The sequence below is a fragment of the Oceanicaulis sp. HTCC2633 genome, assembly GCF_000152745.1.
Taxonomy (GTDB): domain Bacteria; phylum Pseudomonadota; class Alphaproteobacteria; order Caulobacterales; family Maricaulaceae; genus Oceanicaulis.
In genome coordinates, this window is the sequence record NZ_CH672428.1 from 3,070,488 (window position 1) to 3,125,667 (window position 55,180).

Annotated in this window: 58 protein-coding genes (1 of these 58 running past the window's edge); 47 read left to right on the forward strand and 11 right to left on the reverse strand. The window is 66.3% G+C overall.

The window, feature by feature from the left end; translation table 11 throughout:
* Positions 1–374, forward strand: a 374-nt coding sequence (locus OA2633_RS14520; protein WP_009803336.1) for a HAMP domain-containing sensor histidine kinase, incomplete at its 5' end; no start/stop codon positions are given.
* 34 nt (positions 375–408) lie between these two features.
* On the opposite strand, the gene OA2633_RS14525 is transcribed toward OA2633_RS14520, so the two are convergent.
* Together OA2633_RS14525 and OA2633_RS14530 are read right to left on the reverse strand one after the other, a co-directional pair.
* On the reverse strand, positions 409–1,311 hold the full coding sequence (locus tag OA2633_RS14525) for a hypothetical protein (RefSeq protein ID WP_009803337.1): 903 nt from the start codon (positions 1,309–1,311) through the stop codon (positions 409–411).
* Between the two features lie 10 nt (positions 1,312–1,321).
* Complete coding sequence (locus tag OA2633_RS14530; protein ID WP_040612773.1) at positions 1,322–2,896, reverse strand: hypothetical protein; 1,575 nt, start codon at positions 2,894–2,896, stop codon at positions 1,322–1,324.
* A gap of 61 nt (positions 2,897–2,957) precedes the next feature.
* Here OA2633_RS14530 and OA2633_RS14535 point away from each other — a divergent pair, with 61 nt between their 5' ends.
* The 4 genes from OA2633_RS14535 (at position 2,958) to OA2633_RS14550 (ending at position 6,683) form a co-directional block, all read left to right on the forward strand.
* Positions 2,958–3,296 carry a DUF1491 family protein gene (locus OA2633_RS14535; RefSeq protein ID WP_162011003.1) on the forward strand — a complete coding sequence of 113 codons (339 nt, stop codon included), beginning with the start codon at positions 2,958–2,960 and terminating at the stop codon, positions 3,294–3,296.
* Between the two features lie 57 nt (positions 3,297–3,353).
* Positions 3,354–3,767 (forward strand): hypothetical protein, encoded by a 414-nt coding sequence (locus OA2633_RS14540; protein WP_009803340.1) that lies wholly within the window; start codon positions 3,354–3,356, stop codon positions 3,765–3,767.
* A gap of 64 nt (positions 3,768–3,831) precedes the next feature.
* Entirely contained in the window at positions 3,832–5,430 is a 1,599-nt protein-coding gene (locus OA2633_RS14545) for a peptide chain release factor 3 (protein WP_009803341.1), read from the forward strand.
* Positions 5,430–6,683, forward strand: a complete 1,254-nt coding sequence (locus tag OA2633_RS14550) for a mechanosensitive ion channel family protein (protein WP_009803342.1) — start codon at positions 5,430–5,432, stop codon at positions 6,681–6,683. Before OA2633_RS14545 ends, OA2633_RS14550 begins: the two co-directional genes overlap by 1 nt.
* Here OA2633_RS14550 and OA2633_RS14555 read toward each other — a convergent pair.
* Together OA2633_RS14555 and OA2633_RS14560 are read right to left on the reverse strand one after the other, a co-directional pair.
* Positions 6,680–7,768 (reverse strand): DUF2336 domain-containing protein, encoded by a 1,089-nt coding sequence (locus tag OA2633_RS14555; RefSeq protein WP_009803343.1) that lies wholly within the window; start codon positions 7,766–7,768, stop codon positions 6,680–6,682. The genes OA2633_RS14550 and OA2633_RS14555 overlap by 4 nt on opposite strands.
* A gap of 92 nt (positions 7,769–7,860) precedes the next feature.
* On the reverse strand, positions 7,861–8,277 hold the full coding sequence (locus tag OA2633_RS14560; protein ID WP_009803344.1) for a hypothetical protein: 417 nt from the start codon (positions 8,275–8,277) through the stop codon (positions 7,861–7,863).
* 94 nt (positions 8,278–8,371) lie between these two features.
* On the opposite strand from OA2633_RS14560, the gene OA2633_RS14565 reads away from it, so the two are divergent.
* Positions 8,372–9,250, forward strand: a complete 879-nt coding sequence (locus OA2633_RS14565) for an ion transporter (protein ID WP_009803345.1) — start codon at positions 8,372–8,374, stop codon at positions 9,248–9,250.
* On the opposite strand, the gene OA2633_RS14570 is transcribed toward OA2633_RS14565, so the two are convergent.
* Positions 9,196–11,067, reverse strand: coding sequence for a transglycosylase domain-containing protein (locus OA2633_RS14570; protein ID WP_241760718.1), 1,872 nt, complete (start codon positions 11,065–11,067; stop codon positions 9,196–9,198). The genes OA2633_RS14565 and OA2633_RS14570 overlap by 55 nt on opposite strands.
* A 169-nt stretch (positions 11,068–11,236) precedes the next feature.
* Between OA2633_RS14570 and OA2633_RS14575 the strand changes: the two genes are divergently transcribed.
* The 10 genes from OA2633_RS14575 (at position 11,237) to OA2633_RS14620 (ending at position 18,162) form a co-directional block, all read left to right on the forward strand.
* Positions 11,237–11,698, forward strand: coding sequence for a YcgN family cysteine cluster protein (locus OA2633_RS14575; RefSeq protein WP_009803347.1), 462 nt, complete (start codon positions 11,237–11,239; stop codon positions 11,696–11,698).
* A gap of 119 nt (positions 11,699–11,817) precedes the next feature.
* A complete protein-coding gene (locus tag OA2633_RS14580) occupies positions 11,818–12,327 on the forward strand; it encodes a hypothetical protein (RefSeq protein ID WP_009803348.1) in 510 nt (169 codons plus the stop codon).
* Positions 12,287–13,519, forward strand: a complete 1,233-nt coding sequence (locus OA2633_RS14585) for a DNA-packaging protein (RefSeq protein WP_009803349.1) — start codon at positions 12,287–12,289, stop codon at positions 13,517–13,519. Before OA2633_RS14580 ends, OA2633_RS14585 begins: the two co-directional genes overlap by 41 nt.
* 17 nt (positions 13,520–13,536) lie before the next feature.
* The gene (locus OA2633_RS14590; protein WP_009803350.1) at positions 13,537–14,685 is read left to right on the forward strand and encodes a phage portal protein; all 1,149 of its coding nucleotides are present in this window, start codon (positions 13,537–13,539) and stop codon (positions 14,683–14,685) included.
* Complete coding sequence (locus OA2633_RS14595; protein ID WP_009803351.1) at positions 14,682–14,936, forward strand: hypothetical protein; 255 nt, start codon at positions 14,682–14,684, stop codon at positions 14,934–14,936. The genes OA2633_RS14590 and OA2633_RS14595 overlap by 4 nt, the downstream gene beginning before the upstream one ends.
* Positions 14,937–14,966: 30 nt before the next feature.
* On the forward strand, positions 14,967–15,434 hold the full coding sequence (locus tag OA2633_RS14600) for an HK97 family phage prohead protease (protein WP_206740514.1): 468 nt from the start codon (positions 14,967–14,969) through the stop codon (positions 15,432–15,434).
* A 33-nt stretch (positions 15,435–15,467) separates the two neighbouring features.
* Positions 15,468–16,673, forward strand: coding sequence for a phage major capsid protein (locus OA2633_RS14605; RefSeq protein WP_009803353.1), 1,206 nt, complete (start codon positions 15,468–15,470; stop codon positions 16,671–16,673).
* 75 nt (positions 16,674–16,748) lie between these two features.
* Positions 16,749–17,336 (forward strand): head-tail connector protein, encoded by a 588-nt coding sequence (locus tag OA2633_RS14610; protein ID WP_009803354.1) that lies wholly within the window; start codon positions 16,749–16,751, stop codon positions 17,334–17,336.
* The gene (locus OA2633_RS14615) at positions 17,333–17,749 is read left to right on the forward strand and encodes a DUF3168 domain-containing protein (protein ID WP_009803355.1); all 417 of its coding nucleotides are present in this window, start codon (positions 17,333–17,335) and stop codon (positions 17,747–17,749) included. The genes OA2633_RS14610 and OA2633_RS14615 overlap by 4 nt, the downstream gene beginning before the upstream one ends.
* Complete coding sequence (locus tag OA2633_RS14620; protein ID WP_009803356.1) at positions 17,746–18,162, forward strand: phage major tail protein, TP901-1 family; 417 nt, start codon at positions 17,746–17,748, stop codon at positions 18,160–18,162. Before OA2633_RS14615 ends, OA2633_RS14620 begins: the two co-directional genes overlap by 4 nt.
* On the opposite strand, the gene OA2633_RS14625 is transcribed toward OA2633_RS14620, so the two are convergent.
* A complete protein-coding gene (locus OA2633_RS14625) occupies positions 18,121–18,354 on the reverse strand; it encodes a hypothetical protein (RefSeq protein ID WP_009803357.1) in 234 nt (77 codons plus the stop codon). The genes OA2633_RS14620 and OA2633_RS14625 overlap by 42 nt on opposite strands.
* Positions 18,355–18,413: 59 nt before the next feature.
* Here OA2633_RS14625 and OA2633_RS14630 point away from each other — a divergent pair, with 59 nt between their 5' ends.
* The 27 genes from OA2633_RS14630 to OA2633_RS14760 all read left to right on the forward strand — a co-directional run bounded on the left by OA2633_RS14630 (position 18,414) and on the right by OA2633_RS14760 (position 45,637).
* A complete protein-coding gene (locus tag OA2633_RS14630) occupies positions 18,414–18,701 on the forward strand; it encodes a GTA-gp10 family protein (protein ID WP_040612778.1) in 288 nt (95 codons plus the stop codon).
* Positions 18,698–18,904 carry a phage tail assembly chaperone gene (locus OA2633_RS14635; protein WP_009803359.1) on the forward strand — a complete coding sequence of 69 codons (207 nt, stop codon included), beginning with the start codon at positions 18,698–18,700 and terminating at the stop codon, positions 18,902–18,904. Before OA2633_RS14630 ends, OA2633_RS14635 begins: the two co-directional genes overlap by 4 nt.
* Complete coding sequence (locus tag OA2633_RS14640; RefSeq protein WP_009803360.1) at positions 18,888–19,421, forward strand: phage tail tape measure C-terminal domain-containing protein; 534 nt, start codon at positions 18,888–18,890, stop codon at positions 19,419–19,421. The genes OA2633_RS14635 and OA2633_RS14640 overlap by 17 nt, the downstream gene beginning before the upstream one ends.
* A complete protein-coding gene (locus OA2633_RS14645) occupies positions 19,418–20,035 on the forward strand; it encodes a DUF2460 domain-containing protein (RefSeq protein ID WP_009803361.1) in 618 nt (205 codons plus the stop codon). Before OA2633_RS14640 ends, OA2633_RS14645 begins: the two co-directional genes overlap by 4 nt.
* Positions 20,036–20,092: 57 nt before the next feature.
* Positions 20,093–20,650: an SRPBCC domain-containing protein gene (locus OA2633_RS14650; RefSeq protein ID WP_156776289.1), complete on the forward strand. Its 558-nt coding sequence runs from the start codon at positions 20,093–20,095 to the stop codon at positions 20,648–20,650.
* Positions 20,651–20,885: 235 nt separating this feature from the next.
* Positions 20,886–21,743, forward strand: a complete 858-nt coding sequence (locus OA2633_RS14655) for a DUF2163 domain-containing protein (protein ID WP_009803363.1) — start codon at positions 20,886–20,888, stop codon at positions 21,741–21,743.
* Entirely contained in the window at positions 21,740–22,162 is a 423-nt protein-coding gene (locus OA2633_RS14660; protein ID WP_009803364.1) for an NlpC/P60 family protein, read from the forward strand. Before OA2633_RS14655 ends, OA2633_RS14660 begins: the two co-directional genes overlap by 4 nt.
* Positions 22,163–22,174: 12 nt before the next feature.
* On the forward strand, positions 22,175–25,969 hold the full coding sequence (locus OA2633_RS14665; RefSeq protein ID WP_009803365.1) for a glycoside hydrolase/phage tail family protein: 3,795 nt from the start codon (positions 22,175–22,177) through the stop codon (positions 25,967–25,969).
* Positions 25,970–26,048: 79 nt separating this feature from the next.
* Positions 26,049–26,948, forward strand: coding sequence for a DnaJ C-terminal domain-containing protein (locus OA2633_RS14670; RefSeq protein WP_009803366.1), 900 nt, complete (start codon positions 26,049–26,051; stop codon positions 26,946–26,948).
* Positions 26,949–27,023: 75 nt separating this feature from the next.
* Positions 27,024–27,311 carry a PepSY domain-containing protein gene (locus tag OA2633_RS14675; RefSeq protein WP_009803368.1) on the forward strand — a complete coding sequence of 96 codons (288 nt, stop codon included), beginning with the start codon at positions 27,024–27,026 and terminating at the stop codon, positions 27,309–27,311.
* A gap of 14 nt (positions 27,312–27,325) precedes the next feature.
* Entirely contained in the window at positions 27,326–28,012 is a 687-nt protein-coding gene (locus OA2633_RS14680; protein WP_009803369.1) for a response regulator transcription factor, read from the forward strand.
* A gap of 26 nt (positions 28,013–28,038) precedes the next feature.
* The gene (locus OA2633_RS14685; RefSeq protein WP_241760720.1) at positions 28,039–29,409 is read left to right on the forward strand and encodes a sensor histidine kinase; all 1,371 of its coding nucleotides are present in this window, start codon (positions 28,039–28,041) and stop codon (positions 29,407–29,409) included.
* A gap of 92 nt (positions 29,410–29,501) precedes the next feature.
* Complete coding sequence (locus tag OA2633_RS14690; protein ID WP_009803371.1) at positions 29,502–30,800, forward strand: hypothetical protein; 1,299 nt, start codon at positions 29,502–29,504, stop codon at positions 30,798–30,800.
* Positions 30,801–30,842: 42 nt separating this feature from the next.
* Positions 30,843–31,493 (forward strand): DUF938 domain-containing protein, encoded by a 651-nt coding sequence (locus OA2633_RS14695; RefSeq protein ID WP_009803372.1) that lies wholly within the window; start codon positions 30,843–30,845, stop codon positions 31,491–31,493.
* Positions 31,490–32,446: a tetratricopeptide repeat protein gene (locus OA2633_RS14700; protein ID WP_009803373.1), complete on the forward strand. Its 957-nt coding sequence runs from the start codon at positions 31,490–31,492 to the stop codon at positions 32,444–32,446. Before OA2633_RS14695 ends, OA2633_RS14700 begins: the two co-directional genes overlap by 4 nt.
* Positions 32,443–32,943: a cytochrome c maturation protein CcmE gene (ccmE, locus tag OA2633_RS14705; RefSeq protein WP_009803374.1), complete on the forward strand. Its 501-nt coding sequence runs from the start codon at positions 32,443–32,445 to the stop codon at positions 32,941–32,943. Before OA2633_RS14700 ends, ccmE begins: the two co-directional genes overlap by 4 nt.
* Entirely contained in the window at positions 32,940–34,901 is a 1,962-nt protein-coding gene (locus OA2633_RS14710; RefSeq protein WP_009803375.1) for a heme lyase CcmF/NrfE family subunit, read from the forward strand. The genes ccmE and OA2633_RS14710 overlap by 4 nt, the downstream gene beginning before the upstream one ends.
* Positions 34,901–35,275, forward strand: a complete 375-nt coding sequence (locus tag OA2633_RS14715) for a cytochrome c-type biogenesis protein (RefSeq protein ID WP_009803376.1) — start codon at positions 34,901–34,903, stop codon at positions 35,273–35,275. Before OA2633_RS14710 ends, OA2633_RS14715 begins: the two co-directional genes overlap by 1 nt.
* A gap of 71 nt (positions 35,276–35,346) precedes the next feature.
* Positions 35,347–36,552 (forward strand): alpha/beta fold hydrolase, encoded by a 1,206-nt coding sequence (locus tag OA2633_RS14720; RefSeq protein WP_009803377.1) that lies wholly within the window; start codon positions 35,347–35,349, stop codon positions 36,550–36,552.
* Between the two features lie 134 nt (positions 36,553–36,686).
* Positions 36,687–38,162 carry a Do family serine endopeptidase gene (locus OA2633_RS14725; RefSeq protein WP_009803378.1) on the forward strand — a complete coding sequence of 492 codons (1,476 nt, stop codon included), beginning with the start codon at positions 36,687–36,689 and terminating at the stop codon, positions 38,160–38,162.
* A gap of 62 nt (positions 38,163–38,224) precedes the next feature.
* Entirely contained in the window at positions 38,225–38,896 is a 672-nt protein-coding gene (locus tag OA2633_RS14730; RefSeq protein WP_009803379.1) for a response regulator transcription factor, read from the forward strand.
* A 126-nt stretch (positions 38,897–39,022) separates the two neighbouring features.
* Positions 39,023–40,354: a HAMP domain-containing sensor histidine kinase gene (locus tag OA2633_RS14735; protein WP_009803380.1), complete on the forward strand. Its 1,332-nt coding sequence runs from the start codon at positions 39,023–39,025 to the stop codon at positions 40,352–40,354.
* A 44-nt stretch (positions 40,355–40,398) separates the two neighbouring features.
* Positions 40,399–43,278 carry a bifunctional [glutamine synthetase] adenylyltransferase/[glutamine synthetase]-adenylyl-L-tyrosine phosphorylase gene (locus OA2633_RS14740; RefSeq protein WP_009803381.1) on the forward strand — a complete coding sequence of 960 codons (2,880 nt, stop codon included), beginning with the start codon at positions 40,399–40,401 and terminating at the stop codon, positions 43,276–43,278.
* A 74-nt stretch (positions 43,279–43,352) separates the two neighbouring features.
* The gene (locus OA2633_RS14745; protein ID WP_083783295.1) at positions 43,353–43,940 is read left to right on the forward strand and encodes a hypothetical protein; all 588 of its coding nucleotides are present in this window, start codon (positions 43,353–43,355) and stop codon (positions 43,938–43,940) included.
* Between the two features lie 22 nt (positions 43,941–43,962).
* Positions 43,963–44,616 (forward strand): RNA polymerase sigma factor, encoded by a 654-nt coding sequence (locus OA2633_RS14750; protein WP_009803383.1) that lies wholly within the window; start codon positions 43,963–43,965, stop codon positions 44,614–44,616.
* Positions 44,613–45,032 (forward strand): hypothetical protein, encoded by a 420-nt coding sequence (locus OA2633_RS15640; RefSeq protein WP_009803384.1) that lies wholly within the window; start codon positions 44,613–44,615, stop codon positions 45,030–45,032. Before OA2633_RS14750 ends, OA2633_RS15640 begins: the two co-directional genes overlap by 4 nt.
* A complete protein-coding gene (locus OA2633_RS14760; protein WP_009803385.1) occupies positions 45,029–45,637 on the forward strand; it encodes a periplasmic heavy metal sensor in 609 nt (202 codons plus the stop codon). The genes OA2633_RS15640 and OA2633_RS14760 overlap by 4 nt, the downstream gene beginning before the upstream one ends.
* A gap of 34 nt (positions 45,638–45,671) precedes the next feature.
* Here the strand turns inward: OA2633_RS14760 and OA2633_RS14765 are convergent, their stop codons facing one another.
* From OA2633_RS14765 to OA2633_RS14775, 3 genes are all read right to left on the reverse strand, one after another.
* The gene (locus tag OA2633_RS14765; RefSeq protein WP_241760721.1) at positions 45,672–48,137 is read right to left on the reverse strand and encodes an ATP-binding protein; all 2,466 of its coding nucleotides are present in this window, start codon (positions 48,135–48,137) and stop codon (positions 45,672–45,674) included.
* Between the two features lie 157 nt (positions 48,138–48,294).
* Positions 48,295–48,867, reverse strand: a complete 573-nt coding sequence (locus OA2633_RS14770; RefSeq protein ID WP_009803387.1) for a response regulator — start codon at positions 48,865–48,867, stop codon at positions 48,295–48,297.
* A 72-nt stretch (positions 48,868–48,939) separates the two neighbouring features.
* Entirely contained in the window at positions 48,940–49,491 is a 552-nt protein-coding gene (locus OA2633_RS14775) for a hypothetical protein (RefSeq protein WP_009803388.1), read from the reverse strand.
* Between the two features lie 135 nt (positions 49,492–49,626).
* Here OA2633_RS14775 and pyrC point away from each other — a divergent pair, with 135 nt between their 5' ends.
* Positions 49,627–50,670 (forward strand): dihydroorotase, encoded by a 1,044-nt coding sequence (gene pyrC, locus OA2633_RS14780; RefSeq protein ID WP_040612785.1) that lies wholly within the window; start codon positions 49,627–49,629, stop codon positions 50,668–50,670.
* 75 nt (positions 50,671–50,745) lie between these two features.
* Here pyrC and OA2633_RS14785 read toward each other — a convergent pair whose 3' ends face one another.
* Together OA2633_RS14785 and OA2633_RS14790 are read right to left on the reverse strand one after the other, a co-directional pair.
* Positions 50,746–51,801 carry an NAD(P)-dependent alcohol dehydrogenase gene (locus OA2633_RS14785; RefSeq protein ID WP_009803390.1) on the reverse strand — a complete coding sequence of 352 codons (1,056 nt, stop codon included), beginning with the start codon at positions 51,799–51,801 and terminating at the stop codon, positions 50,746–50,748.
* Between the two features lie 89 nt (positions 51,802–51,890).
* Positions 51,891–52,298: a cupin domain-containing protein gene (locus tag OA2633_RS14790; protein WP_009803391.1), complete on the reverse strand. Its 408-nt coding sequence runs from the start codon at positions 52,296–52,298 to the stop codon at positions 51,891–51,893.
* Between the two features lie 99 nt (positions 52,299–52,397).
* On the opposite strand from OA2633_RS14790, the gene OA2633_RS14795 reads away from it, so the two are divergent.
* The 3 genes from OA2633_RS14795 to OA2633_RS14805 all read left to right on the forward strand — a co-directional run.
* Positions 52,398–53,309 (forward strand): LysR family transcriptional regulator, encoded by a 912-nt coding sequence (locus OA2633_RS14795; protein WP_009803392.1) that lies wholly within the window; start codon positions 52,398–52,400, stop codon positions 53,307–53,309.
* Positions 53,310–53,361: 52 nt separating this feature from the next.
* The gene (dusA, locus tag OA2633_RS14800; protein WP_009803393.1) at positions 53,362–54,360 is read left to right on the forward strand and encodes a tRNA dihydrouridine(20/20a) synthase DusA; all 999 of its coding nucleotides are present in this window, start codon (positions 53,362–53,364) and stop codon (positions 54,358–54,360) included.
* An 86-nt stretch (positions 54,361–54,446) separates the two neighbouring features.
* On the forward strand, positions 54,447–55,180 hold the 5' portion of the coding sequence (locus tag OA2633_RS14805) for a sulfite exporter TauE/SafE family protein (protein ID WP_009803394.1). Its footprint extends 85 nt past the window's final position; 734 of the gene's 819 nt are visible here — the first part of the coding sequence; its start codon is at positions 54,447–54,449; the stop codon falls past the right edge of the window.

A 55,180-nucleotide genomic window follows, 5' to 3' on the forward strand; every position in this document is an offset into this window, starting at 1 on the left:
CCGTCGTAGTGATGGCGCGTCAGGACGGGGCGGAGCTCGTTTTGGCGGTGGGTGATAGCGGCGTCGGCATTGGCGAGGAGGAACTCGCCGATCTGGGCAAGCCCTATCACCAGACCCGCTCGGGCAAGGAAACCTCTGAACGCGGCACGGGGCTGGGCCTGTCGCTGGTGCAGGCTCTGGCCGAGATGCAGTCCGGGACCGTCAAGGTTCAGAGCGCCCGCGGTCAGGGCACCACGGTCACCGTGCGCCTGCCGGTGATGGGAGAGGCGAAAAGCACCGTCACCGATTTCGCGCCGCTCGAAGTGCATCAGCGCATCGCCGCCGCCCAGCAGGCGGGCGAGGTGATCATCCAGGCGAAAGACGGCGCGGCGTAAGCCTGGCGCCGCTCGTCTGTGTCTCGATTCCGGATCAGTTCGACGCTGTTGCCGTGCTTTGCGGCGCCATGGTCGGCAGCCGCATGAAGGCGAGGGCGGCGTCGAACGCGCCCACTTCCACCCAATAGCGATCAATCACCGCGCCCGTGCCGTCATACAGATCGATGCGCGCGCCTTCGCGGGGCGACAGATTGGCCAGCTCTTCGGTCAGCGCCTGCGGAAAAATGAAGCCCACGGCGGGCTGTCCGCTGGCCGGCGCCAGCTCCCCGGCACGCTGACGGCTCAGGGTTTCGGTGGCGAACACCCGCTCCAGCCGGTCGGACGGCGCGCCCCAGGCGCTCACCGGATCCTCGTCAGGCGGGGGCAGCAAGCCGCCGGCGGTCAGGTCCACGGGCTCGGGCGCGCGCTCCACATCCCGCACATAGGCGACGGCGTAGGCCGGGCGCAGGGCGGTGCGCAGGCTGAGCGCCAATGCGGTTTCGTCCCCCTGCTGGAAGATCCCGAAATTGGCCGCGCCCTGGCGCAGGCTCTGCACGATGCGCCATTGGGCGAACTCGTCGGACAACCCGCCGCGCTGGGCCGTCCAGCCCTGGGCGCGACCTTCAAAGCGCGCCTGGTCAAAGCCGCTCAGGCGCAGGGTTTCCTGCCGGTGCAGCGTGACGCCGGGCAGATCAAAGGCCTCGCGGCAGGCGATGGAGAAGGCGTCGTCCTGGCGTTGCTCGAACCCGTCGAGCTGGCCCGGGCTTGCGCCTTGCATCACCGCATCATCACGCGAGCGCTTGATGGCGGCGTCCAGAAGCGCCCGCTCGACGGCGGTGAAGACGGAACACGCATTATCGGCCGACCGGGCCTCCAGACGCAGCTCATAGGCGTCAAAGGAGGCGTCGGCGTCAAAGACGGCCTGGGCGGTCAGAAGGGCAAGCGCGGAAGTCCACATGCCCTCCAGTCTAGGCGCGGCGTCTTGACGTCCGGTTTACATTGATGCTGCCGAGCAGCAGAAGCACCGCCAGCGAGAAGGCGCCGAGCGCAAACCATTCGTCATGGGCGCGCAACTGGCCGCTGATCCATTCCGCCGAGAAGCGCGGGGCGGAGGAGGGGCCGAAATGGGTGACGTTCGCCGCATCCCAGAGCGCGGCGCGGCCATCCAGCTCGCTCCACAGCTCCGAACGCGCCAGACGTTTGGCGGCGCGGGCGAAGTCTGCGCCGTCAGGCGCGGTGAACAGCGCCACCTGACGGCCTTCGGGCGTGTCGAACAGGGCGGCGACGCCGGTAATGCGCGCATCGCGTTCGGTGGGGTCGGCGGCGTAAGCGGTCGAGCCGTAATAGCGGCGGCGTTGGGGCGCGCGATTGGCGGCGGCGTTCGCTGCAGCGCGCACTTCCACAGGCGCGGCGGCCAGAAGGCGCGGGTCGAGCGCTTCCTGCGGTCCCAGCACCATCAGGTCATAGCGTTCGGGCGCAGCGTTAATGTCATCGCCGAACCAAGCGTAGAGCCAGGCCGAACCCGACGCCAGACCGGCGCGGGCGATCACCGACAGGGCGGCGTTGCGCTGGTCTTCATCCTCGCCTGCGATGACCACGGCGGCGCGACCGCCCTGATCCAGACCGAAGGGCGCGCCCATGCTGGCGAGACCGGCGAGGGCGTGCGTGTCGCCGGTGGAGGCCGGCGGCGTGCGGACCAGTCGCGGCGCGTTGAGCGCTGCGGCCATGTCAAAGCGGACCGTGTGCGCCTGCATGGAGCGGGCGGCGAACAGGCGCGCCGAAGCAATCAGGGCGGCGGGCGAGGCGGCGGACAGGCGCACCTCGGACGGACCGGTGAGATCGATCGCAGGGGCGCCGGCGCCGCGCACATGGGCGGTGACGACCATTTCGGCGACTTCGGCGTCGCTGACGAGGATCGGCGCCTCGCCCATGCGCAGGGCCAGGCCCTGGGCGATGAGCGCGGCGACGGCGAGCTCGTCCTCGCCCGCTTCGCGCGCATCGATATGCACCCGGCGCGGGGCGGCGAAGTCGGCGTTCAGCGCCGCTTCCACTTCAGACAGGCCCGAATAGCCATGGGGCGGCGCGGCGGCGATGCGCAGGCGGCTGGCCTGGGCGCTGATCGTCCAGCCGTCTTCGCCCGGATCGACAAGGCGCAGGATCAGCGTGTTGTCGCCGGCGCGCAGATCATCGGAATAGAGCGAGAAGCGCGCCTCGAAGGGTTCGGCGCGCGGTTGCAGCACCACGGCGCGCGAGCGGTTCACAAACGCCTCGATGTGGCCATCCGAGTGCGCGCTGTCGGGAATGGCGTTCATCAGCAGCTCGATCGCTTGCGGATCGGCGCTGGGCGCGATGGTGAAGGGGATGCGGATTTCGCGATGATCCGCGTCCAGCCGCAGATCGCTCGCATCGTGGGTCAGCTCGGTCAGCAGGACTTCTTCAGAGCGCGCAGCCCTCTGGTCCTGCGCCTGCGCCTGCGTCGTCAGCACGACAAGAGACATCAGGCCCATAAGAATAAGGCCGAATGAACGATTTTGTGTCAGCATGGCACGCTCCCCTCAATTAACAAACTATTAAGCAATTGCTTTGCCATCAAGTGAAATGACGATGACCGATCTCAGAGCGCGATTTTGGGTGGATGCCTTGCGGTGGCGGGCCGAAAGCGCCGGCGCCAGCGTGTACGTGGCGCATAAGGGCGACCCGGATGCAGGCGTCATCCTGTTGAAAACCCTGCTGCCCGAACGCATGGCCCAGCTCTATGCGCCGATGCGCAACATGCAGGGGGAGCGGGTGTGGATGACCCCGCTGGGCCCTGATCCCGTGCCGGAACAGGACGCGGAGGGCTATGCCCGTCGGCGGATCGAGGATGATCCCGATCTCTGGCTGGTGGAGGTGGACGACCCGCATGGTCGACACTTCCTTAACGAGGCGATTGATAATTCTTAAGATCGCTGGGTTAGGATGAGCCACGGGTTGGGAAAACGCCGACGGGTTACATTCAACATGCTGTTTTTGTTCAACGATGCTCTTTACGATCTGGGTGACGTCGCGGAGACGGCGCGCGAGCGGGGGGAAGCCCTGGGGATCAACCCCATCGCCCTGCGCGGCCTGCGCATCGGCCAGGTGATCAAGATGGTTCGTGAATGGGTCTGGGAGCGTCCGGCGCTCGCCAAGTCAGATCCGGAGAGCGGAATCTTCCTGTCTGCGCTGGTGGCGCTCAAGACCAACGAAGCCAATGCGCTGCTGGCCGTGGCGCCGCAGACCGCCAAGAGCTCGGCGGAGGTGCAGGTGCGTCTCGCCTCCGTGTCGCTTGTGACCATGAAACAGCTCATGGACCTGCAAGCGGATGGACGCCTGTCCGGGCATACGGCGAACATGGCGGTCTGGTCCCAGGCGCCGGCGCGGATGCAGGCCTGAAGCCCTAGCGCTTGCGTGCGGCGGGCGGCTCGGCTACCTCGCGGGTCTGAACACTTTGCAGGATATGCCGATGACCACCGCCGCTGACGGCGCGCAATGGGCGCGCCGGCGCACCTACGCCATCATCTCTCACCCTGACGCGGGTAAGACGACGCTCACCGAGACGCTGCTTCTGGAGGCGGGCGCCATTCGTCTGGCGGGCCAGGTGCGCGCGCGGGGCGAGAACCGCCGCACCCAGTCGGACTGGATGAAGATCGAGCGCGAGCGCGGGATCTCGGTCTCCGCCTCGGTGATGACGTATGAGTATCGCGATCTCATCTTCAACCTGCTCGATACGCCCGGTCACGAGGACTTCTCCGAAGACACCTATCGCACGCTGACGGCTGCAGACTGCGCCATCATGGTGCTGGACGCCGCCAAGGGCGTGGAGCCGCGCACCCTGAAGCTCGTCGAAGTGTGCCGCCTGCGCGACATCCCGATCATCACCTTCATCAACAAGTTCGACCGCGAGGCGATGGAGCCGTCCGAACTGCTCGATGACATCCAGGACAAGCTGGCGCTCGACGTCACGCCGATGCAATGGCCGTGCGGGTCGGGCAACCGCTTCAAGGGTGTGGCGGATCTGACCACGAACGAGTTCGTGCTCTACAAGCGCCCCGATGACAGCGAGGTCAGCCGCTCAGAACGCGTGCCGCTTGACGGCGACAAGATCGCAAGCGTGCTGAGTGCGGATGAGCTGGCGGAAGTCACCGAAGGCGCCGAGATGGCGCGTGAATTGCTGCCCGAGTTTGATCAGGCGAGCTTTGAAGAGGGCCATCTCAGCCCGGTCTATTTCGGGTCTGCGCTGCGCCGCTTCGGCGTGCACGAACTGCTGGACGCCCTGGCCGAGCATGCGCCGGGACCCCAGCCCCAGGCCGCCGCCAAGGGGCCCCGCGAGACGCTGGAGCCGGGCGACAAGGAAGTGGCGGGCTTTGTCTTCAAGGTTCAGGCGAACATGGATCCCAATCACCGCGACCGGGTGGCCTTCGTGCGCCTGAGCTCGGGCCAGTTCAAACGCGGCATGAAGCTGAAGACCGAAGCGGGCAAGACGCTGTCGGTGCACAATCCGATCCTGTTCTTCGCGTCCGATCGCGAGATCGCCGACGAAGCCTTCGCGGGCGATGTGATGGGCGTGCCCAACCATGGCGTTCTGCGCGTGGGGGACACCCTGTCGGAAAGCGGCAAATGGCGCGTGGCGGGCATTCCGAACTTCGCGCCGGAGATGCTGCGCCGGGCGCGTCTGAAAGACCCGCTCAAGGCCAAGCACCTCAAGAAGGCGCTCGAATCCCTCGCCGAAGAGGGCGTGACGCAGCTCTTCCGCCTGCAATTGGGCGGCGAGTTCATCATTGGCGCGGTGGGCGCGCTGCAGATCGATGTGATGGCGCAACGCGTCGCGGACGAATACGGCATCGAGGTGGTGTTTGAAGCCAGCCCCTATGACACCGCGCGCTGGATCACCGGTTCGGATGCGGATATCGCCGCCTTCATCGACCGGCACAAATCGGCGATCGCCGAGGATATCGACGGCGACCCGGTGTTCATGGCGAAATCGGCCTGGGAGGTGAATTACTCCCAGGAGAAATTCCCCAACATCACCTTCCACGCCACCAAGGAACGCAGCTGATGACCGCGCCGTCCGTCGCCGAACAATTGCCAGAGCCTGTCCGGGCATCGGTGAACGACCTTGTCGATATCGTCCAGACGGTCTGGGACACCAGCTTTCTGGGCCTGTCCGTGGGGGCTGGTCTGGCGGCGCTGGGCGTCATCGTCATCGCCTTCCTGTTCCGCGGGCTGTTCTCCGCGCTGATCATCAACCGGGTGCGCAACGCCACCGAGCGGACCGAGACCGAGCTTGATGACAAGCTGCTGGATGCGCTCTACGGCCCGATCAAGCTGATCCCGGTGATCATCGGCGTCTATATCGCGGTCAACATTCTGGGGCTGCGGGGCGAGAACGCCGCGATCAGCGGCGACAGCCTGGTGCAGACGCTGGTGATCGTGGCGCTGTTCTGGGGCTTGCGGAACGCGGTCGACCCGGTCGCGCACCTGTTCAAGCCGCTGCGCCGGGCGTTGAACCCGGTGATGATCGACTGGCTGTCGAAGGCGCTGAAAATCCTGTTCGTCATCATTGGCGTGGCAGCCGCCCTGAGCGCCTGGGGCATCCCTGTGGCGCCGGTGATCGGCGGTCTCGGGCTGCTGGGCGTCGCGGTCGGCCTTGGCGCGCAGGACCTGTTCAAGAACCTCATCGCCGGCATCCTGATCCTCACCGAGAAGCGCTTCGTGCCGGGCGAGTGGATCAAGGTGGACGGCGTGGTGGAAGGCACGGTCGAGCAGATCAATTTCCGCTCCACCCTGGTGCGCCGCTTCGACAAGGGGCCGGTCTATGTGCCGAACGCCTTCCTGTCGGACAAGGCGGTGACCAATTTCTCCCGCATGACCCATCGCCGGATCTCATGGGTCATCGGCGTGGAGTACAAGACCACCACCGACCAGCTGGCTTATATCCGCGACGAGGTGCTGGACTGGGTGCTGAACCATCCCGAGTTCGCCAAGCCGCCTGAAGTGTCCACCTTCATGCATGTGGACAAGTTCGGGCCGTCCTCGATCGACTTCTTCCTGTATTGCTTCACCACCACCACGAACTGGGGCGAGTGGCTGCGCATCAAGGAAGAGCTGGCCTTCGCCATCAAGCGCATCGTGGAAGAGGCCGGGACCGGCTTCGCCTTCCCGTCCACCACCATCTACATGGATGACGGGGCGGAGGTGTTCGTGCCGCCCAAGGTGAAAAAGCACATCCCCCACGACGATCCCGAAAAGCAGAACCGGCAGATCGCCCGCGGCGAAAATCACGATGGGGAAAGCGGAGACGGCCGCTAGGCGGCGGCCGCGGCCTGCTTGCGAAGCTTCCAGAACCGCAAGGCGCGTTCGGCCTGATCGGGTTCGAGCTTTTCATAGATGGCGCCGATTTCGCGCGCATCATTGAAGGCGTTCTCCGCCGCCTGGCTGCGCAGAACGGCGAGCGTGACGAACAGCGCCTTCTCGATGCCCGCCGCCTTGCAGATCAGCGCCAGGCCGTCCGGGCTCTTGTGCTCGAAGGCGCGCTTGGCGGTGTAGTAATCCACGCCGGTGAGCTCGGCGAAGCCAAGCGCGCAATGCACGGGCTTGCGTTCGCGCAGCAGGCTGACCAGAAGGGCACCGTCCAGCTCCTTGCGCACGCGCTTGGAGGCGATGAAGCGCTGGGCTTCAACGAGCGCCTTGTCTTCGGCCATGCGCTTTTCAAGCCGGGCCTGGGAGGCGGCGAGGGCGGCCTCGAGCACGCCCGGCTCCAGCTTGTCGAAGCGCTGGGTGATCTTGTCGCGCAGGGTGCGGCTGACGACCACCATCAGGTCGTTCAGAAGGTCGGCCGGGGCGTCCGCGCGCTCGACGATCGGCGCCTGCAGGATTTCACTGTCCTCGGCGCGGCGGGCCACTTCTTCAAAGGTGGAGCGCGACAGCTGGGCGCCGTCATTGCGGATCAGGGCTGCGACCGTGTGGTCATCGCCCTTCTCCACGATGGCGTGGGAGAGGCGTTCGGACACGGTTTCGCGCCTGGCGATGGCCTGGATATGCGCCTGGCCGGTCTCGTGCACGATGGTCACGAGGTCTTCCTCGCTCAGCACGGACGAGCGCGACAGGATGGGCGCGGCGACCTCAATGGCGTCCTTGGCCAGTTGCTGGATCAGGCCCTTGGGGGCGAACGGCGCGTCGGCGAACCGGTCCGCCAGCTCGGCGCGCGCGTCCTGGGCGGTTTCGTTGGCGAGGGTTTGCAGGATGTCGTCAAACTGGCCCTGGGCGGCGCTGTCGCCGGCCGGCGGCGCGTCAAAGAACAGGTCCGTCACCTCGCGGAGCAATTCGCGGCGGCGATCAGACGATTTTTCTTTCGCAAGTTCGGTCAGCTTGTGCAGCTTGGACGAAACCGACATCCGGGCCTCCGCAATGAGCACGCCATATTGCTTGCATGCGAGTAAAGAAACCGTGCCGCACCATGGTTAATGCGCGGTTCAGTCGGGTTTTTTTACCCGCCGCCCGCGAGATCGCTATTGCGCCCGGCCGCAGGAGCGGGCGCTCGACCGGGGCCGGACAGCATCGTGCGCTCGCGCGGGCTGGGCGCGCGCTCGGCGCCCGCTTCGATCCGCGCGGCAAGGGCGGGCGACAGGCCGGTCAGGGCCCCCGGGGCATACTGGCTGGGCCCGGCGATGGGATGCAGGTCACAGCGCGCGGCGCGCGCCGTCTGCACGGGCCGGTAGGTCCAGGCCTGGCACGCGGCGTTCAGGGCGCAGGCGCTGATGCACGCTTGCACGCTTTGCGCCGCCGCCCCGTCCAGCCGGACGAGCACGCCGCGGCGGGCGTGATTCTCGATCACCGCCGCCGGAGGCAGGGCGGTCGGAGCGGGCGCTGCGGTTTGCAGCATCAGGAGGAAGACAGCCATCATGGCTTGGAATATGCCATCACGACTTTGACAAACCGTTGCGCCGGTCCCGGCGCACGGCTAACCAAGCGCGATCCACTCCAGAGAAGAGCCTGTCATGAGCGACGCGTCGGCCGAGAAACCCAAGAACGCCCTTGAACGCCTGTTGGCGAGCGCGGCCTTCCGCAACACCATCACGGCGCTGATCCTGATCAACGCGGCGATCCTGGGGCTTCTGACCTATCCGTTGCCCGAGATCGTGGTGCAGGTCCTGACCTTCGCCGACCATGCCATCATCGCCGCCTTCGTGGTGGAGATCCTGCTCAAGCTGATCGTGCATCGCCTGAACTTCTTCAAGTCGGGCTGGAACTGGTTCGATTTCGCCGTGGTGGCGATTTCCCTGATTCCGGCGGCGGGCGCCTTCACCGTGCTGCGGGCGCTGCGCGTGCTCAGGCTGTTCCGCCTGTTCTCTGTGATCCCTGAAATGCGCTCTGTGGTCGAGGCGCTGGGCAAGGCGATCCCGGGCATGGGCGCCATCATGCTGGTGCTGGGCGTGATCTTCTATGTCGCCTCGGTCATGGGCGCGAAGCTGTTTTCGGGCACCCATCCGCAATTCTTCGGCGATCTGGGCGGTTCGGCCTACACCCTGTTCCAGGTCATGACGCTGGAGAGCTGGTCCATGGGCGTGGCCCGCCCGGTCATCGCCGAGCATCCCTATGCCTGGATCTACTTTGTCGGCTTCGTGATCGTGACGAGCTTTGCGGTGCTGAACCTCTTCATCGCCGTCATCGTGGACTCCATGCAGTCCAAGCATTTTGACGCCGAGACCGAGCGCCAGAACATCGCCCATGACGAGCGCGAGACCCTGATCCATGAAATGCGCGCCATGCGAAGGGAAATGCACGAAATGCGCGCCCTGCTGGCTGAAAAAGTCGATGCGGATCAGTCGTCGATGCCGTCCTTGAGCGACTCGAACCGGGCGGACAATTCCGAGTAATACGCCGCCAGCGCTTCCTCGCGGGCGCCGCGCCGCTGCGGGGCGGGGGCTGTCAGCTCAAGGGCCGGCTGGCCTTGCAGGGCCTCGGTCATGAAGCGGCGCCAGATCTCGGCGGGCAGTTGTCCGCCGGTGACATTGTCCGTCGGCGTGTCGTCATCATTCCCGACCCAGACGCCTGCAACGAGCTGGCCCGTATAGCCGACGAACCAGGCGTCGCGGCTGTTCTGGCTGGTGCCGGTCTTGCCCGCGGCCCGGCGGCCATTGAGCTGGGCGCGCTGGCCGGTGCCGTCCTGGATCACGCCTTGCAGCAGGGTGGACATCCATTGGGCCTGCTCGGCCTCGATCACCTGACGCCCCTGGGTGGCTTCGGGCGCCTGATACAGAAGATCCCCGCGTGAATTGCGCACTTCCAGCACCAGAACCGGGTCCGGACGGCGGCCATCATTGGCGAACACGGCATAGACGCGCGTCATGTCGATCAGACGCACGCCCGACGAGCCCAGAGACAGGGCCGGAACCGGGTTGAGCGCGGTGGTGATCCCCAGGCGCTGGCCCATTTCCGCGACTGCGTCCGCGCCCACCTGCGCGCCCGCCTGGGCGGCGACCGTGTTGATCGAACGCTTCAGCGCGTCGGCGATGGTGATGCGGCCGCGATAGTTTCCGCCATAGTTCTCCGGGCTCCAGCCCTCGATCTCGATGGGTTCGTCATTGAAGGCGGTAGAGGGTTCCATGCCGGCCTCGAAGGCGGCGGCGAAGACCACGGGCTTGAAGGCGGAGCCCGGCTGGCGGCGGGCCTGGACGGCGCGGTTATACTGGCTGTCGGCATAGTTGCGCCCGCCCACCATCGCCCGCACCCGGCCTTGCGGATCCATCGCCACAAGCGCGGCTTCATCGGCGTTGCGCGCCTCGGCCTGCAGATCCATCACCGCGGCGACGGCGCGCTCGGCGGCGGTCTGGGCGCTGATGCTGACACTGGTGCGGATGACGAGGTCAGGGGTGTCCGCCGCGTCGCCCAGGTGCTGGCGCGCTTCGGCGAGGGCCTGATCGAACACATAGCCGAAAGCGCCCGGTTCAAAGCTCTCATCCCCGGCGGCCAGCTCCGCCGGGTTCTCGAGGGCGTCCTGATAGGCGGTCTCGTCAATGAAACCGGCGTCGAGCATGTCGTAGAGCACCTCGGCGGCGCGGGCGCGGGCGGCGGGCAGGTTCGAGGTGGGCGCGAGGCGCGAGGGCGCCTTGGGCAGGGCCGCCAGAAGCGCTGCTTCTGACAGGGTCAGATCGCTGGCGGGCTTGTTGAAATAGCGCCGCGCGGCGGCTTCCACGCCATAGGCCTGATCGCCCAGATAGACCCGGTTGAGATAAAGCTCGAGGATCTCCTGCTTGGTCAGATTGTCCTCGAGCTCGGTGGCGATGCGGATTTCCTGGATCTTGCGCCGGATCGTGCGTTCGGGGCTGAGGATCAGGTTCTTCACCAGCTGCATGGTCAGGGTCGAGCCCCCCTGAACAAGGCCGCCGGCGCGCACATTCGCCCACATGGCGCGCGCAAAGCCGCGCTCGTCAAAGCCGTCATGCTCGTAAAAGCGCCGGTCCTCGACCGCCAGGAAGGCCTGTGGCACATGCTCGGGCAAGTCGTCCAGCCGCACCGGGCGCGCATAGAGCGGGCCGCGCTGACCCAGGATTGCGCCATTTTCCGCCAGTACGGTCACCGCCGGTTCGCGCCGGACGCTCCACAACTCTTGTGCGGTAGTTGGAACCGACGGCAAGTCGTGGTAGGCCCAACGCCAGAAGGCGATCCCGCTGATCAGCCCGACCAGGATCACGATCTGCGCCGTGACCAGGGCGACCAGGCGCCAGCGGGATTTCAGCCGGGTCCATGGGGAGGGCTTTTGATCGGCACGGAAGGTGATGGCGAGCCTCGACAGGTTTGCCGCCCGGACGGGCGTATTGGGAATGATCTCAAGAACAGCTGATCACGGCTAAATTCAGGCGATGAGCGATACTCGTCCTTTCTACGAACGCAAGACGCTTTCTGAAATGAGCGTGAGTGAATGGGAGTCCCTGTGTGATGGCTGCGGCAAGTGCTGCGTCGTCATCCTGGGCGATGAGGACGATCCGGACACCTTCTGGCGCACCAATGTGGGCTGCAAGCTCTTGGACCTGAACACCATTCGCTGTTCGGACTACGCCAATCGCCAAAGCAAGGTCCCCGGCTGCGTCCGCCTGAGCGCGGACAATATCGCCCAGCTCAAATGGATGCCGGAAACCTGCGCCTATCGCTTGCTGCATGAGGGCCAGGATCTGCCCGACTGGCATCCGCTGAAGACCGGCGACCCCAATAGCGTGATCGAGGCCGGGCATTCGGTCAAAGGCACGCTTATCAGCGAGAACATCGTCCATGAGGACGATCTCGAGCACCATATCGTCGCCCGGCAGGACGCAAAGCCGGAATAAATCCGCGCCAATCCCGAAGTTGAGAACCAGGAACCGCCGATGTCTCAGAGCGTTGGCGGTTTTTGTGCGCGATCAATCCGACCGGGGCGGTTATCGCCTAGTCTTCAGGCATGGTCGAAATGAACCCGAAGACGCCTGACCCGGCGCCGAAACGGACGGGCGGGCGACGCTTTGACTGGATCGCCATTCATGAAGGCTGGCGGGCCGGTGAAAGCGCTGACGCATTGGCGGAGGCCTATGGGCTGAAAGCCAGCACAATCATACTGCGATGCGGCTGGATCGATGGAAACTTTCCGGCCCCGGCGCCGGTGCGCCTGATCGCCGAGCTGAACCGGCGCCTGGAACGGGCCATGGCGCGGCTCGATGAGGGCGATGCCGCGCAGGCGGAAAGACAGGCCCGGACCATTGCGGCGCTGATCCGCGCGGGACGCGATCTGAAACAATGGAGCGAGACCATGACCGAACAGAAGACGGGCGCTACGCCCGCCGCACAGGCGGAGGCGCCCCAAGGTGAGAAACGAGACTATTACGCCGAAGTTGATCGCCGACTCGATCGCCTTGCAGAGCATCTCAGAGCGAAGGGCATGGGTGCACAATCAGACGCCGGAGGAGATCAGGCGCGTCGCTAATAGCTGGGCGTTCTGGGCGCGCGATGCGCAGAAACCGCCACCGGGTGACTGGCGCATCTGGCTGTTTCTGGGCGGCCGGGGGGCGGGCAAGACCCGCGCCGGGGCCGAATGGATACGCGCACAGGTGAAGGCGGGATGCAGGCGCATCGCGCTGGTGGCGCCGACCTTTTCCGATGTGCGCGAAGTGATGGTGTCCGGCCCGTCAGGCTTTCTCAATATCGGCGAGGAGGACGAACGCCCCCGCTATGAGGCCAGCCGGCATCGTTTGATCTGGCCGAACGGAGCGGAAGCCCATGGCTTCTCCTCTGAAGACCCGGACGGCTTGCGCGGGCCGCAATTTGATTGCGCCTGGGTGGATGAGTTCGCCGCCTGGACCCGCCCGCAGGAGACGCTCGACATGCTGGGGCTGGGGCTTCGGCTGGGTGAAGATCCCAGACTGATGATCACGACGACTCCCAGGCCCATACCGGCGTTGAAGGCGCTGCTCAAACAAGCTGGCGTGGTCATGACCCATGCGGCAACCGAGGCGAACGCCGCCAATCTGGCGCCGGGCTTTGTCGCCGCGATGACGGATCGCTATGGCGCCTCGCGGCTGGCCCGGCAGGAGCTTGAGGGCGTTCTGATCGATGATCCTGACGGCGCCTTGTGGACGCGGGACCTGATCGATCAGGCGCTGGGTCTGCCCGCCTTTGAGCCCGAACGCGTCGTGGTGGCGGTCGATCCGCCAGCGAGCGCAACGGGAGATGAATGCGGGATCATCGTGGCGGGCGTCGCGGGTTTGGGCCGGGACGCCCGGCTTGTTGTCTTCAAGGATATGAGCCTGCAAGCTCGGCCTGAAGTCTGGGCGGCAAGAGTGGCCGAAGCCTTTGAGGCGGTCGATGCGGACTGGGTGGTCGCCGAGGCCAATCAGGGCGGGGACATGGTCCGCGCCGTGCTGCAGGCCGCAGCGCCCGACCTGCCGATCAGGCTGGTGCATGCGAGCCGCGGCAAGCGGGCCAGGGCGGAACCGGTCGCCGCGCTTTACGCCAGGGGCCGGGTGCGCCATGCCGGGCGGTTCCCGGCATTGGAAGACCAGATGTGCGCCTTTGGCGCGCCCGATCACAGCGGCAGTCCGGACCGGGTGGATGCCCTTGTCTGGGCCATCGCCGCCCTGACCCCACAGGCCGCCAGCCCCAGGCTGCGGCGGCTTTAAACCCACAGGAGAACGCCATGCTCAAGCAATGGCTGGGTCTCGGTCGCAAGGCGGCCGGGCGAACCCTTGCGCTCGGCTTCGGGACGGGGGCGAACTGGAGCCCGCGCGGCTATGCCGCTTTCGCGACCGAGGGCTATGCCCGCAACGCCGTCGCCCATCGCTGCGTCCGGCTGGTCGCTGAAGCGGTCGCCGCGACCTCGTTCAAGGCGGGTGAGGGCCGGGCGGGGGAGGCGGCCTTGGCGCTGCTGACTGCGCCAAACCCGGACCAGTCCGGTCCCGAACTGATCGACATGGTCCAGAGCCATCTTCAGGTGGCGGGCGATGCCTATCTGCATCTGACGGGCTTTGAGACCGGCGCGCCGTCGCTCTACGCGCTGCGGCCGGACCGGGTCAGGGTGATGACCGGGCCCAAGGGCTGGGCCGAGGGCTGGGAGTACCGCACGGCGTCGGGCGCGGAAGTGTTTCAACGCGATCGCGCCTCGGGCCGCTCGCCCGTCCTGCATCTCAAGCGCTTTCACCCCACCGATGACCATTATGGCCTGTCGCCCATGGAGGCGGCGGCAAGGGCGGTGGATGTGCATGCCGCAGGGGGCGCCTGGGCGAAGGCGCTCTTGGATAACGCCGCACGGCCCTCTGGCGCGCTGGTGGTGAAGACCGGAAGCGACGGGCAGGGGCGTTTGACTCCCGATCAGTTCGAGCGCCTGAAGGGGGAGCTTGAGAGCCTGTACACCGGCGCCGAGAACGCCGGGCGGCCCCTGCTCCTGGAAGGCGGGCTTGATTGGAAGCCGATGGGGCATTCCCCCGCCGAGATGGACTTCATCGAGGCAAGGCGTGAGGCGGCGCGAGAAATCGCGCTGGCCTTCGGCGTGCCGCCCATGCTGCTGGGCCTTCCCGGCGACAACACCTATTCCAATTATCGCGAGGCCAATCAGGCGTTTTATCGCCAGACGGTGCTGCCGCTGGCGAAGAGTTGCGCTATGGCGCTCAATCGCTTTCTGGCGCCCTGGCTGGGCGCGGACCCGAAGCTCTGTGTGGATGAAGACGGCCTGCCCGCCTTCACCGACGAACGCGCGGCGCGCTGGGCCAGGGTGGCCTCGGCGGAGTTTCTAACCGACGACGAGAAGCGCAGCCTTCTGGGTCTGGCCCCGCATGGAGGCGATCAATGACCGAGACGTCACACACGATCAGTCCGTGGCGGCTCGATCGATCCATTACGCTGGGCGTCATCCTCGCTTTGACGCTTCAGACTGCGGGCGCCCTGATGTGGACCGGGGCGGCGAATGAGCGGCTCGATCAGCTTGAAACCCGCGCGGATGCGTCTGCGCCGGTGGCCGAGCGTCTGGCGCGGCTGGAAGCGCACGCGGCTTATTCCCGCGCTGCGTTGGAACGCATCGAGCGTCGGCTCGAAGAGGACTGAGGTCCGCCCCTTTTGACAATGGAGACGCCGATGCAGGCGCTGAACCGCTCTGGCGAGACGCTGGAGGTGGCGGGCTATGCCAGCCTGTTTGATATCGAGGATCAGGGCGGCGATCTCGTCCGCGCCGGGGCCTTTGCAGTAGGGCTCAAGGCGCGCGGTCCGAACGGGGTGCGCATGCTGTTCCAGCATGACGCCACCGAACCCGTCGGGGTCTGGGACGAGATCGTCGAGGATGGCCGCGGGCTCTATGTCCGCGGCCGCATCCTTTCCACCGCCCCGCGCGGCAAGGCGGCGCTGGGGCTGGTGGCGGAAGGGGCCGTGGACGGTCTTTCCATCGGATTTCGCACGATCCGCTCCGCGCCCCGACCGGGCGGCGGGCGCGATCTGTTGCAGCTCGATCTGTGGGAGGTGTCGATCGTGACCTTCCCCATGCTGGCTCAGGCGCGCTTGCGCGTTGTGGAGCCTTCAAAGGCGCGGCTCTCCGCGTCGGCGGCCTGACCGCCTTTTCCTTCCCAGTCAGAAAGGACACTCATGAGCCGGGAAACCAAGATGGCGGTTCCCTCCGCCGAGACGCGCGCCGCCATGGCCGACATGCTGGCCGCGTTCGAACACTTCAAGCAGGCCAATGACCAGCGGCTGGACGCGCTGGAATCGAAAACCGGCGCCGATCCGCTGATCACCGAGAAGGTGAACCGCATCGACGCCGCGCTCGATGAAGCCAAATCGCGTCTGGATCGTCTGAGCCGGGAAGCGGCGAGGCCGGACCTGTCGGGCGCTTCGATCAAGAGCGCAGGCTGGGGTGACTTCCTGCGCACGGGCTCCGCGCTTGCGCTCGACCAGAAAGCGCTGTCGGGTCAGTCCGGCGCAACCGGCGGCCATGTGGCCCCGGCCGAGCTGGAAACCCGCATTGAGCGGCTGATCCGCGAGGTGAGCCCGATCCGCTCCATCGCCACGGTGAAGCAGACGACATCGCATACCTTCCGCAAACCTGTCAGCGCGGGCGGCGCGACCGGCGCCTGGGCGGCGGAGACGGCGAGCCGGCCTGAAACGGACGCCTCCGCGCTGGAGCTGTTGGAGTTTCCGACCGCCGAGCTCTACGCCATGCCCGCCGCCACCCCGGCGATCCTCGATGATGCGCTGGTGGATCTCGAGCAATGGCTGGCCGAGGAAGTGCGTGACGTGTTCGCCGAAGCCGAGGGCCGGGCGTTTGTGTTGGGCGATGGCGTGAACAAGCCGCGCGGCTTTCTCGATTATGAGGTCGCGGCAGTCGGTTCGGAGAGCTGGGGCAAGCTGGGCTTTGTCGCCGCCGGCGTGTCGGGCGGCTTCTCCGCCTCTGACCCCGCCGACGCCCTGATTGATCTCATCTATGCGCCCAAGAGGAGCTATCGCGCCAAGGGCCGGTTCGTGATGAACCGCGCGACGGTGTCCGCCGTGCGCAAGTTCAAGGATGCGGACGGGCAATATATCTGGCAGCCCGCCCAGAGCGCGGGCCAGTCCGCCAGCCTGATGGGCTATCCCGTCACCGAGGCCGAGGACATGCCCGATATCGGCGCCAACAGCTTCTCGATTGCGTTCGGTGATTTCGAGCGCGGCTATCTGGTGGTGGACCGCCAGGGTGTTCAGGTGCTGCGCGATCCCTATTCCGCCAAGCCTTACGTCCTCTTCTACACCACCCGCCGGGTCGGCGGCGGCGTGCAGGATTTCGACGCGATCAAGCTCCTGAAATTCGCCGCCTGATCAAACCCTCTCTCCCCCACCTCAAAGCCCCGGCCACAGCGCCGGGGCTTTGCTTTTTGAAAAGGAGGCGACGCGATGAGCCTGACGCGAACCACGCCGCCCGCGACCGAACCGGTCAGCGTGGAGGCGGCGAAAGCCTGGCTCAGGGTAAGCCATTCCGAGGATGACGCCCTGATCGGCGATCTGATCGAAAGCGCCTGCGAGCATGTCGAAACCCGGACCGGGCTGGCGCTGATCACCCAGAGCTGGCGCGAGCGGCTGGAGGACTGGCCGCGCGACCGGATGAGCGCATCCGGGCTTGCGGTTCAGCTCGCACGGGCGCCGCTTGTGAGCGTTGAGGCGGTCAGGGTGCGAGCGGGCGATGGTGCTCTGACAGACTGGAACTCTGACGAATACCGGGTGGAAACGGGCGTGCCGGGGCGGCTGGTCGCCATCCTGCCCTTTGCCTTGCCGCGTCCGGAGGCGCGGGGCGGCGGCATCGAGATCGACTTCACCGCCGGCTATGGCGAAACGCCGGACGAGGTTCCCGCGCCCTTGCGCGCGGCGATCCTGCATCTGGTCGCGGCGAGCTATGGCGCGGACCGGGGCGAGGGCGGCGAGAGCCCGCCTGCGCCGGACATGGTCGACCGTCTGCTCGCGCCGTTTGAACGGGTGCGGCTATGAGCGCGGAAGCCGCCTTCCAGAGCGGACTTCTGGACCATTTTCTCGCGGATGCAGGCGTGGCGACGGTCCTCGGCGAGCGGGTGTTTGACCTGCCGCGCTCGGGCGTGCGCTATCCTTTCCTTTATCTGGGACGCGTGGAAAGTGAGGCCGCGGACGCCAGCGAAACCAGCCTGATCGAATTGCGCCAGACCCTTCTGATAAGGGGCCGACGCGATGACGCCGAGGCGATCAAACAGGCGCTGGGCGCGATCCGCACGGCGCTCGATACGGCGTCCCTGGCGCTGGAGCCGCCCCATACGGCGATCCATGCGCGGGTCGTCTACGCCGATCTGTTCTCAACGTCTGACAGCCGCGTGATGCAGGGGCTGGCGCGGGTGAGGGCGCTACTTCAAACTCAAGGAGACAGGCCATGACGGCGCAGGCGGGCAAGGGTGTCTTGCTGAAAATCGGCGATGGCGGATCGCCCGAAACGTTCACGAGTCTCGCGGGTTTACGGGCGAAAACGCTTTCCCTGAACGCGCGGGCGGTGGATGTCACCCATGCCGACAGTCCGGGGCGCTGGCGTGAATTGCTGGACGGCGCCGGGGTGCGTCAGGCGGCGATTTCGGGCGCGGGGATATTCGTGGACAGCGCGGCGGACGAAACCGTGCGCGGCGTGTTCTTTGATCAGGCCCGGCGCAGCTTTCAGGTGATCGTGCCCGATTTCGGCGTCATCGAAGGCCCGTTCCTGGTCACGGCGCTGGAATATTCCGGCCGCCATGACAGCGAGGCGAGCTATTCGCTCTCATTGAGCTCCGCCGGGGCGCTGAGCTTCACCCCTCTTTGAGGTGCGGTCCTCGATCCGGCGCTGACGCTGGTGATCCTCAAGATCATTGAGGCAGGCGCGATAGGCGTCCGGATTGCGCAATTCCTCGCATTCATCCTCATAGCGCTCGTCATAGACCTCTTCGAACACGCTTTCACAGCCGCACAGAACAAGCGGCGAGGCGAGGGCGAGGAGGGCGAGAGCGCGGCGCATGGGTCATCCTTGAGCTGGGATCCTGCGCCGAGACTAAACCCGAACTCTGGGGCTTTCACATGACAAACTTTCAACCTGGAACCGTCTCCGCGCGGCTGGGTGAGACGACGGTGCAATTGCGCCTGTCGCTCGCCGCGCTGATGCAGATCGAGGACGCGCTGGGCGTATCCGGAATGGAAGCGCTGGCTGCGAAATTTCGCACCCTGACGGCGACGGATCTGACGGCGGTCCTGACCGCGCTTTTGCGGGCTGGCGGGCATGAGGATGCAGACGCGCTGGCGCAAGCCGCCGCGCCCGCTGAGGCCGCGCAGGCGGTGCTCGCCTGTTTTGAGGCGAACCTCAAATGAGCCCGCACTGGCGAGGCTGGTTCGCGCTGGGCGTGCTGCGCTTCGGGCTGAACCCGGAGCTGTTCTGGCGCCTGTCGGTTCTTGAGTGGCGGGCGCTGTGCGCGGCTCTTGCGCCGGGCGCCGCGCCGCCGCCGGATCGGAGCGTGCTGGACACGCTGATGCGGCGTTATCCCGATGGAGCGAAACATGACCGACACCTTTGATCTGTCCGAGCTGGCCTCCGGCGCCAGCGCGGCGCGCAGCGAACTCAAGGAGACGGCGCGCGAAGGCACGCTGGCGGCGCAAGCCCTGTCAGAGGCGTTTGAGAGCGCCGGGCGAGACATCGCCAACAGCCTTGAAGGGGCGGCGCGGTCGGGCGAATTGAGCTTTTCCGCGCTCGCAGAACAGATCGCCCAGAGCTTTGCGCAGATCGCGCTCGATCAGTTCGTGCTGCAGCCCGTTTCGGGGCTTCTGGGCAATGCGGCGAGCCTTCTGGGCGGGGTGCTGGGCCAGCGCGCCGAGGGCGGGCCGGTTCTGGCGGGCGAGCGGTATCTCGTGGGCGAACGGGGGCCGGAAGTGTTCACGCCGTCTCAGTCGGGCGCGATCTCGCCCCTGGGCGCCGCGCCGATCTCGATCACCATCAATACGCAGGGTGGAACACTGGAAAGTATTCGCCGGTCTGAAAGCCAGATCGCGGCGGCGGTGGCGCGGGCGGTGCAGCGCGGAGGGCGTCAGCTATGAGCGGGTTTCACGATGTGCGCTTTCCGTTGTCGATCGGGCTCGACGCGCGCGGCGGGCCGGAACGGCGCACTGAGATCGTCACGCTCAATTCGGGCCGTGAGGAGCGCAACGCCGTCTGGCGCGATTCCCGGCGGCGCTGGGATGCCGCGCCGGGGGTGAGGTCGCAATCAGATCTGGCGCGCCTCGTCGCCTTTTTCGAGGCGCGGCGGGGTCGGCTGCACGCCTTCCGCTTCACCGATCCGTTCGATCACAGCTCGGCCCTGAGCGGTCAGGCGCCCGGACCGTTCGATCAGGGGATCGGGACCGGGGATGGCGCCCGTACGCGCTTTCAGCTGTCCAAGACCTATGGCGATGCGGCCAACGCCTGGCGGCGTCCGATCACCCATCCACAGCCTGACAGCCTGCGCGTGGCGGTGGACGGCGTGGAGACCGGTTTCGGGCTGGAGCCGGATGGCTGGATTGTCTTCGCAGCGCCGCCCGCCGACGGCGCCCTGATCACCGCGGGGTTTCGCTTTGACGTGCCGACCCGGTTCGACGTCGACCAGATCGAGGCGAGTCTGGAAGGCGGCGGCGCCCTGATTGCGTCGGTCCCCTTGCTGGAAGTCCGGCTTTAGGGCTGGACAGGCGCGCAGTTCAGCGCCCTCATGTTCGGGCAGACTGGGGAGAATGACATGATCGCTTGGATTGCCGCATTGACGCTTCTGCAGGCCGCGCCCGAAGCGCCCGCCCTTGAGGTGTTCGAGGTGCAGGGCTTTCGCAGCCAGATCGTCGTGGAGATCGCGGCGCCGCGCGCGGAGGTGTTCGAGGCGGCGACCGGCGATGTCTCGCCCTGGTGGGATCACACCTTCTGGCCGGGACCGGCGGAGCTGGTGATCGAGCCCGAAGTGGGCGGCCTGTTCTATGAGCGCTTTGAAGCGGGACAGCCCGATGGCGTGGTCCATGCACGGGTGATCTTCGTGCGGGCGCCCGAACAGCTTCGGCTGGATGGCCCGCTGGGCCTGAGCGGGCGGGCCGTGCAGCTGGTGTCGAGCTGGACCCTGGAAGAGGGCGAAAACCCGGACGAGACGCGCTTCACCGTCGATCTCGCAATCACAGGCGAGGTGGATGAGGAGCTTGCGGGCATCGTGCGTCGCGTCTGGGTGCATTTCATCCAAGGCCGGCTCAAACCCTATATGGAAGCGGGCTGTCATCTGGAGCCTGAAGCGCCCTGCGCGGCGTTTGAGGAATGATGCAGTCGCGCTGACGACTTTTCTCTTTTCTCCTTCGCTCCGCTCAGTCGATCCTCGCTAAAGCTGCGGGCGGCCCTTGGCCTTGCGAGCCTTTCAGGCTCGGTTTTGAGAGTTCCTCGCTTTGCTGCGGGCGCGCGGTCGCGCTTGCGGGCCTTTCAGGCTCGGGGTGCTCAGTCTGAAATGATGTTGCTTTGTGACCCCGGCGCGTGCGTCGGGGTTTTTTGTTGGAGGTCGCATGATCGACATTCCACCGGCCTTGCAGGCGAAACTCGATGCGGGCGCCACGACCTTGTGCTGGGTCTGGATCCTGACCCGCCAGGACGGCATGAAATTCGGTTTTACCGACCATGATCAGGTGCTGGAGCTTGAAGGCGTAAGCTGTGAGCCGGCTTCAGGTTTTACCCATGGCGATCTGCGCAGCGAGACCGGCGGCGCGCCCGCTCGCGGCGCCGTGTTCGGTCAGCTCGACTCCGGCGTCATCACGCGCGCGGACATTGCCGCCGGCGTCTGGGACGGGGCGGGGTTGGCGCTTTATCGCGTCGACTGGACCGAACCGTCGCTATTCTGGCGCGCCTTCACTGGCGAGCTGGGCGAGATCCGCCATGGTGATCAGGGCTTTGAAGCGGATGTTTCAGGCTTGAGCGCGCGCCTCAATCGCACCATCGGGCGGGCCTTTTCGCGCTTGTGTGATGCGGAGCTGGGGGATGCGCGCTGCGGCGTCGATCTGGACGCCGCCGGGTGCCGGGCGGAGGGCGCTGTGTCTGAACAGATCACCGCGCGGGCCATGAGGGTCAGCGGCGCGAACAGCCTGGATGCGTCTGCGCTAACCCATGGCGTGCTGAGCTGGCCGGGCGCGAGCTGGCCTGATCAGCGCATCGTGTCGGCGCGGAATGAGGGCGCCGAGCGGGTGATCGAGCTTGAGGGCGCCGTGCCCGAAGGTGTGACGGTGGGACAGGCGGTGCATTTGAACAGGGGCTGTGACAAGCGCTTTGAAACCTGCGCCTCCCGCTTCAACAACGCGTTGAACTTTCGCGGCTGCCCGCACATGCCGGGCAATGACGCCTTGATCCGGCCCGTGAGCGCGCGGCGATGAGAGCCCTGATCCTCTCCGAGGCGCGCAGCTGGATCGGCACGCCCTACCATCATCAGATGAGCGTGAAGGGCGCAGGCTGTGACTGTCTGGGCCTGGTGCGCGGAGTGTGGCGGGCTCTGTGCGGACCCGAACCCGAAGTCCTGCCGCCCTATGCGCCGGACTGGTCCGAACGCACAGGCATCGACACCTTGAGCGCCGCGGCGGGGCGCTGGCTGGTTCCGCTTGAAGCCTTGCATGCCCGGCCCGGCGACGTGCTGCTGTTTCGCTATGCGCCGAACGGCTTTGCCCGCCATTGCGCGATCTTGAGTGAACCCGATCGCATCTTGCACGCCTGGCGCGGGCAGAGCGTGTGCGAGACCGCGCTGGGGCCGTTCTGGCGGCGCCGGATTTCGGGCGCCTATGCCTTCCCTCAAAATTAGTGCGAGGACCTTATGGGCCAGCTTCTCCTGACCGCCGCCGGACAGGCGGGGGCGTCCTTTCTGCAGGCGGGCGTGTCGACATTTGTCGGCGATCTGTTTGCACCCGACCGTGAAGGCCCGCGCCTTGAGGGCCTGAACGTTCAGACCTCGACCGAGGGCGCCTTCGTACCCATCGTCTATGGGCGTATGCGTCTCTCCGGGCAGGTGATCTGGATGGGGCCCGTGACCGAAACCGCACGCAGTTCAGGCGGCGGCAAGGGCGGGCCGGAGCTGACCGAGTATCAGTATGCCGCCAGCTTCGCCGTGGCGCTGTGCGAGGGTCCGATCTCGGGCGTGGGGCGTATCTGGGCCAACGGTGAGATCCTGAGCCACGACGCCGCCGTGATGCGGCTTCACACAGGACGGGAGGATCAGGCGCCCGACCCGCTGATCGAGGCGGTGGAAGGGGCAGCGCCCGCCTATCGCGGGCTCGCCTACATGGTGTTTGAAGACCTGCCGCTCGATGGCTTTGGCGCGCGCCTGCCAAACTTGAGCTTTGAAGTGCTGGGCGCCGGGGCTGATCAAAGCGAAGCGCCTCAGCTCGAACAGCTTGTGCAGGGCGTGTGCCTGATCCCGGCCTCGGGCGAGTTCGCCTACGCCACCGAGCCGGTCTTCCGCGAAGTGCGCGAGGGGGAAGAGCGGGCCGAGAACGTCCACACCAGCCGCGCCTTCACCAATCTCGATGCGGCGCTCGATGATATGGAAGCGCGCCTGCCGAATGTGAGATCCGTCGCGCTGGTGACGAGCTGGTTCGGGACCGATCTGCGCTGCGATCAGTGCCGGATCCGGCCTGGCGTCGAGACGCGCGAGAAGCGGACTCGTCCGCTGAGCTGGCGTGTGGCGGGGCTGGATCGGGCGAGCGCGCATCTGGTGTCGCAGAAGGACGACGCCCCGGTCTATGGCGGCACGCCGTCTGACGACACGGTGATCGCCTGCATCCGGGCGCTCAAGCAGCGCGGCTACGAAGTCACGCTCTATCCCTTCATCCTGATGGATATTCCCGGCGACACGCTGACCGACAACCCCTATGGCGGCGGCTTTCAGCCCGCCTATCCCTGGCGGGGACGGATCAGTTCGAGCCCTGCGCCCGGCCAGTCCGGAAGCCCCGATCAGAGCGCGACAGCAACGGCGCAGGTGGACGCCTTCTTTGGCGGCGCGAGGGCGTCGGACTTCAGCCTGTCGGGCGATGAGGTGCGTTATTCGGGGGCGGAGGATTGGGGCTTTGACCGCTTCATCCTGCACCATGCCATGCTGGCGAAGGCGGCCGGCGGGGTGGAAAGCCTGCTGATCGGCTCTGAGATGGTGGCGCTCAATCAGGTGCGATCAAGCCGCACGACCTATCCTGCAGTTGAGCGCCTGAAGGCGTTGGCGAGTGAGGTGCGGGCGCTGGTCGGGCCGGATGTGAAGCTCTCCTATGCGGCGGATTGGTCCGAATATGCCGGCCATGCGCCGTCGGACGGGTCCGGGGACCGCCTGTTTCATCTGGATCCGCTCTGGGCCGATCCGGATGTGGATTATATCGGGATCGACTGGTACGGCCCGCTGTCGGACTGGCGCGAGGGCGAGGCCCATGCGGACGCTGCTGCGGGATCGATCCATGACCGCGCCTATCTGAGCGCGAATGTCGAGGGCGGCGAGGGCGGGGACTGGTATTACGCCAGCGACGCCGACCGTCAGGCGCAGAGTCGCACCCCCATCAGCGACGGCGCGTATGGCGAGGACTGGATCTGGGCCTATAAGCGCCTGCCCGACTGGTGGTCGAACGCCCATCATGACCGGGTGGACGGGGTGCGCGCCAGCATGCCCACGGACTGGACGCCGGGCCTGAAGCCGATCCGTTTTGTCGAGCTGGGCTGCCCGGCGGTCGACAAGGGCTCGAACCAGCCCAATGTCTTCCTCGATCCCAAAAGCATGGAAAGCGCGGCGCCGCATTTCTCGACCGGCGCGCGCGATGACCTGATCCAGCGCCGCTATATCGAGACGCTGCTGGACTATTGGGCGCCAGAGCCGGGCCGCAATCCGGTCTCCCCGGTCTATGGCGGGCCGATGCTGGATTGCGCGCGCAGCCATGTCTGGTGCTGGGACGGGCGGCCCTTTCCGGAGTTTCCGACGCGCGAGGATGTGTGGAGCGATGGCGGCAACTGGCGGCGCGGGCACTGGCTGACAGGGCGCGCAGGGCAGTCTTCGTTGGGCGTTGTCGTGCAGGACGTGGCGCGACGGGCGGGGCTGGAGCCGCTGGATGTGTCGATGCTGGACGGCGTGCTCGCCGGTTTCATGATCGATCGTCCGCAACGCGCCCGCGATGTGATTGCGACGCTGGCGACCGTGTTCGGCTTCACCCTGACGGACCGCAGCCGCGGTCCGGTCTGCCTGCCCCTGGCGCCGCAGGGCGCGGCCACGGCGCTGCTCAGCGATCATCTGCCCGCAGGAACGGACGGTCTGGCGTTCACGCGCGCACCGGCCGAAACGATCCCCAGGGATGCGCAACTCACCCTCATTGCCGATGAAGGCGCATACGCTCCCGCCGCGGTGATGGCGCGCGGGCTGGATCACCTCACCCATGGCGTTGTCGCCCTGACCGCGCCCGTGCTGGCGGATCGGCTGCAGGCGCAGGCCTGGGCGCGGGGGCTCCTGAACCGGGCGCGCAGCGAGGGCGACAGTCTCCTGACGGCCCTGCCGCCCTCTCTGGCGCGACTGGAGCCGGGAGATCCGGTGCGCCCGGACGCCGGACGTGTCTGGCGACTGGAGGCGCTGGAGGGGACAAGCGTGCGTCAGGCGCGTCTTGGGCGTGTGGAGGGCGGGGCGGCGACGCTGTCCGGGCCGGACCCGGTTCTCGCGCCCGCCCCGGACACCATCGGTCGCCCCTTGCTGCGCCTGCTGGACCTGCCGCTGGATCACGAGGCGGAGACCGCGCGGAACGGATTGCTTGCAGCGGCCTGGAGCGCGCCCTGGCCGGGAACGGTCCAGGTTTTTGCAGGCGCTGACATCGACAGCATGGAAGCGCGACTGAGCCTGGTGCAGCCGGCAAGGACCGGAGTTCTGCTGGAGGATATGCCGCCGGGGCCCGAAGGCCGCTGGCGGCGCGACGCCAGGCTGCGGCTTCGGTTGGCGGAGGGCGCACTGGAGAGCCGCTCCCGGCTGGCTGTTCTGGCGGGCGCCAATCGCCTGGCGCTCGAGACGCCAGACGGTTGGGAGGTGATCGGGTACGAGACCGCGCAGATTGAAGCGGAGGGCGTCTGGACGCTCACCGGGCTCCTGCGCGGCCTGGGCGGCTCTCCTGCGTCCGGGGCGAGTGCGGGAGCGAGCATTGTCATTCTCGACGGGGCGGTGGGCGTTCTGCCGGTGCGAGACGCCGAACGCGGCGCAGAGCTGGAGGTCCTTGCCGTCCCGGCCGGCGTTCGGCGCAGTGACGCCCGGGCCCGTCGGCTGACGGCGACCTATGAGGGCCGGGATCTGCGCCCGCTCTCCCCCGTGCATCTGAAGCTTGAGGATCGGGCGGACGGGCTGCGTCTGAGCTGGGTCCGGCGCACCCGGATCGGCGGGGATCGCTGGCAGGGCGTGGAGGCGCTGCTGGGCGAGGCGCGCGAAGCGTATCAGGTCACGCTCATAGGAGCTGAGGGGGAGGTGGTCCGGGCCTGGACATGCGCGGCGCCACAGCTCGACCTTCGGCGCGAAGACCTGCCCTCAGAAGGAGCGGGTCACGGTTTCGAGGTTCGTCAGATCTCGGAGCGCTACGGCCCTGGTCTGGCGTCTGTCTTGCAGATATGAGCCTGAACCTACAGATATGCGCCAAACGGGTGCGCCCTGATGCTCGCCCGACTGGCGATGGACTGCTATCACGACGGCCATGATGACTGACCCCTATGCGATTCTGGGCGTGTCCCGCACAGCGAGCGCCGACGAGATCCGGCGCGCCTACCGCAAGCTGGCGAAGGCCTTGCACCCTGACGCACGCCCCGACGACAAGGCGGCGGAGGAGAAGTTCAAGGACGTCACCCAGGCGTTCAAGCTATTGTCCGACCCCGAACAGCGCGCCCGGTTTGACCAGGGCGAGATTGATGCGCAGGGCCAGGAGCGCCCGGCGTATCATTTCCGCTCACGCCCAGGCGGAGGCCCCGGCGATCGCGGCCCCAGCGGCCGGTTCGAGGATCTGGGGGATCTGTTCTCCGATCTGTTCACCGATTTCGGCGGCGCGCGGCAACGCGCCCAGCCCATGCGCGGCGCAGAGATCAAGGCGCGTCTGTCGGTCAGCTTTGAAGAGGCGATGAAGGGCGCGAAGAAGCGCGTCAGCCTGCCCAATGGCAAGTCGCTGGAAGTGGGCGTGCCGGCAGGCGTGGAGAGCGGCAAGGTGCTGCGTCTGCGCGGGCAGGGACATCCGGGGCGCGATGGCGGACCGGCGGGGGATGCGCTGATCGAAATCGTCATCGCCGAGCATCCCTGGTTCCGGCGCGAGGGCGACAATATTCGCCTCGACCTGCCCATCTCGCTGAAAGAAGCGCTGTTCGGCGGCGCCGTGCGGGCGCCGACCGTGGACGGCATGGTGGAGGTCCGGGTGCCTGCCGGCGCCAATTCGGGCGCCCAGCTGCGCCTGCGGGGCAAGGGCGCGCCCAAGAGCGAGGGCGGGCGCGGCGACCAGATCATCCGCCTTGTCATCGACGTGCCGCTCAACGATCCCGATCTCGAGGCCTTTATCGAGGACTGGACGCCGCCGACGGGTTATGATCCGCGAAAGCGTTTCATGTCATGATGCGTCAACTTCGCGGCGAAACCCTGTCAGCCGTGTTCAGCATGCGTTCAGCCCGGATCCGTCATTAAGTCTGTCATGAAACGAATTCTCACTCTTCTCCTGACCCTGGCCTGCGCCGCCGTGCTTGCGGATGCGCCCGCCTACGCCAAGGGTCACAAGGATGCGGCTCATGCCGTGGCCCAGTCCATTGTGCCGGTTTCGGTGGCGGTGGCGGCCGTGCGTCAGGCCTATCCCGGTTCCGAAGTGCTTTCGCACCGGCTCGTGAATGGTGAGAATCCCTATTACATGATCCGGATTCTGACCCCGGAAGGCCGCCGGCTGGATGTGCGCGTGGATGCGATTTCCGGTCGGGTGCGGCGCTAGCGGAGGACGCTGAGATGCGAGCGCTTATTGTCGAAGATGATCCGGACCTGCGTCGCCAGCTGTCGGATGTTCTGACCCATTCGGGCTATGCCGTGGATACGGCGGCCGATGGCGAGGATGGTCTGTTCCTGGGCGAGACAGAGCCCTATGACGCGATCGTGCTGGATCTGGGCCTGCCCAAGCTGGACGGCGTGACAGTGCTCGAGCGCTGGCGCGATGCGGGCATGTCCGCCCCGGTGCTGATCCTGACCGCGCGGGACCGCTGGAGCGAGAAGGTCGCGGGCTTTGACGCAGGCGCGGATGATTACCTGACCAAGCCCTTCCATCCCGAGGAATTGCTGGCGCGGCTGCGGGCGCTGACCCGCCGGGCGGCCGGTCATTCGAGCTCGACCCTGATGTGCGGCGATCTGAGCCTGGATACGCGCGGCTCACGGGTGTTTCTGGGCGACCAGCTGATCAAGCTGACCTCCCATGAATTCCGGATGCTGAGCTATCTGATGCACCATCGCGATCGGGTGATCTCTCGGACCGAATTGGTCGAGCATATCTATGATCAGGACTTTGATCGCGATTCCAACACGATCGAGGTGTTTGTCGGCCGTCTGCGCAAGAAGATCGGCTCCAACCGCATCGAGACTGTGCGCGGTCTGGGCTATCGACTGGTTGATCCGGGCGAGACCGAGAGTTCGGCGGCTGAGTGAGTGAGGGGGCCTCATCACCACCCCTGGTGACCCAGGGGTCGATGGTGCGCCGTCTGGTTCTGACGGCGCTGGGCTGGGCGCTGGTGCTGCTCGTACTGGGGGCGATGTCCCTGACCGCGCTGTTCCGCCAGACCGTGCTCAGCGATCTCGAAGATCGTCTGACCGGCGTGGCGGACGCGCTGATCGCCCATGTCGAGGTCAGCGGCGCGCTGAATCTGCGCCTCGACGAGGACCTGATCGATCCGCGCTTCTCCCAGACCTTCTCCGGACGCTATTGGCAGGTGTCCCTGCCCGGGGCGTCGGATGTTGAGCCGTTGCGCTCCCAGTCTCTGGCCGATGCATCCTTGTCCGCCCCCGACAAGGCTCTGGGTGAAGCGCTCAGCACGCCGGGACGTCCGGTCAGCTCGATGACGAAAGGCCCCGATGGCGAACCGCTGAGGCTGGTGATCCGCGCCATTCTGATCGAGGGTGTGGAGCAGCCCTTGCTGGTGATCGCGGGCGAGGACCAGCGCCCGGCGAATGCGCGCATCCTGCGCTTCGGCCTGGCTTCAGCCGGATTGTTCTTCCTCTTCACCATTGCCCTGGCGGTCGGCGTCTTCGTGCAGGTGCGCGTGGGCCTTGCGCCTGTGCTGCGGATGGGGCGGGCGGTCGCCGATGTGCGGGATGGCCGCGCGGACCGGGTGAGCGGGGTCTATCCCGCCGAGCTGATCACGCTGGGCGGCGAGCTGAACAAGCTGCTCGATCATTCCCAGGAAGTTGTCGAGCGGGCCCGCACCCATGTGGGCAATCTGGCGCATGCCCTGAAAACGCCGCTGACCGTGCTTTCCAACGAGGCGCGAGATCAGGAGGGGCCGCTGGCGCGTCAGGTCGACAGACAGACCCGGCTGATGTCCGAACAGGTCGAGCATCATTTGCGACGGGCGCGCGCGGCGGCCCATGCCCGCACGATCGGCGCCCGGGCGCCTGTGGACCGCACGCTGGATGACCTGGGACGCACCTTGCAGAAAATCTATGGTCGTCAGGGGATCACGCTCAACTGGTCCTGTGAGGGCCGGATCGTGTTTCGCGGCGAGAAACAGGATCTCGAGGAATTGCTAGGCAATCTGATCGACAATGCCTGCAAGTGGGCGGCGAGTGCGGTGACCGTGTCCGCCAGCCTGCGTGACGGCCAGCTCTATCTGTGCGTTGAGGATGACGGGCCGGGGCTGACGCCCGAGCAAAGCCAGGCCGTGCTGGCGCGCGGGGTCAGGCTTGATGAGCAGGCCCCGGGCACGGGGCTTGGGCTGGCCATCGTGGTGGATCTGGCCCGGGCCTATGAGGGCGCGCTCGAACTCGACCGGTCCGGGCTGGGCGGGCTGCAGGCGTGTTTGTGGTTGCCGGCTCTTGTGGAAAGCTGACATTAACCGCGTTCAGTTATCTCCTTACTCAACGTGCTTGTCTTGGTGATCCGATGGGGCCGCTCTCTGCGGGGAAAGTCGAAAAACTGTCCATGCTGCTCGCTCACATGTCGGTCGAGCGGGTGGACGGTCTTGTCGATCTGGCCCGGGAGATGGATCCGGGCATGGCGCGCATGCTGGAGTTTTGCCGCTATGGCGCCGAGGGCGCGGCGTGCCGACAGTTCTTCCTGCCTCTCAAGGACGCCATTGGCGACCGCTCCGTGATCGAGCCGTCCCGCGCGCTGATTCCGGAGGCGCTTCTGGTGCCGCTGTGGAGCTGGATCAGCGCCGATCTTGATCCTGAAGCCGCCGCCGCCGCCATGGACGCCGCGTCCACCTTCTCCCATGACCTTGATGACGAGGCGCTGGATGACGCCCGCGTGCGGGTCGCCGGAGCCATGTTTGAAACCCTGGACTCGCTCCGGGACGAACCCAAGGAAAGCAAGCGCTTGCGCCATCAGCTGGGCGTGACCGACTTTGACGAGATACGCTCCATTGCGGGTCTTCTGAAGAGCGTGCCGGCCTTGCGCGAGGCGCTCGACGGTTTGCCCGATGAGATCGAGAAGATGGATGACGAGGTCTGTGCGGAGCTGCGGGACCGCTATGAACAGGCCATTGAGGAATTGCCGGAGTCCGGGGTCTGGGTGCTGCTGATGACCATGGCGCGGGTGCACAAACCCTGGCGCATGCTGCGCGTGTTCGAGCGTATCGCGCGGCGCGATGATGACTTCCTGCTCACCCATACGGACATGTCGAGCGTGGGTGAGGCGCTGCTCAGTGACGCCGAATTCTATCTCAAGGGCTTCAAGACCACGCCCAGGACGCCTGAACAGGTGGAGCGCTGCGTGAAGGCGGTGACCCAATTCGCCGCCGTGACCGTGGGCATGACCCGCGAGATCGGCATTCGCAAGGACGGAACCTGGGGCAAGCGCCTGTTCGAGCTCCGGAACGCCGCCAGCCTGCAGATGGAGGCGATCCATGAAGAGGCGCGGCGCATGTTCGAGCATGCCCTGCCGGAGACAGGACCCAGACGGCGTACGCGTGAGATTCCTCATCCGGGCGACCCCGTGTTCGACGAAGCCGAAGCGGTCTGCGGATTTCTGTACAGCGTGAAGGATGATGCGGCGCGGGCCGCCGTGGGCAATGCGCACGCCCATCTTCTCGACGAGTTGCGTGAAGCGAGCGAGAAACTGGGCGAGGAAATCCTGGCGCGCCTGCGGCGCAATGTCTCAGATGATGTGGAGGCGGATCGCGCTCGATTGCGTGAAGTGACCCGTTTTCTCGATGTACTGGGCATGCGGGAGGCAGGCGAAGTCCTCCTGCGCCGAGCCGCCGCAGTCCAAGCGGCCTAATTCGCCTTCAAAGCGGGCGGGTGACAGTCTATCTACCCCCCTATGACACAGAAGACCCCTCCCATCGCCCTGGAAGACCGCGCCAGTGACGGCGCGCGCCTGAGTTCTCCGAGCGCTGCGCGCAATCGTGAGCCGATCATGTCCGCTCTGGGCGAGAGATTGCCCGACGGCGCCCGCGTTCTGGAGATCGCCAGCGGCACGGGGGAGCATGCGCTCGCCGTGGTCAGTGCGCGCCCGGATCTGAGATGGACGCCCAGCGATCCTGATCCCAAATCCCGCGCCAGCGAGAACGCCTGGGCGGAAGACGCCGAAGGCCGCATTCGCCCGGCGCTCGATCTTGATGTCTGCGCACCGGGCTGGTGGGACGGACTGGAGTCCGTGGAGGCGATCTATTGCGCCAACATGATCCATATCGCGCCCTGGCAGGCGGCGGAGGGGCTGTTTGACGGCGCTTCGAAACTGCTCACGCCGGAAGGCGCCCTGCATCTGTATGGCCCTTTCCTGGAAGGGGCGGACACGGCGCCGTCCAATCTCGACTTTGACGCCAGCCTCAAGCAGCGCGATCCGCGTTGGGGCGTGCGTCCGCTGGCGGATGTGGATGCGCTGGCGAGCCGTCATGGCCTGGAACGCGTCGAGCGCCTGGTCATGCCGTCCAACAATCTGTTGCTGACCTTCAAGCGGGGCAAAGCATGATGGTCTTCATTGTGCTCACCGCGGTGATCGGCGCCGTGGCCGCATGGCGATTGGCCATGCCCTTCCTGAAGACCGGACAGGCCGGCGCAGGACGTCTGGCCTCGCTCGTCATGGTCCCGGTCGTGCTGCTGGGCGCGCTTGGATTTTACTTCGTCAATGGCGAGCCGGAGACGCCCGGCGCGCCCTATGCTGAAGTGGCTCAACGCCTGGCGGACACCAATCCCGAGGAGCTGACGTCCGAGGAACAGGAAGCGCGTTTGCGCGCAATCCTGCGCGAGAACCCCGAGGATGTTCAGGCCCTGACGCTGCTGGGTCGTTTCCTGTCACGCACGGAGCGTGAACTGGAAGCGGTCACCCTGTTCACGCGCGCGCTGCAGATCGAGGAGGATCCGCGCATCCTGTCGGATATGGGGCAGGCGCTCGTGGTGCTCAATAACGGTCAGGTCACGCCGGAAGCCGAACGGGCCTTTGAAGCGGCCAACGCCCTTGATCCCAGCCTGCCGGAACCGGCCTTCTTCCTGGGGTCGGCCTATTACGCCCGCGGCGAACGCAACGAGGCCGCCGCAGTCTGGTCCGACATCATCATGCGTCTGGATGACGGCGATCCGTTCCGGGCGGCGATCGCGGCGCGGGCGGCGGACCTTCTGTCCCGTCCGCAAGGCGGTCCGGGGTCTGCCGGGGCGGCGCCCTTTGCTGACGCCATCGCGGCGGGCGTTGCGCCCGAGGACCTGGCCGAGATGATGGTGAGCCGTCTGGAAGCGCGGCTTGAGGATGATCCTGACGATCTGTCAGGCTGGCTGACGCTGGCGCGGGCGCGCTGGACACAGGGCCAGACCGAGGCCGGGCTTGAGGCGCTGGAGCGCGCCCGGTCGCGTTTTGAAGACAATGCCGGCGCCCTGGCCCTGATATCAGCCATGCGGACCGCCTTTTCGGTCGAGGAGAGCGAGCAATGAGAAAAGCCCAGCGACGTCTCTGGATCACGCTGGCGGCCGGTGTGGTCCTGGTCGGGGCGGCGGCGCTCGCCATGACCGCGATGCGCGACGCCATGGTGTTCTTCTACTCGCCCGCCATGGTGGCCGAGAACCCGCCCCAGCCCGGTCAGCGCGTGCGCGTCGGCGGTCTGGTGCTCGACGGTTCCGTGGAGCGTCCGGCGCGCGGCGGCGCCAATTTCACCATCACCGATGGCGGCGGGGAAATCCGCATCAGCTATGACGGCTCGCTGCCGGATCTGTTCCGCGAAGGGCAGGGCATTGTGGCCGAGGGCGTGTTTGATCCTGAGGGCCGCTTTGCCGCCGATACCGTGCTGGCCAAGCACGACGAGACCTACATGCCGCCCGAAGTCGCCGCAGCCCTGCGCGAATCCGGCATGTGGCACGAAGAGGCGGGCGACCATGAGGGCTATGGCGGACCCGAGGGGTATCGCCCGGCCGAAACGGAGCGTCCGTCATGATTGCAGAGCTTGGACGCTATCTGATCGCGCTGGCGCTGCTCGCGAGCCTGGTGCAGATCTTCGTCGCTTGGCGCGGCGCGGGCGGCGTGGGCCGTACCGCCTATGTCAAGGCTGGGCAGGCAGCGTCGGAAATCGCCGTTCTGGCGGCGGGCGCGGCGATGATCCTGCTGATCGCGAGCTTCCTGCGCTCTGACTTCTCCATCGCCTACGTGGCGGCGAACTCCTCGGTCGACAAACCGCTCGCCTACAAGATCGCCGCCAGCTGGGGCGGGCATGAAGGCTCCATGCTGCTCTGGTGTCTGCTGCTGGCGGTGTTCGGCTATGGCCTCGCCCGCTTCGGCCCGAAGGATGACGGCTTGCGCTCGCGCGCTGTGAGCTTTCAAGGGCTGCTGCAGACCCTGTTCTTCGGTTTTCTCGCTTTCGCGTCCAACCCGTTCGAACGCCTGTCGCCCGTGCCGCTTCAGGGCGCCGAGCTCAATCCGATCCTGCAGGACCCGCTCCTCGTGATCCATCCGCCCATGCTCTATGTGGGCTATGTGGGCCTGTCGACGGCCTTCGCGATCGCCGCGGCGGGCCTGATGCAGAAGACGCCGGGCCGGGCGCTCGCCGCTGCGATCCGTCCCTGGGCGCTGGGCGCCTGGACGGCCTTGACCGCCGGCATCGCGCTTGGGGCCTTCTGGGCCTATTACGAGCTCGGCTGGGGCGGCTGGTGGTTCTGGGATCCGGTCGAGAACGCCAGCTTCATGCCCTGGCTTCTGGGCGCGGCGCTGATCCACTCCTCCATCGCCACGGAGAAACGCGGCGCCTTTCCGGGCTGGACCGTCTTTCTGGCGCTTCTGGCCTATATCCTCTCCATCCTGGGCGCCTTCCTGGTGCGTTCGGGCGTCATCACCTCGGTGCACGCCTTCGCACTCGATCCCGAACGCGGGGTCTGGATTCTGGGCATGCTGGGCGTGTCCTCGGTCGCGGGCTTCCTGCTGTTTGCGTTGCGCGCCGGTTCGCTGGGCGAGGGGGACGGGTTTGAACCCACGTCCAAGGAAGCGCTGATCGGCGCCAACAACCTGCTGCTGGCGGCCACGTCCGGCGTGGTGCTTGTGGGCACGCTGTACCCGATGCTGCTCGAAATGATGGGGGGCGCGACCATTTCGGTCGGCGCGCCCTATTTCAACGCCGCCGCCACGCCCTTGCTGCTGATCGCGGCGCTGCTGATGCCCGTCGCGCCCTTCCTGCCCTGGTCGAATGGCGGTCTGAAGAACGCGGTCTCGCAAATGCGCGCGGCGCTGATGCTGATCCCGGTCGCGGCGGTGATCATTGCGCTCTTGTTCGCCGGCGCCAGCCCGCTGGCGGTTGTTGGCGGCGCTATTGGCGTCTGGGCCATTTCGGGCGCCGTGATGGATCTGGGCCAGTTCCTGCCCGTCGCCATGGCGCGCGGACAGAAGCTTCTGGTGATCGGACGCGCCATGGCCCATGCCGGCGTTGGCTTCATTGCGCTCGGCGCGGCGGCTGACGCTTCGCGTCCGCCGGATCAGAACATCGCGCTGGCGCCGGGCGAAAGCGTCGCCATTGCGGGCCGCGAGCTGACGCTGGACGGCGTGCGCCGCGCGGATGGTCCGAATTATATGGCTGACCGCGCGCGCATTCTGGTGGATGGCGGCGAGGGGGGCGTGATGTCGCCCGAACGCCGCTTCTACGCCGGCGCCAATCAGACCACGCGCGAGGTCGCGCTCAAATCCTCGATCGCTGGGGATCTTTATGTCTCGGTGGGCGAGGCGCGTCTGCGTCAGGACGGCTCGACCGCCTTTGAAACGCGGGTCGCCTTCCACCCGCTGATCTGGTCGTTGAGTCTGGGGGCCATCTTCATTGTTCTGGGCGGCGGGTTGTCGCTGACGGGACGGATGCGCGCCCATGCGCCCCTGGTCGAGCGAGATGCGTCGGCCCGGCCCGCGGAGGCGGTGTGATGAAGGCTCTGATCCTCGCGCTGGCCCTCGCGGCGCAAGCCGCGCCGGCAGGCCAGCTCTCCGCCGATGACGAGGCGCGCGCCCAGGCGCTGATGCGGGAAGTGCGCTGCATGGTCTGCGCGGGGGAATCCATTCTCGATTCCAACGCCGCACAGGCGCAGGACATGCGTCGCTATGTGCGCGAGCAGGTGGCGCAGGGCGCTGATGACGACGCGGTCCGCGAGGCGCTGGTCCAGCGTTTCGGCTATGCCGTGCTGATGCGTCCGCCGGTGGATTCCAATACGATCCTGTTGTGGGTGACGCCTGTGGTGCTGGTGCTTCTGGGGGGCGGGCTGTTGGCGAACGCCATGCGCAAACGTCCCACAAAACCGTGAGCAGGCCTTGTCTTGAAGCCTGAGCGGGACGTCGCCACCTCATCACGGTAATCAGAGGATGAGAGGCTGGGATGGCGCGATCGCAGAAAGTCACGTTTGAAGGCGCAGCAGGCGATGTTCTGGCGGCGCGGCTGGACCGCCCGAATGGGCCGATCAGGGCCTGGGCCCTGTTCGCGCATTGCTTTTCCTGCTCCAAGGACGTGCACGCCGCTCAACGGATTTCCCGACGCCTGACCACCCATGGCTATGCCGTGTTGCGGTTCGACTTTACCGGGCTGGGCCAGTCCGAGGGTGATTTCGCCAACACCAATTTCAGCTCCAATGTGGAAGACCTGATCAAGGCGGCGGATTATCTGCGCGAGACCCAGGAGGCGCCGCGTCTTCTGGTCGGTCATTCCCTGGGCGGCGCGGCGGTCATCGCGGCGGCGCCCTCCATCCCGGAAGTGAAGGCGGTCGCCACCCTGAACGCCCCGGCGGACGCTGAGCATGTGCGTCATCATTTCAGTCGGGATGAGGTGGAGGCGATCGAGGCCAACGGCTCCGCCCGCGTCTCGCTGGCCGGACGCGATTTCACCATCAAGAAGCAGTTCCTGGACGATATCGAGGACCACAAGCTTGAAGCCGTGGTCGGCGAGATGAAGGCCGCGCTCCTGATCGCGCATTCGCCCATAGACGAGACGGTCGGCATCGAGAACGCCACGCGCCTGTTCGTGGCCGCCCGCCATCCCAAGAGCTTTCTGAGTCTGGATGACGCCGATCATCTGCTGAGCCGGGAGGCGGACACCAATTACGCCGCGGACGCCATCGCCGCCTGGGCGAGCCGTTATGCGCCGCCGGCGCCGGTCGGGCGGCCGCCGCAACTGAAGGCCGGCGAGACAGCGATTGTCGCGGAGACCGGGCTGGGCGGCTTTCACAGCTGGGCGGTGACGGGCGAGCACGCCTTCATCGTGGATGAACCCGAACAGGTTGGCGGGCTGGATGGCGGCCCGGCGCCCTATGATCTTCTGTCGGCGGCGCTCGGCGCCTGCACCACCATGACCTTGCGCATGTACGCCAATCACAAGGGGATCGAGCTGGGGCGCATCACGACAAGGGTCACCCATAGCAAGGTGAAGGCCGAAGGGCCGTCAGACCTGTTTGAACGCGAGATCGAGGTGGAGGGTCTGGAAGACGAATCCCTGCAACTCAAGCTCCTGGAAATTGCGAACAAATGCCCGGTGCACCGCACGCTGGAACGCGGCGCGCATGTGGAAAGCCGCTATAAAACAACGCGCTGAGACGCCTCGCCTGATAATTACGGAACCGTAAGGTTGCCGTAATATTCCTGTCAGCCGCACCCTGTCATCAAATTCATGTTCCCATGGACCGGTTCGCCGGTTCTGACCCGCGCAAAGGACTGTGATTGTCTGCCATGAAACTCACCCAACGTTTGATCCTGTCCGCCGCTGTCGCCGCTCTCTCTCTGGGAGCCGTGACCACATTCGCCGTGAACGCGCAGGAAGCGCCGTCCGCCTATTCCCATGCTGCGCCGAATGGCGCGCCGATGAGCTTCGCCAGCCTGATTGAGCAGGTCAGTCCGGCCGTGGTCTCCATCGAGGCGGAAGGGCGTGTGGATAGCGCGAATGCGCCGGACATGTCGCAACTGCCGCCGCAATTCCGCGAGTTTTTCGAGCGCTTTGGAGGCATGCCGGATCAGCCGCGCGAGCGCCGCGCCCAGGGCTCGGGCTTCTTCATCTCCGCAGACGGCTATGTGGTCACCAACAATCACGTCATCGAGGGTGCGGACACGATCCGCGTGGTGCTGACGGACGGACGTTCTCTGGATGCGACGGTTGTGGGCACGGATGTGGCCACCGATCTCGCCTTGCTGCGCGTGGCTGAAGAGGACGAGCCCTTCGCCTATGTGGAGCTGGAACGCGATCTGAACATCCGCGTCGGCGACTGGGTCGTGGCCGTCGGAAATCCGTTCGGCCTGGGCGGCACCGCCACGGCGGGCATCATCTCCGCGACGGGGCGCCAGATGGGCGCCGCGCAAGCCTATACCGACTTCCTGCAGATCGATGCGCCGATCAATCGCGGCAATTCCGGCGGTCCGGCCTTTGACCTGGATGGCAAGGTGATCGGGGTGAACTCCGCCATCATCAGCCCGACGGGCGGCAATGTGGGCATCGGCTTCGCCATCCCCTCCGATCTCGCCGCCACCGTGATCGATCAGCTGATCGAAAACGGCGAGGTGCGCCGCGGCTATCTGGGCATCGCGCCGGCGGTGCTGACCGATGATCTCAAGGACGCGATGGGCCTGGCGGACGATCTGGAAGGGGTTCTGATCAACCAGGTGCTCGATGACACGCCGGCTCAGGCTGCAGGCCTCGAGAATGGCGACATCATCCTCGAAATCAATGGCGAGCCCGTTGACGATCCGCGCGAGCTGACCCGTCGGGTCGGGGCTTTCGCGCTGGGCGAACGCGTCGCCTTCCGCATTCTGCGCGACGAGCGCGAGCGCACGATCCGGGTCGAGCTGACCGAGCGTCCTGACGCCTCGACCCCGGCCCAGACCGCCCCGTCCGAAGCTGGCGCTGCGGCGCAATTCGGTCTGGCGCTGAGCGTGCCGGATGAGGCCGAGCGTGAAGCGCTCGAGCTTGAGGGCCGCGGCCTTCTGGTTGAAGGCGTTCGTCCGGGTTCTGAGGCCTCGGAGAAGGGTCTGCGTCCGGGCGATGTGATCCTTGAAGCGGGCGGGCGCGATCTGAACGCCCTGTCCGATTTCGAGGCGGCCGTGGAGGATGCGCGTGAGCGCGACCGCCGCGCGCTTCTGGTCTTCGTGGTGTCCCAGAACGGCCAGCGCCGTTACGCCGCGTTGGAAATGCCGTCCGAAGAGGCGGATGAATAACAACAACACGCAGGCGCCGGGTCGGGACGGCCGGCGCCTGTTCTGGTTCGGGAGAGTGAGTCATGCGTATTCTGATCGTGGAAGACGACCGGGAGGTCGCGGGCAACATTGCGAAAATGTTGCGTGAATCCGGACATGTGGTCGATATGGCCCATGATGGCGAGGATGGCCTCGCCATGGCGCGTGACGGCGCGTTCGACGTGCTGATCGTGGACAGGATGATGCCGCGCCGCGACGGCCTGTCGATGATCTCCATCCTGCGTGAAGAGGGCGACAAGACGCCCGCGCTGGTGCTGTCGGCCCTGGGCGAGGTGGATGACCGCGTCGCCGGTCTGACCGCAGGCGGCGACGACTATCTTGTCAAACCCTACGCCCCTTCCGAGCTTAAGGCCCGTGTGGACGCCCTGGCGCGACGCCGGGACCCCGAGGCGCTGAAGACCCGCCTTCAAGTGGGCGATCTGGAAATGGATCTTCTCGCGCGCACGGTGAAGCGCGGGGAAGAGGCGATCCAGCTGCAGCCGCGCGAATTCCGCCTGCTGGAATTTCTCATGCGTCACGCCGGACAGGTCGTGACCCGCACCATGCTGCTGGAAAAGGTCTGGGACTATCATTTCGACCCCCAGACCAATGTCATCGACGTGCATATCTCGCGGCTGCGTTCGAAGATCGACAAGCCGTTCGACACCTCCATGCTGCACACCGTGCGCGGGGCAGGCTATCGTCTGTCCAACTAGGCCTGAGCGGCGGGGGACACACTGGACACGCAAACCCATAAAAGCTGGCGGGCGCCCGCGTTTCTGCGGACGACCGCCTTCCGGCTGACGCTGCTGTCTGCGGCGCTGTTTGCGCTGTCGAGTTTCGTGATCCTCGCGCTCGTCTACGCCGCGTCCGTCAGCGCCGCGCTGCGCCGGGCGGACGCGTCGATTTCCGCCGAAGTCGCCGAGATCCAGACGCTCTATGGCGAGCGCGGCTACCAGGGCGCCTATCGCTATCTGGTCCAGCGTTCGGTCGGCGGCGGCGAATTCTTCTACATGCTGCTCGACCCGCAAGGGCAACAGCTGGTGGGCAATATCTATGGCCTGCCCGAAGCCCCGACCGATCCCCAGGGCCGGGTGCGCTTCACCTATGACCGTCAGCCCGTGGACGGGGTGATCGACCGCGCCGAGGAAGGCCGGGACGCGCGCGGCCAGATCGTCGAGCTGGGCGATGGCTATCAGCTCTTCGTCGGTCTCGACGTGGAAGAGGAAAGCCGCTTCGTCGCCAACACGCTGAACTCGGTGCTGATTGCTTCGGGGCTTTCGCTGGCTCTGGGCATCGTGTCGGGCGCCGTGGTGTCGCGGCGCTTTGCGCGGCGTCTCGACGGCATTAACGAGGCGGCCCGCGCGGTGATGACCGGCAAGCTCGACACCCGCGCGCCTCGCACTTATTCGGGCGATGAGCTCGATGAGCTCTCGCGCAATTTCAACGACATGCTCGACCGCGTGGAAAACCTGATGCACCGCATGCGCACGGCGGGCGATTCCATCGCCCACGATCTGCGCCTGCCGCTGACCCGGATGCGCGGGCGGATCGAATCCGCCCTCGTCGAGGAAGGCGATGTGGAGGCGCGCGAGGCCGCGCTGATGCAGGCCGTCAGCGATGTGGACGAGCTTTTGAAAACCTTCAACGCGGTGCTCTCCCTGTCGCGCCTTCAGACCGGCGAGCGCCGCCGCGCCTTCGAGAGCATCAATCTGGGCGCGCTGATGGAAGACATGTGCGAGCTCTACGAGCCGGTGTGCGAGGATGCGGGCACCGAATTCCTCTGCGAATGCACGCCCGATCTCATGCTGACAGGGGATCGCGAGCTGATCGCCCAGGCCATCGCCAACCTGCTCGACAACGCCATCAAGTACACCCCCGATGGCGGCGCCATCGCCTTGCGCGGTCGCAAGACGGGCGAGGGGCGGATCGAGCTGTCGGTCACCGACACCGGCCCCGGCATTCCCGCCGAGGATCGCGAGCGGGTGCTGGAGCGCTTTGTGCGCCTTGATCGCTCACGCAATCAGCCCGGCGTGGGGCTCGGCCTGTCGCTGGTGCACGCCATCGCGGAAGTGCATGGCGCGACCCTGAGCCTTGATGACGGCCCCGGCGCCGTGGACGGCGCGGGCCCCGGCCTCAGGATCGCTCTGACCTTTCCGAAGCGGAAAGCCTGAGCGGACGTCTTGCCCTTGATCGCGGCGCGCCGCACCCTTTGCCCATGACTGCGCCCCTCAAAGACCGCATCACCAAGAGCTTGCCCAATATCGCGCCCGATCGCGCCCGGCGCGCGCGAGAGCGCATTGGCGCGGCGGTGTTTGACGCCTGGGGCGAGGGGGCGGCGTTTCTCGACAGCGTGTTCGCCGCCGCGCCCTATCTGGCGCGCACGGCCGTGCGGCGCCCGGATACGCTTCTGAAACTCGCCACGACCAGCCCTGAAGACCTGATTGAGCATTTGTGCGAAACGGCGCGGGAGGCGGCGTCCCTTGAGGACGAAGACGAGGTGATGGCGGTGCTGCGTCGGGCCAAGCTCGACCTGCATCTGGTCACCGCGTTGGCGGACCTTGCCGGCGCGTTCAGCCTGAAAGAGGTGATGGCGGCGCTGACGGACTTTGCCGACGCCGCCGTGCAGGCGAGCCTCGCCTGCGCCGTGCGCAGCCATGGCGTCGAGGTGAGCGATCCGCTCAATCCCATGCCGGGCTATTTCGTGCTGACCCTGGGCAAGCACGGCACGCGCAGCCTGAATTTCTCCTCCGACATTGATCTTGTCATCGCCTATGAGCCGGAGATCATCGAGGCGCCCGAGGGCAAGGATCCGCTCAAGCTGTTCTCGCGAATCGCCCAGAAGCTCAGCAATATCATGCAGGACGTGACGGCGGACGGGTATGTCTTCCGCGTCGATCTGCGCCTGCGCCCCGATCCCGGCTCCACCCCTGTCGCCGTCAGCGCCAACATGGCCCGGCATTATTTCGAGGCGGTGGGCCAGAACTGGGAGCGGGCGGCCTACGCCAAGGCGCGGGTATGCGCCGGCGACCGGTCGGCGGGCGAGGGGTTCCTGAAAGACCTCAATCCCTTCATCTGGCGGCGGACCATGGATTTCGCCGCGGTCGAGGATATCCGGTCCCTCGCCAAGCAGATCCAGGCCGTGGGCAAGCGCGCCGAAGTGCGCGCGGCGGGCCATGATGTGAAGCTGGGGCGCGGCGGCATTCGAGAGATCGAGTTCTACGCCCAGTGCCTGCAGCTCGTCTTCGGCGGGCGCATGCCGGCGGTTCGGGCCCCGGGCACGGTGGATGCGCTGGCGGCTCTGGCCGCCCATGACCTCATTGAATCCGAAGAGGCTGAAGCCCTGACCGCCTATTACATCGCGTTGCGCGATGTGGAGCACCGCATCCAGATGCTCGAGGATGAGCAGACCCAGACCCTGCCTCTTCATGACGATGCCCGCCGGGCCGTGGCGGCGCTCTCGGGCTCTGATGACCTCACGGACTTTGACGCCCGGATGACCGCGCTGTTTGGCGCTGTCCATGCGGCCTTCTCGGCCCAGTTCGGGGAGGGGGAGAGCCTCGCCACCGAAGCGGGCAGTCTGGTGCTGACCGGCGTCGAGCCCACGCCGGATACCCGCGAGACGCTGGACCGGCTGGGCTTTTCAGATCCTGACAGGGTCTGGGAGCGGCTGGCGGGCTGGGCGGCGGGTCGAGCGCGGGCGGCGCGCACCGAACGGGCCCGGCGCCTCTTCTCGCGCTTTGCGCCACGGCTGATCGAGGCGCTCTCGGCCACGGGAGATCCTGACGCCGCCTTCACCCGTTTTTCCACCTTTTTTGAGGGCCTGCCGAGCGGGGTGCAGCCGCTCTCCCTGCTGGTCAATCAGCCTGAACTGGCGCGCGAGCTGATCGCCATGCTGGGTCTTGCCCCGCGTCTGGCGGAAACCCTCGCCCGGCGACCGGCGCTTCTGGACACCTTGCTGGACCCGGCCTTCGCGCGCCCCTTGAGCGAAGATCCGCCCGCCTATCGCGTCGAGCGCTTCGCAGGGCTCGAGGCCATGGATTACGAGCAGGCGCTGAACGCCGCCCGTCGTCTTGCGCGTGAGGAGAAGCTGCGCATTGGCGGACAGCTTCTGCTGGGGCGGGCGCGCGCCCAGGACGCCGGTCAGGCCTATGCCGATCTCGCAGACGCCTCGCTCGCCGCCATGGCGCAGGCGGCGGTGCGCGAGATGACTGCCCGCCACGGTCCGCCGCCCGGCGACTGGGCGGTGCTGGGCCTGGGCAAGCTGGGGGGGCGCGAGCTGAGCGCAACGTCCGATCTCGACATCATGCTGGTGTATGAGCCCCATGCCGAACAATCGGACGGCAAGCGTCCGCTGGTGGCGCAGACCTGGTTCATCCGCTTCACCCAGCGTCTGGTCTCGGCGCTGTCCGCGCCGACCGAGGAGGGGGAGCTCTATGAGGTGGATCTGGCGCTGAGACCGTCCGGATCCGCAGGCCCTGCCGCGGTGAGCCTGTCGCGGTTCGAGGAGTATTATCAGACTTCGGAAGCCTGGACCTGGGAGCGCATGGCGCTGACCCGCGCTCGCATCGTTGTGGAGGGCGGCCTCGCCGGCAAGCTCGATGACGCCATCAACGCCGTCATCCGCGCCGCCGGACCGGCGACGATGCTGTGCGAGGACGCCGCGGACATGCGGGCGCGGCTTGAACGTGATCGGCCTGCGCGCTCGTTCTGGGATCTCAAGCTCAGGCCAGGCGGGTTGATCGATATCGAGTTCATCGCCCAGACCGGCCAGCTGGTTCAGCGCGAACGGCTGGGCGCGGATACGGCCGGTGCGATCGCACATCTGGCCCGATCGGGCTGGCTCCAGCCGGGAGACGCCCGGGCGCTGCAGGACGCGCATGAGCTTTATGGCGATCTCACGCAAATCCTGCGCGCCGCCCATGGCGCGGACTTTGATCCAGAGAAAGCCAGTGAACCCTTCGCAAGGCGGATCTGCCTGGCGGCGCATTGCGAGGATCTCGCCTGCACGGCCGACCGGCTGGATGAGTGTGCGCGGACCGTACGCGGCATCTTCGACCGCACCATCGGGCCTGTCAGATTCCGCGCGACGGATTAGGATGTCCTTACCCGTACCAAGGGTATGAGCGAGGGAGAAAACAAGACCCCGCTCCGATACAGGAGATTGGTACGATGAAGAGACTTCTGAGCGCTGCTGCAGCGATGATCGTTCTGGGTTCGGGCGCCGCCCTGGCCCAGCCGACGGGCTTTGACGGACCGGGCGCGCGCGGCCATGGCCATCATGATCGCGGTCCCGGCCGCGGGCATGGCGGCATGAATGGCCTGCGCATGCTGGAGGTGGCGGATCTCAATGGTGACAACACCGTGACCCGCGCCGAAGTCGAGCAGCTGCAAACCGAGGAATTCGCCTATCGCGACCGCAATGGCGACGGCTTCCTGGACGAGGCGGATGCATCCCCGATGCAGCTTCGCATGATGGCGCTGCGCGATGACCGCCGTCAGGCGCGCGAGGACGATGGCGAGGAGCGAGCGGATCGCCGGGAGCGTCGTCGTGAGGGCCGCCGGGGCGAAGGCCGGGGCTTTGATGCTGACCAGGATGGCCGGATTTCCTCGGCCGAGTTCATGACGGGATCTTCGCGCATGTTCGATCGACTGGATGCGAATTCGGATGGCGCCGTCACCCCCGATGAGCTGGACGCCATGATGCAGGCCCGAGCGGAGCGTCGCGAAGAGCGCCGCACGCCCTGGTGGCGCAACTAGGCGTCCCAGGAAGGCTGCGCGCGTGTCCCGCCCCGTCCTCAAGGTCATAGACGGTTCCCCTCGCCGGACGGGCGGGGGCGAGGAGGCGCGCGCCGCGGACGCCCGGCTGGCAGAGGGCGTCGCCCAGGGCGACGCCGGCGCCATCCGGGCTCTGACGCAGAGATGCCTGCCGCGCGTTCACGGCGTGGCGTCGCGGCTGCTGGGTGATCGCGACGAGGCGGATGATGTGGCGCAGGAGACCTTTGTGAAGGTCTGGCGCAAGATCGCGCTTTATGATCCGGACAAGGCCCGGCTCGAAACCTGGGTGACGCGGATCGCCATGAACGCCTGTTATGACCGCTTGCGCAAGAAGCGCGAGAGTCAGATCAGCGAGGATGCGCCCGAGCAGATGGATGGCGCCGCAAGCGCGGAAAGCCGTCTGACCGGCGAGGATGCGCTGAGCCGGGTGAGATTGGCGGTCGCCGAGCTGCCGGAACGCCAGAAGCTGGCGCTGCAATTGTGCCATTTTCAGGACCATACCAATATCGAGGCCGCCCAGATTATGGAGGTCAGCGTGGAAGCGCTGGAATCCCTGCTCGCGCGGGCGCGTCGGGCCTTGAAGGCCAAGCTGGCGGCGGACCGGGACGAGCTGATCGCGGACGCAGCAGGATTGCACGGATCGGGGAAAGAGATATGAGCGAGATGCACACGATGAACCCGGACCGGTTTAGTGAACTGGCGGATGCCTTTGGCGGCGAGCTGTCGCGCTGGCCGAGCGATGAGCAGGCCCGGGCGCAGGCTTTCCTGAGCGCCGAGCCGGAGCTGGCCCAGGCCCTGCTGGACGAGGCTGCGGCGCTGGATGCGTTGCTGGATCTCGACGTCACCGCGCCGCCAGCTCCCGCGCTTTACGAAACGATTGCGGCGTCGGGAATTCGTCGCGCCTTCGCCCCGCCGCGCTGGGCGGGCATCGCAGCCGCCATTGCGCTGATGTGCGGCGCGGGGACGGGCTGGCTGGGCGCCCAGATGAACACCCCGACCAATCACGACGCCTTGTACGCCAATGCCTTCTCCGTTCTCTCGGAGACGGAAACCCTGTTTGAGGATGGCTCATGAACCGGATCAATATCTGGATTGCCTTGCTGCTGGTCTCTGTCCTGCTGAACGGATTGCTGATCGGTTCGAGCGCCCATCGCTGGTTCCATGATGATGGGCCGTCGCGCGCCTCGATCCGGGCGGACGCGGAGAACGCCGCAAGCGTGAAGGGGTTCGAGCCGCGCAGCTTCTTCAGGGCCGTGCCCGAGGAATATCGCCGTGAGCTGTTCGAACACATGGCGGGCTCGCGTGACGAGGTCTACGCCCTGATGCGTGATCTGGGCGACAAGCGACGCGCCGTGCGCGCCGTGCTGACGACCGAGCCCTATGACCCCGAAGCCGCCGCTCAGGCCCTGAGCGAAGCGCGCGAAGCGCGCGCCCGACTGGAGCAGCGCACCGAAGCGCTCATTCTCGACGCGGCGGGCATCCTGCCGGCGGATGTGCGTCGGGACGCCTTCGATCGCGCCCTGACCCGCCGTCATGACCATGAGCGTCGGGAGCGTGACCGGGACCATGAGGATCGGCGAGAGGATGAAGAGACGCGCCCTGATCATCCTCGAACGGGATCCGAGGACGGGCCGCGTCACGAGCCGCCGTCCGGTTCGCAAGCGCCGGATCTGTTCTAGAAACCGCAGGCGGCCGGGCAGAGGCGCGAAAGGCTCAGGCCTCTGCGCTCAGGCTCTCATCGGTCTGAGCAGCTTGCCCGGAGGGCCTGGGCGCTGGGCCCGCATCCGCCACGATGGGCTCGGCGGGCAGGGTGAAGGAGACGGTGGTGCCTTCGCCAAGGCGGGAATCGATCCGCAGGGCGCCGCCATGCATTTCGATGAGCGATTTGGACAGGGCAAGGCCAAGGCCGGAGCCCTGATGCTTTTTCGAATGCTGGCTCTCGATCTGCTCGAACGGCCGGCCGACCCGCTGCAAATCATCTTCGGAAATCCCGATGCCGGTGTCTGACACCTGCAGCACCACCCCGTCTGCAGCCTGGAAGCCGCGCAGCTTCACCTTGCCGCCTTCAGGCGTGAACTTCACCGCGTTCGACATCAGGTTCAGGATCACCTGCTTGAGCGCGCGCGGATCGGCGGTGATCTCGGGCAGCTCCGAACCTTCCACCGTCAGCTCGATCGACTTTTCCTCGGCGCGGGCGCGCATGATCCGCACACACTGCTCGATCACCTCCGCGGGCATGAGGGGCTCGGGCTGAAGCTGCATCTTGCCGGCCTCGATCTTGGACATGTCCAGAATATCGTTGATCAGCGACAGCAGGTGCTGGCCGGAGCTGAGAATGTCGCGCACATAGTCCTGATAGCGCTCATGGCCCAGCGGGCCGAACATCTCGCCCGCCATGATCTCTGAGAAGCCATTGATGGCGTTGAGCGGCGTGCGCAGCTCATGGCTCATGTTTGCGAGGAATTCGGACTTGGAGCGGTTGGCCTCCTCGGCGCGGATCTTCTCCTGCTCGTAATTGGCGGCCAGCTCCTGCACGCGCTCCTGGGAGCGACGCAGGTTTTCCACCGTGCGGCGCATCTCGCGGTCATTGTCCTTGAGGGCGCGCTGCTGGTCCTTCAGGGCGGTGATGTCCGCGCCCACGCTGACGAGACCGCCATCGGCGGTGCGGCGTTCGGCGTAGTGGATCCAGCGCCCGTCATTGAGCTCGAGATCATAGTCGTCCTGGCCGTCCTCGGAGGCATGGGCCGCCTTGATGGCGCGCGCCGCCGCCGCCTCCACCTGTTCATAGCTCGACCCGATGCGCAGATCGGGTTCGTTGAAGCCGAAGAAGTCCCGGAACTTGCGGTTCCACAGCACCAGCCGTCCGCGCGCATCCCACAGCACGAAACTCTCGCTCATGGATTCAAGCGCCGCGCGGAGACGCGATTCCGCCGCCGCCACGCGCGCCTGGGCGCCCTTGCGCTCGGTGATGTCGATGGCGACGCCAATGATCCGGCGCGTATGCGGCAGGAGACGCCCGCGCAGTTGCAGCCAGACCGGCAGGCCTGCGGCGCGCACTTCCAGATCCACGTCCTGGGCGTTGGCGGCGCCGCGCAGGGCCGCCCGCACCTTGGGGCGGTCTTCCTTGCCCAGCAGCAGGAGAAGCTCGGGGCCGGACAGGGATTCCCCCCGCGCGCGCCCGATCAGCTGGGCGAAGGAATCGGTCAGCACCACTTCATCGGTGTCGAGATCCCAGTCCCAGACCCCGCAGCGCGCGCCCTCGATGGCGAGGTGCAAACGCCCTTCGGAGTCATGCAGGCGCGCCTGGGTGTCGCCCAGCCGTCCCATCTGGTTGCGCAGGACGATCGACAGGGCGCCTGCGGTCCCGAGCGGCGCCAGAAACAGGAGCAGGTGGAAAAGCAGCGTGCTGTTCCAGGCCTGACGGTCAATGCCGTCCGGCCCCAGGCTCAGCGCCTGCAGCGGTGCGCCATTGATCGCCGCGGCGCCCAGGATGCGGGCGTCCTCGCCTAGATGCGCGCCGCGCATGGCGCCGCCATTGCGCGACATCTCCGAGACCGCCTCCGGATCAAGGCCCAGTCGTTCGGCCGCAAAGGGCGCGCCGGTGAAGGGGGTGTCGGGATTGAGCGCCAGCAGGCGGCCTTCCGCATCGGTGAGCATGGCGACCTCGTCCCGGTTCCAGCGCGGCAGCAGGGCCTGGGGCGTGAGGCTGGCGATCAGGGCGCCCACGGAGCCGTCGGCCAGCGGCGCGGGCGCCGTGATCACCAGAGACGGCGTCTGGCCCGGGCGGGCGGCGAGCCCGGAGGTGGACAACAGCGCGGCGTTCGCCGCCTCGCGCAGGGCGTCCGGATCAGCTTCGCCCGACGCAATCAGGCGTCCGTCGGGGGTCAGGAGGGCGGCGGCGTCCACCCAAGGGGCCTCGATCAGATTGTCGAGGCCGGCCTGGGCGCCGGCGTCCAGACTCGCAGGGCTCATCACTTCAAGCTGGGAGGCGGCCATGGCGAGCGCGCCGCGCACTTCGGACAGTCGTCCCGAGACGCGTTCGGCGATAAAGGCGGCCGTGCGGGCCTGGGAGGCCTCGGCCTCCGCACGCGCGGCGGTCCATTCCTGGTGCAGCTTGACCAGGATCACGCAGCCGAAGACGAGAGAGAAGGCGATGACGGCCAGCGTCGTGGGCCACAAGGATCCCTTCGCTTCGGTCTCGGCCGAAACGGGAGAGCGATCGCTTTTGGCGTCGCGCGCGGTCTGTTGGCCGACACGAATCATCCTTGGCAAACTAAGGTGTTCCGCGGGCGTTCGTCCAGCGCCGTAAATGCCGGGTTAAGAGCGGCTGTAAGGCTTAAGCCATCAGCTTGTCGATGGCGTCCTGATCATTGTCGTCAACCATCTCGGCGTCCGCCGGATTGGCGTTGTCAGAGGGTTTTTCCGTGGTCACCGACCGGCGTTCAGGGCCGTTGTATTCCTCGCGCTTGCGGCGACGGTCCGGACCCAGATAGTTCGCGGTCTTCACGAAGGGGCGCGGATTGTTGACCACCGCCACAATCTTCTCCCACATCTGGCGCGCCGTGACGGGCTTGGCGCAGATCTCGGTCACGCCGGCGTCGCGGGCGGCCATGATGCGCGAGCGTTCGGTATGTGCGGTGAGAAGGATGATCGGCACGAACGGGTTCTTCATGTCCGCGCCGCGACGGACCATCTGGATGAATTCCAGCCCGTCCAGCAGCGGCATCTGGTAATCGACGATGATCAGGTCGATCGGCTCGTGGCGCACCATTTCGAACGCTTCGACGGCGTCGCGCGATTCATGGGTCCTGGAAATGCCGAAACCGAGCAGCATCGAACGGATAATGCTGATCATGTGAGCATTATCGTCGATGATCAGGGTGTTCACATTGCCCATGCGGGGCGTCATGCCGCGGCTCCGTTCGCTCAGGGCTCAAATCTGAGTCGGGTTCAATCTAGGTCGAATGCCATTGCCGTGTAGTTAATCCAATGTGCCTTCAGACTTTTGCTGCATGTCGTCCGGCCGTGCGTTCACCGCGCGGATGAGGTCAGCGGCGGTTTTCGCCAGAGTGATGGTCTGGGTGGAGGCGTCCGGGTCCTCCTGTGCGGATTTCATCAGGCGCTCGGCGAGGGCGAACAGGCTGGGGGCGTGCACGATCAGGCGCGCCTGATGCTCGATGCGGCCCGGATCGCGATCATACTCCGCGCCCGGCACGCGCCATCCGCCCCAGTTCTGGCTGTCGGTGACCACAACCGGGTAGGTGCCCGGCTGCGGGTGGTGGGCGCATTCCTCGACCGATTGCCATTTGTTGCGGGCCCGCATGAGCCGCCAATTGCCGACCGGGTTCTCCTCGATCGCCTCGGCGCTCAGCTCGTCGGCGGTGAAATCGCGCCCCAGTCCGCAATCATAGGCGATCTTTACGGGCTCTTCGACGTCACGCACCCAGTGCGGCTTGACCTTCTCGATCACCGCCCAGGTGCCGACCGGTTTGACGTAGACGCGTTGGTGCTTGTGATATTCAGCTTTGGCCATCGTGGTCTCCCTTGCCCGAAACCCTAACCCGGACAGGGTCTAGAGCGGGTTAACCAACACGGTTACGAAACCCCTTCCAGGCCCGGGCGCAGGACGGGTTTGCGCTGGGCGGAAAGCCTGTGTACATCGCAGATCATGACCCAGGACACGCTGACCCTCCGCAAGCCCGACGACTGGCATGTGCATCTGCGCGACGGCGCAATGCTGGACTTCGTCGCCGATTTCACTGCGCGCCAGTTCGCCCGTGCCATCGTGATGCCGAACCTGACCCCGCCGGTGACGACGGTGGATCAGGCGATCGCCTATCGCGACCGGATCAACGCGGCGGTCCCGGCTGAACGCGGCTTCACCCCGCTGATGACGGCCTATCTCACCGATACGATCAGCGCGGACGAGATCGAACGCGGCTTCAGGGACGGCGTCTTCACCGCCGCCAAGCTTTACCCGCAGAACGCCACGACCAACTCGGCCCATGGCGTCAGCGACATCGCCAATATCCGCCCGGTGCTCGAACGGATGGAAAAGCTGGGCATGCCGCTCCTGGTGCATGGCGAAGTGGTCAGCCCCGACATTGACATCTTTGACCGCGAGGCGGTGTTCCTGGACACGGTTCTCGGCCCGCTCATCAAGGACATGCCGGGCCTGCGCGTGGTGCTCGAGCACATCACAACCGAGCAATCGGTCGAGTTCGTGAAGGCGGGCGGCGAGAACCTGGCCGCCACGATCACCGCGCACCATTTGCGCATTGACCGCAATGACATGCTGGTGGGCGGCATCCGTCCGCACGCCTATTGTCTGCCCGTGGCCAAGCGTCGTTTGCACAAGCTGGCCCTGCGCAAGGCCGCGGTGTCCGGCAACCCGAAATTCTTCCTTGGCACCGACACCGCGCCCCATGAGCGTCACGCCAAGGAAAGCGCCTGCGGCTGCGCAGGCATTTTCAGCGCGCCGGTGGCGATCGAGAGCTACGCCCAGACCTTTGAGGAAGAGGGGGCGCTCGACAAGCTCGAAGGCTTCGCCAGCGCGTTCGGGCCGGCCTTCTATCGCCTGCCGCTCAATGAGGGAACGATCACCCTCAAGCGCCAGGCCACCGAGATTCCCGCCGCTCTGGAAGCGGGCGACATCAAGGTCGTGCCCTTCCATGCGGGCGAGAAGATGAGCTGGCGCCTCGTTGAGGACTAGAGTCTCAAATTAGAGCCCATGAAAAAGCCGCCCTGCAGACTGCAAGGCGGCTTTTTGTTTGAGCGGAGACTGCGCTTACGCGGCCGGCGCGTCCAGGCTGTTCATGTCAATGACGAAACGATAGCGCACATCGGCTTTTTCCATCCGGTCAAAGGCGGTGTTGATCTCGTCCATCTTGATCATCTCCACTTCGGGCAGGATGTTCATCCGGCCGCAGAAATCGAGCATTTCCTGGGTTTCGGCGATGCCCCCGATCAGGGAGCCGGCGATCCGGCGACGCCCCATGATGGCCGGAGGAGTCATGAACTCCTCCATCGGGCCGACCTGGCCGACAATCGCGAGCGTGCCGTCAATGTCCAGAAGCGGCATGTACGGGGTGACGTCGTGCTTGACCGGCACGGTGTCGATAATGAGGTCGAGCGAGTTGCGCGCCGCCTTCATTGCGTCCTTGTCGGTGGAGATCAGAACCGCGTCCGCGCCCAGCTCCAGCGCGTCCTTCTCCTTGCTCGGAGAGCGGCTCAGCACGGTGACATGCGCGCCCATGGCGATGGCGAGCTTGATCGCCATATGGCCCAGACCGCCCATGCCGATGACGCCGACCCGGCTGCCCGGGCCCACATTCCAGGTGCGCAGCGGGGAGTAGGTGGTGATGCCGGCGCAGAGCAGCGGCGCCGCGCGTGAGATATCCAGCCCGTCCGGCATGGCCAGCACGAACTCTTCACGCACCACGATATGCTTGGAGTAACCGCCCTGGGTCGGCTCGCCGGTGATGCGGTCCTTGGAATCGTAAGTCGCGGTCATGCCGTTGCGGCAGTATTGCTCCTCGCCATGATCGCACTGGTCGCAGTCCTGGCAGCTATCCACCATGCAGCCGACGCCCACATGGTCGCCCACCGCGTATTGCTCGACATCGGGACCGACCGCGATGACCTTGCCCACAATCTCGTGGCCGGGCACGAGCGGCGCCGTGTAGGGGCCCCAATCGCCGCGGGCGGTGTGCAGATCCGAATGGCAGACACCGCTGTACAGAATTTCGATGGCGACATCATTGCTGCGCAGCTCGCGCCGCTCGAAATCATAGGGGGCGAGCGGTTTGTCCGGGGCGTAGGCGGCGTATCCGGTGGTTTTCAAGGAACTCTCTCCTGAGACTGGCTGTGAGCTGTGGCTCATAGGTAGGACGATGTACTTATATCGCAAGCGATATAAAGTAACGCCGAGGCTTACTCGCTCTGCTCTGGCGCGTATTCGGCGTCAGAAACGGCCGCGCCCCAGCGGACGGGCGAGCCGTTCTCGGCTTGCTGGATGGCGATATGGGTCATGGAGCGGTCGTCTTGCGCGCCATGCCAATGGTTGGTGTGAGGCTCGATCCAGACCATATCGCCTTGGCGAATGTCCTGACGGGCCTGGCCCTCGATCTGGATCCAGCCTTCCCCGTCCGTGACGATCAGCAACTGTCCCAGCGGGTGGGTGTGCCAATGGGTGCGGGCTCCAGGCTCAAAGGTGACCGTTCCGGTGGACAATTCCGCGGGCGAGGGGGCTGTGAACAGGCCGCTGATCCGGACCTGGCCGCTGAAGGTCTCGGCCGGGCCCTGGACGGTCTGTTGGTCTTCAAGATGAATGATTTCCATGGTCAATCCGGCCTCATAGTGATGAGGGCCAGATATAGCCACTGTGATAAATATGATTAGTATATCAAGCTGATTAGGGCTTATTCGGAATTGATATGAATGAAACGGGAAGACCTCTCTGATCTGATGACCTTTCTGGCCGTGGCTGAAGCGCGCAGCTTCACCAAGGCGGCGGTGCGGCTGGGCACCTCGCAATCAGCGGTCAGTCAGGTGGTGCGACGGCTCGAAGACCGGCTGGGCGTCCGGCTTCTGACCCGGACCACGCGGAATGTCGCGCCGACCGAGGCGGGGCGCCGGTTGGCGGAGCGCTTGCGTCCGGCGCTGGATGAGATCGAGGCCGAGCTTGAAACCCTCGATCAGATCCGTTCGACGCCTTCGGGGCTGTTGCGGATCACCGCCACTTATGACTCCGCCCATGATCTTCTCGAGCCTGTGGTGAGCCAGCTGATGCAGGACTTTCCCGATATCGCCGTGGAGATCAGCGTGGATGCGCGCCTCGTTGATATCGCCAAGGACGGCTTTGATGCCGGCGTGCGGCTGGGCGAGCAGGTGGATGCGGACATGATCGCGGTTCCCATCGGTCCCGATCTGAGCATGCGCGTGGCCGGCGCGCCCGCCTATTTCGACCGGGCGGGGCGTCCGCAGACGCCCCATGAGCTGACCGATCATGACTGCATCAATCTGAGGCTCCAGACCCTGGGCGGGCTTTATGCCTGGGAGTTCGAGAAGGACGGACGTCCGCTCAGCGTACGGGTGGAGGGCCGCTATACCAGCGATGACCCGGCGCTGAACATCAAGATGGCGCTCAAGGGCGGAGGCCTGGTCTGTCTGCCGGACCAGCTTCTGACCGGGCATCTCAAGACCGGGGCGCTGGAGACAGTGCTGGAAGACTGGTGCCCGCCCTTTCCGGGCTATCATCTCTATTACCCCAGCCGTCGGCAGATGACCCCGGCTTTCCGCCTGTTGCTGGACCGTCTCAAAGCACAGCGTCAGGCCCTGATGCGCGGCTGAGGCTGACCCCCGGATTTGCGCTTTCTCTCTGCTCGCACTACATCCCGCGGCCATGACAGACAGCGCAGCCCCCCTCGACCGCCGGTTCACGGTGGCGCCCATGATGGACTGGACGGACCGGCATTGCCGCGCCTTCCATCGCGTCCTCACGCGCCGGGCCGTGCTCTACACCGAGATGGCGGTGGATCAGGCGCTGATCCATGGCGATGTGCCGCGCCTGATCGGCTTTGACGCCAGCGAGCACCCTGTCGCCATCCAGCTGGGCGGCTCTGATCCGGACATTCTGGCGCGCGCGTCGAAGATCGCCGAGGGCTTTGGCTATCTCGAAATCAACCTGAATGTGGGCTGCCCGTCTGACCGGGTGCAGTCGGGCAAGTTCGGCGCCTGCCTGATGCGCGAGCCCGAACTGGTGCGCGACTGCCTGACCGCCATGCGCGAGGCGGTCTCGGTTCCCGTCACCGTCAAGCACCGGCTGGGCGTGGATGATCAGGACCCGGAAAAGACCCTGTTCGGCTTTGTCGAGACCGTCCGCGAAAGCGGGGTGAAGACCTTCATCGTCCATGCCCGCAAGGCCTGGCTGAAAGGGCTGAGTCCCAAGGAAAACCGGGACGTGCCGCCGCTCGACTATGATCTGGTGCGCCGGATGAAGGCCGAGCATCCCGATCTTGAAGTGCTCTTGAATGGCGGGCTGGAAACCCTCGAGCATGGCATGGCCGAGATCCATGGCGCGGACGGGATCATGCTGGGCCGGGCGGCCTATCACACGCCGTGGACGCTGGCTGAAGTAGACACCCGCATCTATGGCGAGGCGTCTGATCCCTGCGCGACGCCGTTCGAGGCGGTCGAGGCCTATCGTCCCTATGTGGAGCGCCAGCTCGATCAGGGCGTGAAGCTGCACGCCATCACGCGGCACATGCTGGGCCTGTTCGCGGGCCGTCCCGGCGCGCGCAAATGGCGTCAGGTGCTGTCCGAGCGCGCCAATCGTCCCGGCGCGGGCTGGGAAGTTCTGGAAGACGCGCTCGACGCCGTGCGTCCGGCGGCGGCGGAATAAAACCCTTTCCAGCCTTTATGTTGCAGCGCGCCATCAAACGGCGCAAAAGTGCGGCCTTCTTTCAGTTGACTTGAAAGGCTGGCCGCATGGACGCCTCGCTCATCCCCTTCATCCTCGCCCTTCTGGCCGTCGGCGCCTTCGCCGGGCTGATTGCGGGCCTGTTCGGCATTGGCGGGGGCATCATCATGGTGCCGGCACTCTATTATGTGCTGACCGGTCTGGGGTATGAGGCGCACGCCATGCACGCTGCGGTGGGCACCTCCCTGATGGTGATCGTGGCGACGTCCCTGCGGTCGGTGGCGGCCCACGCCCAGAAGGGGGCGGTGGATTTTAAGGTGCTCAAGACCTGGACGCCTTTCATCGTTCTGGGCGCGCTGCTGGGGTCGGCTGTCGCCGATCTTGCGCCCGGCCGGGCGCTGACGGGATTGTTCGGCGCCGTGGCGCTCTTGCTGTCAGCGCAATTCTTCTTTGGACGCCCGGACTGGAAGCTCGCCGACGATCTGCCGGGGCAGCCGATGAAGACCGTGCTCGGCATGACGATCGGCATTCTCTCGTCGCTGATGGGAATTGGCGGCGGCGTGTTCGGGGTCACCCTGATGACCCTGCATGGCAAGACCATTCACACGGCTGTCGCGACCGCCGCCGGATTCGGCGTCGCGATTGGCCTTCCGGGCGCGATCGGCTTCATGATCGCCGGGCTGGATGAACCGGCCCGCGCGCCGTTCTCGGTAGGATATGTGAACATGGCGGCCTTCGTGACGCTGGCCGCTTCCGCCGTCTTTCTGGCGCCGGTGGGCGCGAATCTGGCGCACAGCCTGAA

Bases quoted from the DNA above. Each gene is read 5' to 3' on its own strand.
- OA2633_RS14610 (WP_009803354.1), top strand. From the start codon at position 16,749: ATGAGCCTGACGCGAACCACGCCGCCCGCGACCGAACCGGTCAGCGTG.
- OA2633_RS14580 (WP_009803348.1), top strand. From the start codon at position 11,818: ATGAACCCGAAGACGCCTGACCCGGCGCCGAAACGGACGGGCGGGCGA.
- OA2633_RS14640 (WP_009803360.1), top strand. From the start codon at position 18,888: ATGACCGACACCTTTGATCTGTCCGAGCTGGCCTCCGGCGCCAGCGCG.
- OA2633_RS14630 (WP_040612778.1), top strand. From the start codon at position 18,414: ATGACAAACTTTCAACCTGGAACCGTCTCCGCGCGGCTGGGTGAGACG.
- ccmE (WP_009803374.1), top strand. From the start codon at position 32,443: ATGAGAAAAGCCCAGCGACGTCTCTGGATCACGCTGGCGGCCGGTGTG.
- OA2633_RS14720 (WP_009803377.1), top strand. From the start codon at position 35,347: ATGGCGCGATCGCAGAAAGTCACGTTTGAAGGCGCAGCAGGCGATGTT.
- OA2633_RS14535 (WP_162011003.1), top strand. From the start codon at position 2,958: ATGACCGATCTCAGAGCGCGATTTTGGGTGGATGCCTTGCGGTGGCGG.
- OA2633_RS14745 (WP_083783295.1), top strand. From the start codon at position 43,353: ATGAAGAGACTTCTGAGCGCTGCTGCAGCGATGATCGTTCTGGGTTCG.
- OA2633_RS14555 (WP_009803343.1), bottom strand. From the start codon at position 7,768: ATGTCGGTTTCGTCCAAGCTGCACAAGCTGACCGAACTTGCGAAAGAA.
- OA2633_RS14575 (WP_009803347.1), top strand. From the start codon at position 11,237: ATGAGCGATACTCGTCCTTTCTACGAACGCAAGACGCTTTCTGAAATG.
- OA2633_RS14715 (WP_009803376.1), top strand. From the start codon at position 34,901: ATGAAGGCTCTGATCCTCGCGCTGGCCCTCGCGGCGCAAGCCGCGCCG.
- OA2633_RS14595 (WP_009803351.1), top strand. From the start codon at position 14,682: ATGACCGAGACGTCACACACGATCAGTCCGTGGCGGCTCGATCGATCC.
- dusA (WP_009803393.1), top strand. From the start codon at position 53,362: ATGACAGACAGCGCAGCCCCCCTCGACCGCCGGTTCACGGTGGCGCCC.
- OA2633_RS14645 (WP_009803361.1), top strand. From the start codon at position 19,418: ATGAGCGGGTTTCACGATGTGCGCTTTCCGTTGTCGATCGGGCTCGAC.
- OA2633_RS14620 (WP_009803356.1), top strand. From the start codon at position 17,746: ATGACGGCGCAGGCGGGCAAGGGTGTCTTGCTGAAAATCGGCGATGGC.
- OA2633_RS14770 (WP_009803387.1), bottom strand. From the start codon at position 48,867: ATGACGCCCCGCATGGGCAATGTGAACACCCTGATCATCGACGATAAT.
- OA2633_RS14625 (WP_009803357.1), bottom strand. From the start codon at position 18,354: ATGCGCCGCGCTCTCGCCCTCCTCGCCCTCGCCTCGCCGCTTGTTCTG.
- OA2633_RS14700 (WP_009803373.1), top strand. From the start codon at position 31,490: ATGATGGTCTTCATTGTGCTCACCGCGGTGATCGGCGCCGTGGCCGCA.
- OA2633_RS14605 (WP_009803353.1), top strand. From the start codon at position 15,468: ATGAGCCGGGAAACCAAGATGGCGGTTCCCTCCGCCGAGACGCGCGCC.
- OA2633_RS14525 (WP_009803337.1), bottom strand. From the start codon at position 1,311: ATGTGGACTTCCGCGCTTGCCCTTCTGACCGCCCAGGCCGTCTTTGAC.
- OA2633_RS14740 (WP_009803381.1), top strand. From the start codon at position 40,399: ATGACTGCGCCCCTCAAAGACCGCATCACCAAGAGCTTGCCCAATATC.
- OA2633_RS14655 (WP_009803363.1), top strand. From the start codon at position 20,886: ATGATCGACATTCCACCGGCCTTGCAGGCGAAACTCGATGCGGGCGCC.
- OA2633_RS14730 (WP_009803379.1), top strand. From the start codon at position 38,225: ATGCGTATTCTGATCGTGGAAGACGACCGGGAGGTCGCGGGCAACATT.
- OA2633_RS14650 (WP_156776289.1), top strand. From the start codon at position 20,093: ATGATCGCTTGGATTGCCGCATTGACGCTTCTGCAGGCCGCGCCCGAA.
- OA2633_RS14600 (WP_206740514.1), top strand. From the start codon at position 14,967: ATGCAGGCGCTGAACCGCTCTGGCGAGACGCTGGAGGTGGCGGGCTAT.
- OA2633_RS14565 (WP_009803345.1), top strand. From the start codon at position 8,372: ATGAGCGACGCGTCGGCCGAGAAACCCAAGAACGCCCTTGAACGCCTG.
- OA2633_RS14635 (WP_009803359.1), top strand. From the start codon at position 18,698: ATGAGCCCGCACTGGCGAGGCTGGTTCGCGCTGGGCGTGCTGCGCTTC.
- OA2633_RS14695 (WP_009803372.1), top strand. From the start codon at position 30,843: ATGACACAGAAGACCCCTCCCATCGCCCTGGAAGACCGCGCCAGTGAC.
- OA2633_RS14530 (WP_040612773.1), bottom strand. From the start codon at position 2,896: ATGCTGACACAAAATCGTTCATTCGGCCTTATTCTTATGGGCCTGATG.
- OA2633_RS14540 (WP_009803340.1), top strand. From the start codon at position 3,354: ATGCTGTTTTTGTTCAACGATGCTCTTTACGATCTGGGTGACGTCGCG.
- OA2633_RS14670 (WP_009803366.1), top strand. From the start codon at position 26,049: ATGATGACTGACCCCTATGCGATTCTGGGCGTGTCCCGCACAGCGAGC.
- OA2633_RS14680 (WP_009803369.1), top strand. From the start codon at position 27,326: ATGCGAGCGCTTATTGTCGAAGATGATCCGGACCTGCGTCGCCAGCTG.
- OA2633_RS14545 (WP_009803341.1), top strand. From the start codon at position 3,832: ATGCCGATGACCACCGCCGCTGACGGCGCGCAATGGGCGCGCCGGCGC.
- OA2633_RS14725 (WP_009803378.1), top strand. From the start codon at position 36,687: ATGAAACTCACCCAACGTTTGATCCTGTCCGCCGCTGTCGCCGCTCTC.
- OA2633_RS14665 (WP_009803365.1), top strand. From the start codon at position 22,175: ATGGGCCAGCTTCTCCTGACCGCCGCCGGACAGGCGGGGGCGTCCTTT.
- OA2633_RS14775 (WP_009803388.1), bottom strand. From the start codon at position 49,491: ATGGCCAAAGCTGAATATCACAAGCACCAACGCGTCTACGTCAAACCG.
- OA2633_RS14760 (WP_009803385.1), top strand. From the start codon at position 45,029: ATGAACCGGATCAATATCTGGATTGCCTTGCTGCTGGTCTCTGTCCTG.
- OA2633_RS14710 (WP_009803375.1), top strand. From the start codon at position 32,940: ATGATTGCAGAGCTTGGACGCTATCTGATCGCGCTGGCGCTGCTCGCG.
- OA2633_RS14660 (WP_009803364.1), top strand. From the start codon at position 21,740: ATGAGAGCCCTGATCCTCTCCGAGGCGCGCAGCTGGATCGGCACGCCC.
- OA2633_RS14795 (WP_009803392.1), top strand. From the start codon at position 52,398: ATGAAACGGGAAGACCTCTCTGATCTGATGACCTTTCTGGCCGTGGCT.
- pyrC (WP_040612785.1), top strand. From the start codon at position 49,627: ATGACCCAGGACACGCTGACCCTCCGCAAGCCCGACGACTGGCATGTG.
- OA2633_RS15640 (WP_009803384.1), top strand. From the start codon at position 44,613: ATGAGCGAGATGCACACGATGAACCCGGACCGGTTTAGTGAACTGGCG.
- OA2633_RS14615 (WP_009803355.1), top strand. From the start codon at position 17,333: ATGAGCGCGGAAGCCGCCTTCCAGAGCGGACTTCTGGACCATTTTCTC.
- OA2633_RS14675 (WP_009803368.1), top strand. From the start codon at position 27,024: ATGAAACGAATTCTCACTCTTCTCCTGACCCTGGCCTGCGCCGCCGTG.
- OA2633_RS14790 (WP_009803391.1), bottom strand. From the start codon at position 52,298: ATGGAAATCATTCATCTTGAAGACCAACAGACCGTCCAGGGCCCGGCC.
- OA2633_RS14560 (WP_009803344.1), bottom strand. From the start codon at position 8,277: ATGATGGCTGTCTTCCTCCTGATGCTGCAAACCGCAGCGCCCGCTCCG.
- OA2633_RS14690 (WP_009803371.1), top strand. From the start codon at position 29,502: ATGCTGCTCGCTCACATGTCGGTCGAGCGGGTGGACGGTCTTGTCGAT.
- OA2633_RS14590 (WP_009803350.1), top strand. From the start codon at position 13,537: ATGCTCAAGCAATGGCTGGGTCTCGGTCGCAAGGCGGCCGGGCGAACC.
- OA2633_RS14550 (WP_009803342.1), top strand. From the start codon at position 5,430: ATGACCGCGCCGTCCGTCGCCGAACAATTGCCAGAGCCTGTCCGGGCA.